We start from the raw sequence: 42,422 nt of genomic DNA, 5'->3' as shown, positions 1-42,422 counted from the left end.
GGCTTCGGCGGGCGCTGGCGCAGCAGCCTCGAAGCCTGTGACGAGGTGCGCCGCGACCAAGGCCGCCCTCTCACCCCGCGCACAGGACCGCTCGTGAACCAAACCATCGACACCTTGGCCAAGCTCGCCGCGGACCTCTCGGACCGCGAGCGCGCGCTGCTGCTCGACGCGCTCGGCGTGGGCGCGCCCGCGAGCCCCGAGGACAGCCTGGCGCTCGTGGGCATCGGTTGCAGGCTGCCCGGCGGCGCCGACGATCCTGAGGCCCTGTGGGCCCTGCTCGAGGCTGGCCGCGACGCCGTCGATCGGATCCCGGACCAACGCTGGGACGCCGACGCGCTGTTTAGCCCCAACCCCGAGGCGAGGGGGCGCTCGGTCACCCGCTATGGGGCGTTCTTGTCCGACATCGAGGGCTTCGATCCGCGCCCCTTCGACCTCACGGAGGTCGAAGCCGGGCGCATGGATCCGCAGCAGCGGCTGCTGCTCGAGGTCGCCCACGAAGCGCTCGAGGACGCCGGGCTCGCGCCCGATCGTCTCCGCGGCCAGCCGGTCGGGGTGTTTGTCGGCTCGTGCGGCCACGACTTCGAGGTTCAGCGCTCGGGCCCCGCAGACGTGCACACCCTGACCGGCGTGCTGTCGAGCGTGCTCGCCGGGCGGATCTCGCACGCGTTTGGGTTCGAGGGTCCGAGCCTGACCGTCGACACGGCCTGCTCCTCGTCGCTGGTCGCGCTCCACCTGGCCCGCGCGAGCCTCCTGCGCGGGGAGTGCTCGTTGGCCCTGGTCGCGGGGGTCAACCTGATGCTGTCGCCGACCGGCTACGATCGTCTGTCGCGGGCGCGGGCGCTGTCACCGGACGGGCGCTGCCGGACCTTCGACGCCCAGGCGAAGGGCTACGCGCGTGGCGAGGGCGTGGGCGTGGTCGTGCTCACCCGGCTCGCGGACGCGCGCCGCCGCGCTGACCGGATCTGGGCGGTGGTCGCGGGCTCGGCGGTCAACCATGACGGGCGCAGCGCGAGCCTGACCGCGCCGAGCGGCGCCCGCCAGCGGGCGGTGATCGAGGCGGCGCTGGCCAGCGCGCGCCCGACAGCGATCCGCGCCGCCGAGCTCGACTATGTCGAAGCCCACGGGACCGGGACGCCGCTCGGTGATCCGATCGAGGTCGAGGCCCTGCGAGAGGTGCTTGGCCCGCGCGATCAGCCCTGCGTGATCGGCTCGATCAAGACCAACCTCGGTCACCTCGAGGGCGCGGCTGGAGTCGTCGGCTTGATCAAGGTCGCGCTCTCGCTGACCCACGAGCAGATCCCGAGGCACCTCCACTTCGAGCAGCTCAACCCGCGGATCGACCTGGGTGGGGCCGTCGAGATCGCAGCGGCGGCGCGGCCCTGGCCACGGGGGCCGCGGCGGCGGATCGCTGGGGTCAGCGGGTTTGGGATCAGCGGGACCAACGCCCACGTGATCCTGTGCGAGGCGCCGGAAGCCGCGGCCGAGGCCGAGGCCTCCGGTCCGCGCGGGAGCGCGGCCGCGCGGGCGCCGGTGGTCTTGCCGCTCGCGGGTCATGACCGCGAAGCGCTCGGCGAGCTCGCCCGGCGCTACGCCGCGTGCCTGGCCGAGCTCGACGCCGCCGCGCTGCCCGGCTTCGCGGCGGCGGCGGCGACTCGGCGCGGGCAGTCGGGGCTCCGCGTGGCGGTCAGTGGTCGCGACCCTCGGGCGCTCGCGCAGGCGCTGCTCGACGCCGCGCTCCCCGAGCCTGGACGCGCGCCGCCGCGGCTGGTGGTGCTTCGAGATCCGAGCTTCGACGCGGCGCTGTGTCAGCGCTGGGCGAGCTGGGCGATCCCGTGCGAGGCCGAGCTCGCGCTCGGAGACCGGGGCGGCGTCGAGGCGGCGCTGGCCGAGCTCGGCGCGGGTCCGCTGATCCTGGTGATCGGCGGCCAGGCACCCGAGTGGTTGGGGGAGCGCGACCAGCTCCGCGCCTGCCCGGATCTCGACGCGCTGTTCGAGCTGCTCGCCGAGCTCCACGGGCGCGGCGTCGAGATCGACTGGTCCGCGGTCTACCCCGGGCCGGTCGCGCATGTCTCGTTGCCACCTTACCCGTGGCAGCGTCGACGCTTCGCCCTCGATGCGCCGGCTCCTGTCGAGCGAGTCGACCGGGACCCTCGCGTGGACGAGCTGCCACGCCGGGGCCACCCGCGCTTTGGCGAGGCCCGGCGCGTGGCCACGGCGCCCGGGCTGCGAGTGTGGCAGGCCGAGCTCGACCTCGCGCGCGACGCCTCACTCGGCGCGCTGCGGGTCGCGGGCGTCCCGGTGGTCTCGGCGGCGCTGACGATCGAAGCCGCGCTGGCGGCCGCGCTCGCCCTCGGTCGCGCGCCGGCCCTGTCCGAGCTTCAGTTCGAGGCCGAGCTCGAGCTCGATCGACCGCGAGAGCTTCAGCTGATCGTCGACCTCGAGGTCGACAGCTTCGAGCTGTTCGCCCGTGAGGGGGAGGGCGAGGGCGCGTGGCGCCGCCACGCGAGCGGGCGCTTGGCCGAGCGCGAGGCCGAGCGCGCGGCCGAGCTGTCGGTCGCCGAGCTCGAGCAGCTGCGGGCGCGGGCCTCGGTCCACGCCGGCTCCGAGCTCTACGAGCGTCGCGCCGCGGTCGAGCACGGACCCGAGCTGGAGGCGATCGCGGCCCTGTGGATCGACGGTGATCAGCGCCTCGCGGAGCTCGAGCGTCGCGCCAGCGCCAGCGAGATCGCGGCGCTCGACGCCGCGCTTCAGGTGCTCTCGACCCGGGTCGGCGGGGGCGGGCGCGGGCGCGTCGTGGCGATCGAGCACGTCGAGGTCGACCTGCCGCTGCGCTCGCCGAGCTCGATCTGGGCGCGGGCCGAGACGCGGGCCGACGAGCTCGAGCCCCGGGTTCGGGGCGAGCTGCGGATCCTCGACGCCGAGGGGCGCGTGCTCGGCTCGCTGCGGGGCTGCGTGGCCGCGCCGCCCGCCGACTCCGGACCCGTCGCGCCGACGATCCCGGCCGAGCCCGCGCGCCTGCGTGAGCTGGTGCTCGCGGCGACGCGCGAGATCCTCGGCCTCGATCCCAAGCTCGTGATCTCGCCGGAGCAGGACCTGCGCGAGCTGGGCATGGACTCGCTGCTGTCCTTCGAACTGGCCGATCGCCTCTCGGACTTGATCGGCGTTCGCCTCGACGATGGCTTCAGCGCCGACTACCCGAGCGTCGCCGCGATGGTCGAGGCCCTGGTCGAGCTCGCGCGCGGGGACGGCCGATGACCGTCGCCGCCAAGGCCTGGAAGCTCTATCCGGGGCGACCTGGACAGCGCGGGCCCTCGGAGCTGGTCCTCGACGACATCGAGCTGCCGCGGCCGCGCGGTCAGGAGGTCTTGGTCGAGCCGCTGTTTGGCTGCTGGGCGGGCAACATCGGCCACGCCCTCGAGCGCAAGCCGATCGACGTCTGCCGCCAGCGCCGCGAACCCTGGGTGGTGCTCGGCAACGTCGGCGTGGTTCGAGTGCTCGAGCTTGGCGAGGCGATCGACGATCTGGTCCCCGGCCAGCTGATGATGTTGTTCTGCGCGTCGGTCGTCGACGAATTCGGCTACCCGATCCTGGCCCTTGGCTATGACGCGCCGGGGACCATGGGCTGCATGGCGACGCGGATGATCATTCGTCGTCACGAGCTGATCCCGGTCCCCGCGGACACCCGCCACCCCCTGCCTCGCTGGGCCGCGTTCTCGGGCGCGTCGATCACCGCGTGGTCGAATTGGGAGCTGGCCTACGGGACCTTGCGCCTCCAGCTCGACGTCGACGAGCTGGCGCGGCCGTGGGTGTTTGGCTGGGGCGGCGGGACCACGATGGTCGAGCTCGATCTGGCCCGCCGCTTCGGCTGCCGGACCGTGCAGCTGTCGGCGAGCGCGGCCCGGCGCGCGCTGATCGAGGCCGCCGGGATCACGGCCCTCGACCGCGGGGCCTTCCCGGACCTCCACTTCGACGCGCCGCGCTTCGCCGCCGAGCTCGACTACCGCCGGGCCTACCTGGCCAGCGAGCTCGCGTTCGAGCGGGCGGTCGCGGGGATCACCGAGGGCGCGGGCGTCAACGTGTTCATCGACTTCATCGGCGCGCCGGTCCACCGGGCGACCCTCAAGGTGCTCGCGCGCCAGGGGGTGGTGACCAGCGCCGGCTGGAAGCTGGGCATGGACCTGTCGTTTTTGCGTGCGTCCGAGTGCATCGCGCGCCACCAGTTCGTCCACACCCACTACGCCCGCTACCGCCAGGGCCTGGCCGCGATCGCCTACGCCGAGGCCGAGGGCTGGCTGCCGCCGGTCGACGACGAGGTCTGGAGCTTCGACACGGTCCCCGAGCTGGTCCGCCACGCGGCCGCGGGTGGCGGTGGGTTCTTTCACGTCTTTGCGATCAACCCGACATGAGCATCTGGAAGCACGACGCCCATCATCCCCCGGCCACCGTCGACACGGTGACAGCGCTGCTGCGCCACCGCGCTCAGACGGCGCCTGAGCGGGTGCTCTATCGCCACCTCGTGGATGGCGAGACCGTCAGCGGCGAGCTCAGCGTGGCCTCGCTGTGGTCTGCGGCTCGGGCTCAGGCCGCGGCGCTCGCGAGCGCGCACCCGCAGCTGCGACCAGGCGATCGCGTGCTCCTGGCGTTTCCGCAGGGGCTGGAGTTCGGCGTCGCGCTGTTGGCCTCGGCCCTCGCGGGCCTGGTCGCGGTCCCGGTCCCGGCCCCCGATCCGGCCCGACCCGAGCGCGACCGCGGCCGGCTCGAGGCGATCGCCGCCGACGCGGGCGCCGTGGCTGCGCTCTCGCTCGGTCAGTGGGCGGCGGGCCTCGAGGCGCTGGGCGAGCTCGCCAAGCTGGACTGGATCGACGTCGAGGCCCTGCCCGAGCTGGACGATGAGGCGGTCCGAGCGTGGTCGCCTGCGCCCGCCGAACCCGAGACCCCGCTGTACCTGCAATACACCTCCGGCTCGACCTCGACGCCGAAGGGGGTGGTGATCACCCACTCGAACCTCCTGCACAATTGCGCCAACCTCAACGAAGCCTACGACCTGCAGCCCGACAGCGTGATGGTCTACTGGGTCCCGACCTACCACGACCTCGGCCTGGTCTACGGCGTCGCGCTGCCGCTGTTCATTGGGTTTTGCGCGGTCTCGATGGCGCCGCGCGATTTCTTGGCCCGACCGATTCGATGGTTGCGGGCGATCGATCGCTTCGGCGGGACCCACAGCGTGACGCCCAACTTCGGCTTCGACCTCGTCGTCGCCAAGACCCGGCCCGAGGACTGCGAGGGGCTCGAGCTGTCGAAATGGCGCCACGCGCTCAACGGTGGGGAGCCGATCCGGGCCCACAGCGAGGCCCGATTCCTCGCGCGCTTCTCGAGCTACGGCCTGGGCGAGGACGTGATCTCGCACAGCTACGGGATGTCCGAAGCCACGGCCGAGCTGACCGCCGAGGCGGTCGGTGAGCGCGGCGTGTTCTTGGACGTCGACCGCGAGGTGCTCGCCGGTGGTCGGGTCGAGCTCGCCTCGCCTGGCTCGCCGGGCGCTCAACGGATCGCCGGTTGTGGCCGGCCGAGCGGGGACACGCGGATCCTCATCGTCGACCCCGAGCGTCGGGTCGCGCGCGCCGACGGTGAGGTCGGTGAGATCTGGATCTCCGGCTCGAGCGTCGCGGCGGGCTACTTCTCGAGCCCCGAGGCCAGCACCGCGCGCTTCGGCGCCGAGCTCAGCGAGGGCCCGCCCGGGGTCTGGCTGCGCAGCGGCGATCTCGGCTTCATCCGCGACGAGCAGCTGTTCGTGACCGGGCGGATCAAGGATCTGCTGATTGTCCGCGGCGAGAATTACTACCCTCAAGACTTCGAGTGGGCCGTCCAAGATCTCCACCCGGCGCTGCGCCCGAGCGCGGCCGCGGCGATCGTCGTCGACGATGGCGACGCCGAGCGCCTCGTGTTCATGACCGAGGTCTACCCCGAGCGTACGGACGACCTCCGCGCGCTCTTTGCCCTGCTGCGGCGCGAGCTGGGCGCCCTCGGGGTCCAGCCCGCGACGATCTTGTTGCTCGGGCCGCGGGCGCTGGCCAAGACCTCGAGCGGGAAGATCCAGCGCGGCGAGATGAAGGCCCGGTACCTGGCGGGGGCGATCGAGCCGCTCGCGCGGTGGGACGTCGACGCCGATCTACGCGAGCTCGACGACGCTCGACTCGCGGCGGTCCGGGCCAGCGCGGGGCCCGAGCGGGTCGTGGAGATCGAGGGCCTGGTCTCGAGCCTGGTCCGCGCGAAGCTCGGCGTCGGAGCCGAGCACGAGCCGGGCGCCGACGCGGCGCCGCTGATCGAGCTCGGGCTCGACTCGCTGGCGCTGGTCGAGCTGAGCGAGGCGCTGTCGCACGCGCTCGGGGTTCGAGTCGGGCTCTCGGCGCTGTCCCAGCCGCGGCCGCGGGCGGAGCTGATCGCCGAGCTCGCGGCCCTCGGCCCCGAGCGTGGCGACGACCCGGCGACGCCGGCCTTGGCGAGCGGAGCAGACGGCGAAGATCGTCACGCCCCGTTTGCGTTGCACGGGATCCAGCGGGCCTACTGGGTCGGTCGCGCGGGCGGCGAGCTGGGCGGGGTCTCGTGTCACAGCTACCAGGAGTTCGACGCCCGCGGGCTCGACCTCGACCGCCTCGCGCGAGCGTGGCGGGCCTTGATCGATCGTCACGAGGCCCTGCGTCTGGTCATCGATGACGACGGGCGCCAGCGGATCCTCGCCGAGGTCCCGGCCTACGTGATCGCGGTCGACGACCTGCGCGGCCTCGATCACCGCGCGCGCGACCGGTGGCTGGCCCAGCAGCGCGAGCGCATGTCTCACCAGGTCCTGGCGGCCGATCGCTGGCCCCTGTTCGAGCTGCGCGCGGCTCGGCTCGACGACACCCAGACCCGGCTGTTCGTGAGCATCGACCTGTTGATCGCCGACGGAGCCAGCATTGGCCTGCTCTTCGACGAGTGGCGGCGGCTGTACGCCGACCCCGGGCTCGAGCTCCCGGCCCTGCCCGCCTACGGCTTCCGCGAGTGCGTGGGCCACGAGCAGCAGCTGCGCGGGACCCCGGCCTACGCGGCGTCGCTTTCGTGGTGGGCCGAGCAGCGGCCGAGCTTTGCGACCGCCGCCAGTTTGCCGCTGGCGTGCGCGCCCGAAGAGCTCGAGCGTCCGCGCTTCGTCCGGCGCCGGCAGATCATCCCCCGCGCGCGCTGGGATCGCCTCGTCGCCCAGGCCAAGCGCTGCGGTCTGACCCCGAGCGTGGTCGTGTGCGCGGTGTTCGTCGAGATCCTCGAGGCCTGGACGGGGGCTCAGCCCTTCGCCCTCAACCTGACCACCTTTCGGCGCCCGCCCCTCGACCCGCGGATCGACGAGATCGTCGGCGACTTCACGACCATGGCCTTCTTGCGCTGCGATCGTCCGGAGCCCGGGCCGTTTGACGCCCTCGCCCGCGGCCTCCAGGCGCAGCTCCACGCCCAGCTCGATCACCGCATCGTGCACGCCGTCGACGTGCTCCGCGAGTGGTCCCGAGCGGGCGCCGTGAGCATCCCGGTGGTGTTTACCAGCATGGTCCGCGGGGACGGTTCGCGGCGCTTTGACACCGCGTGGATCGGGCCAGAGGTCTACGCGATCAGCCAGGCGCCGCACGTGTGGCTCGACTACCAGCTGCTCGAGTGCGACGGGGAGATCGTCAGCCGCTGGGACGCGATCGAGGGCCTGTTCCCGCCGGGTCTGCTCGACGCCATGTTCGCGGCCTTGGATCGACGCCTCGCGAGCCTCGCCGACGACCCGCGCCTGTGGCAGGCCCCGACGCCCGAGCTGCTGCCCCCCGATCAACGCGCGGGGATCGATCAGGCCAACGACGACACGGCGCCCTTGCCCGCGCAGACCCTCGACGCCGTGTGGGACGCCCAGGTCGCGCGCAGCCCCGAGGCCGAGGCGATCATCAGCACCGCGCGGACCCTGAGCTACGCCGAGCTCGACCTGGTCAGCGCTCGGCTCGCGGCCGCCCTGCTCGCGCGGGGGGTCGCGGCCGACGAGCTCGTCGCGGTGATCGTCGATCGCGGCTGGGCCCAGCCCGTCGCGGCCCTGGCGGTGGTCCGCGCGGGCGCGGCCTACTTGCCGATCGACACCAGCCACCCGAGCGAGCGCTGCGTGGCCCTGCTCGAGCGCGGCAAGGTGCGCGTGGCCGTGACCAGCGCCGCGTTCGAGGCGGCCCAGCCCGAGTTCCCGTGGCCCGCGGGGGTCGAGCGCCTGTACGTGGACGAGCTGCCGGTCACGGAGGTCGAGGGCTACGACCGCGCCGCGCTCGGCCGACCCGAGGGCCGAGATCTCGCCTACGTGATCTTCACCTCCGGCTCGACGGGGGCCCCGAAGGGGGTGATGATCGAGCACCGCAGCGCGGTCAACACGATCGTCGACGTCAACGCCCGCTACGCCGTGCTCGGCTCGGACCGGGTGTTCGGTCTGTCGTCGCTCGGCTTCGATCTGTCCGTCTACGATCTGTTTGGCATGTGGGCGGTCGGGGCCGCCGTGGTCACGCCGACCGAGGCCGAGCGCAGTGACCCCGAGCGCTGGGAGCCGCTGTTGCGGCGCGGGGTGAGCATCTGGAACACGGTGCCCTCGCTGGCTCAGCTGCTCGTCGACTACGCCGAGGATCGACCGGAGCTGGCCGAGGCCATGGCCTCGCTGCGGGTGATCATGATGAGCGGCGACTGGATCCCGCTCGACCTGCCCGACGCGCTGCGTCGCGTGGTCCCACACGCCCAGATCTACAGCCTCGGCGGCACGACCGAGGGCACGATCTGGCAGGTCGAGCACCCGATCGGCGAGGTCGATCGCAGCCGCCCGAGCATTCCCTACGGCCGGCCGATGACCAACCATCGGATCCACGTGCTCGATCGGTGGTTGCGCCCGTGCCCGACCTGGGTGCCGGGCGAGCTCTACTTCGGCGGCGTCGGCGTGGCCCGGGGCTACTACGCCGACCCCGAGCGCAGCGCGGCCTCGTTCATCGAGCACCCGATCACCGGCGAGTACCTGTACCGATCCGGCGACTTTGGTCGCTGGCGGCCCGACCTGACCTTGGAGTTCCTCGGGCGCCGCGATCGCCAGGTCAAGGTCAACGGGTTTCGGATCGAGCTCGGTGAGATCGAGGCCCGGCTCGCGAGCCACGCGGCCGTCGCCGAGGTCGCGGTCGTCGTCGTCGGTCAGCGGCCGCCGCGGCTGGTCGCCCACGTCGGCCTCGCGGGGGCCGCGGACCACGATCCGGGCCAACTGATCGCCGCGCTGCGCAGCCACTGCGCGCTGAGCCTGCCGGCGTACATGGTCCCGGCGGCGTGGCAGCTCCACGCCGACCGGCTGCCGCGGAGCAGCAACGCCAAGGTCGACCGCGGCGGGCTCGCGCGACTCGGCCTGCCTCCAGCGCCGGGCTCGTCAGCGAGCCCGGCGCGTCCGCCAACTCAGCCCGGGGGCGGCCTTGATGGTGAGCGCTTCGAGCTCGTCGCCCGGGAGGCCGCGGCGGCCTTCGAGCTCGACCGTGAGCAGCTCGATCCCGACGCGACCTTCGCCTCGCTCGGCGTCGACTCGGTCGCGGCCTTGCGCCTGCGCAGTCGCTTGCAGCGGGTCCTGGGCCGCTCGCTGCCCGCGACGCTGGCCTACGATCACCCGACCTTGCGGGCCTTGGTCGCGGCGCTCGGGGCCGGCGAGGACGCGGCCGCGAGCTCGGCCGAGGTCGAAGCTCCAGGCCCCCACGCCGAGCGCGATGAGATCGACGAGCCGATCGCGATCGTGGCCATGGGCTGCAGGTTCCCGGGCGAGATCGACAGCCCGGACGCCTACTGGCAGGCGCTGGTCGAGGGCCGCGACGTGACGAGCGAGGTTCCGCGCCAACGCTGGGACATCGACGCGATCTACGATCCGCGCGCGGAGGCCTCGGGCACCACCTACTGCCGGCGGGGCGGCTTCCTCGGCGACCTCAGCGGCTTCGACGCGGCGTTCTTCGAGATCGCCGGTCGCGAGGCTCGCGGCCTCGACCCGCAGCAGCGCCTCCTGCTCGAGGTCGGCTGGGAGACCTTCGAGCGCGCGGGCCTGCGTCCGCGCGAGCTCGCGGGCAGCGAGGTCGGGGTCTACATCGGCTTGTCGACGGAGGAGTACCGGTGGATGGACGGCCACAGCCTCGCCGAGCAGCTCGACGGCTACGGTGTCACCGGCGCGACGCCGAGCACGGCCTCGGGTCGGTTGGCCTACGCCTTCGGCCTCGAGGGGCCCGCGCTGACGGTCGACACGGCCTGCTCGTCGTCGCTGGTGACCGTCCACCTCGCCGCCCAGGCGCTGCGCGCTGGCGAGTGCAGCATGGCCCTCGCCGGCGGCGCGTGCCTGCTCCAGAGCCCGACGCTGTTCATCGAGTTCGCGCGCCTCGGCGGGCTCGCCCGCGACGGGCGTTGCAAGTCCTTCTCGGCCGCGGCCGACGGCGTGGCCTGGGCCGAGGGCGTGGGCCTGGTCTTGCTCGAGCGCTTGTCTGACGCGCGCCGCCATGGCCACCCGATCCTCGCCCTCATCCACGGCGCGGCGGTCAATCAAGATGGCCGCAGCAACGGTCTGACGGCGCCCAGCGGCCCGGCCCAAGAGCGGGTCATCCGCCGCGCGCTGCGTTCGGCCAAGCTCGGGCCCGAGGCGATCGACTACGTCGAGGCCCACGGGACCGGGACGAAGCTCGGCGACCCGATCGAGGCGGGCGCGCTCGAGCGGGTCTTCGGTCGCGGGCGGGGCTCGACCGCGGACCCGCGGGCGCCGCTGTGGTTGGGCTCGGTCAAGTCGAACCTCGGGCACACGCTGTCCGCTGCGGGGGTGGCCGGGCTGATGAAGGTGGTCCTCGCGCTGGTCCACGAGCAGCTCCCGCCGACGCTCCACGTCGACGATCCGACGACGCACGTCGACTGGGCTCGCAGCGGCCTGGCCCTGGTCAGCGAGGCGCAGCCGTGGCCGCGGGGCGCGGACCGGGGCCCGCGGCTCGCCGGGGTCTCCTCGTTTGGTGTGAGCGGCACCAACGCGCACGTGATCGTGGGCGAGGCGCCGGTCGACGAGCTCGAAGCGGCCGAGCGCGCGGTCGAGGCCGGGCCGCTGCTGATCGTCAGCGCTCGGACCGACGAGGCCCTGCGCGAGCAGGCCCTGCGCTGGGCCGACGCGCTCGAACAGCTGACCGACGAGGCGTGGCCTGCTGCGGTCGCGACCGCAGCCCACCATCGCGCGCACCATCGCGTTCGCGCGGCCGTGCACGTCGGGGACCGGCGCTCGGGGATCGTCGCGCTGCGCCAGCTCGCCGCCGCCGAGCTGCGGCCCGAGCTGATCCGCGGCGCCAAACAGGGCGGCCCCTCGATCGCAATGTTCACCGGACAGGGCGGCCAACGAGCGGGCATGGGCGTCGAGCTCTACCAGCGCTTGCCCGAATTCCGCGCCGCCTTCGACGAGGTCGAGGCGGCGATGACGGCGGCCGGTGGGCTCGCGCGGCCGCTGCTCGAGCTGTGCGCCGACGCCGAGGCCCTCGCTCAGACCGGGGTCACCCAGCCGGCGATGTTCGCTGTCGAGTACGCCCTGGCCCGCCAGTGGCAGGGCTGGGGCCTGCGCTTCGACGCGCTGCTCGGCTACTCCGTCGGCGAGCTGGTCGCCGCGACGATCGCGGGGGTGTTCTCGCTCGACGACGCGGCGCGGCTGGTCTGCGCGCGCGGGCGCTTGATGCAGGGCATCGATCGGGAAGGCGCGATGGCGGCGGTCTCGGTCGCGCCCGAGCAGCTGGTCTCGGAGCTCGGCGCGGGCGTCGAGATCTCGGCCTACCTTGGACCGGGGCGCTGCATCGTCAGCGGGGATCGAGCCGCCGTCGAGGCCCTCGGTCTGAGCCTGGGCGCGCGCGCTCGCTTTCGTCGGCTCGAGGTCAGCCACGCGTTTCACAGCGCGCACATCGACGAGATCCTGGCCGACTACGCGGAGATCGTCGCCAGCTGCGAGCGCCGTCCGCCGGCGCTGCCGATCATCAGCACGCTGACCGGGCGCCGGGCGTCGAGCGCCGAGCTCAGGTCCGTGGACTACTGGGTTCGCCAGGCCCGCGAACCGGTCCGCTTCCACCAGGCCCTCGAGGCGAGCCGTGACCAGGGCTTCCGGGTGTTCGTCGAGTGTGGGCCCGACGCCGTGCTGACCGGGATGGCGGCGAGCAGCTTGAAGGTCAGCTCGACGTCGACGTCGACGTCGACGCCGGGCGCGTGTGCGTGTGTGGCCAGCGTGCGCGGCCAACTCGGTGAGCTTGCGAGCATGGTCCGGGCCTGGGCGGCCCTGTACGTGCGCGGCGTCGAGCTCGACGCGCGCGTGCTCGGACCCCGGGCGGATCGGCTGCTCGCGCTCCCGACCTACCCCTGGCAGCGCGAGCGGCATTGGCGTGAGCCGCCCGCGGCCGTCGGCGCCGGACGGCGGGCGCGCTTCGACCTCGGCGGGGTCTACCGCGAGACGCCCGACGGGGGCCGCGTGCACGAGATCCCCGTGAGCCTGGGCCATCAACCCTACCTCGCCGATCATCGGATCTTGGGCCGGGTCACCGCGCCGGCGACCCTCCACGTCGCGGCGCTGCTGGCCGTGAGCGCCGAGCTGTGGCCGGGCGAGGCCGTGACCCTCGAGGACGTCGTGTTCGCGGCGCCGCTGCTGCTCGACGGCGAGGCTCCGGTCACGCTCACGGCCCAGCTCCAGCCGAACGCCTCCAACTCCAACTCCAACTCCAGCTCCGACTTGGGCGCGGGCGTCTGGCAAGTCCGGCTGGCTACGCGCGTCGACGGAGGGTGGTTGACCCACGTCAGCGCCCGACTCGAGCGCGGCGCCGACCCGGACGCGTGGGCCCTGGAGATCCCCGCGTCGCCCGTCGATCTCGAGCTCGGCTTCGACGACCTCGTCGACGCGCTCGCGGCCGTCGATGTCAGCTGGGGTCCAGGCTGGAACGCGCTCGACGGGCTCGAGCGTCGGGGCCGCTTCGTCGAGGCCAGGCTCCGCGACGAGCTCGCCGCCGAGGGGCGCGCGCACGCGCCGATCTCTCCGGTGGTGCTCGACAACGCCTCGGCCTCGGGCGTCGCCCTGCGCTGGCCACCCACGCCCGACGACGACGTGCCGCGGATCCCGTTTGCGATCGAGCGCCTGCGCTGGACCGGCGCCTCGGCGGGCGTCGCGAGCTCGCGTCGGTGGTTGCGCGGCGAGCTCGACGGCGAGGTCGAGGGCGCGTCGCTGTCGCTGCACGGCGACGACGGGCGCTGCCTGCTGACGATCGAGGGCATGCGGATCAAGCGGGCGCCCCGAGCGAGCTTCTTGCTGGCCGCGGGGCGCGAGCGGGTCGCGCTTCATCGCCTCGTCGACGAGCGCGTCGACGCGCCCCTCGTCGAGGTCGCCGGGAGCGATCCGGTCGTGATCGGCGATCCGGGGCTGGCCGCGAGCTTGGGTTGGCCGGCAGCGGTCGACCTCGAGGCCGCCGCGGCCCGTGGACCCGAGCGGGTGCTCGCGGTGATCGGGGCCCGGCGCGTGGGCGCCTCGCCCGACACGATCGCGGATCTCCACGCGGCGATCCTCGAGGCCGTCGCGCGGGTCAAGTCGTGGCTGCGCTGGTGCGAGGCGAGCTGCGAGCTGACGCTGGTGGTCGGCGTCGAGGCGCCGGTGCTGCACGGCGCGCTCGCGGGGCTGTGCGGATCGGTCCGCAGCGAACACCCCGATCGTCGCCTCCGGCTGATCGCCTGCGACGCCGAGCTCGACGCCGAGCGGGCCGCGCGGGCGCTCGCCCTCGACGAGCCCGAGCTCCGGATCGAGTCCGGGCGGATCTCTCGTCCGCGGCTGCGCTCGGTCGAGCGCGACCCGCAGGCGCCGTCGCGGGTCTCGCTGGGCCTCGACGAGGGCGCGGCGCTGATCACCGGCGGGACCGGGGCGCTCGGGCAGCTCATCGCCCGCCACCTGGTCCGCGAGCACGGCGTGCGCTCGCTGATCCTCGTGTCTCGCGCGGGGCCCTCGGCTGAGGGCTGTGAGGCCCTCCGAGCCGAGCTCGAGCCGCTCGGCGCCGAGCTGCGCGTGATCGCCTGCGACGTCAGCGATCGGGCCGAGCTCGGAGCGTGCCTCGAGACGATCGAGCAGCCCTTGGCCTCGGTCTTCCATCTCGCCGCCGTGATCGACGACGGCCTGTTCACCGACCTCGACGCCGCCCGCTTCGAGGGCGTGCTCGGGCCCAAGCTCGACGCCGCCGTCCACCTCGACGAGCTGACCCGCGCGCAGCCGCTGCGCCACTTCGTGTTGTTCTCGTCCGCCGCGGGGATCCTCGGCAGCGTCGCGCAGAGCAACTACGCCGCCGCCAACGCGGGCCTCGACGCGCTCGCGGCCCAGCGCCGCAGCGTCGGCCTGCCGGGCCAGAGCCTGGCCTGGGGGCCTTGGGCCGAGCGAGGCATGAGCGCCGCGCTCGCCGACGCCGACCTCGCCCGCATGCGCCGGGTCGGTCTCGAGCCCCTCGACGACGCGCGGGCGCTGGCCTTGTTCGACGCCGCGCTGCGGCGGCCCGAGTCGAGCTTGCTGCTCGCAGACTTCTCGCCGCGGCGCGCGTCCACGACCCGCCCGCGAGCGCGGCTGCGTGGGCTCGGTGGCGCGCGGGTCGGCTCGGCCCCGGAGCTGGGTCATGAGCTGGGCCATGAGCTGGGCCATGAGCTGGGCCGCGAGCTCGCGGGCCTGGAGCCGAACGCCCGCGCGGCTCGGCTGCTGGCGCTCACGCGCCAGGCCCTGGCGGTGGCCCTGGGGGTTCGCGGGCCCGAGGTCGTCGAGCCGGATCAGCCCATGCGTGAGCTCGGCCTCGACTCGCTGATGGCCGTGGAGCTGCGCAACCTCCTGGTCGAGCGGACCGGGGTCTCGCTGCCGACGACCCTCGCCTTCGAATTCCCCAGCGCCCGGGCGATCGCCGACCACCTCGACGCGCGCCTCGCCGAGCTCGCCGACCCCGGCGTCGACCCGGCCCGGCCTCCGAGGGCGACGCGGGCCCCGGACCGAGGCGAGCAGGACGACGCGATCGCGATCGTCTCGATCGCGTGCCGCTTTCCCGGCGGCGTCGAGACTCCCGAGCAATTGTGGGCGCTGCTCGTCGAAGGGCGCGACGCGATCACCGAGGTCCCTTCGACCCGCTTCGACATCGACGCCTGGTACGACGCCGATCCGACCCGCGCGGGCAAGACCTACGCGCGGACCGGCGGGTTCCTCGGTCCCGTCGACGGCTTCGACGCCGACTTCTTCCGTGTCGCGCCGCGCGAGGCCCGGAGCCTCGACCCCCAGGGCCGACTGCTGCTCGAGTGCGCGTGGGAGGCGTTCGAGCGCGCCGGTCTGGCGCCGCGGGCCTTCGAGGGCAGCAACACGGGCGTGTTCGTGGGCGTGTGTGGCAGCGAGTACCTGGTCGAGGCCCTCGCTGACCCCGCGCGGATCGACGCCTACTCGCTGCTCGGAACCACCCACGCCGCGATCGTCGGTCGCCTGTCTTACGCCCTGGGGCTGCGGGGCCCGAATTTGCCGGTCGACACGGCCTGCTCCTCGTCACTGGTGGCGACGCACCTGGCCTGCGCTGCGCTGCGCAGCGGCGAGTGCGATCTGGCCCTCGCGGGCGGCGTCAACTTGTTGCTCTCGCCCGCGGGCTACGTGTACTTCAGCGAGCTGCGGGCGTTGGCGCCGAGCGGTCGCTGCCAGACCTTCTCGGCCGACGCCGACGGCTACGTGCGCGCCGAGGGCTGCGGGCTGGTGTTGCTCGAGCGGCTCGCGGACGCCGAGCGCGAGGGCCACGACATCGTGGCGGTGATCCGCGGCAGCGCCGTCAACCAAGACGGTCGCAGCAACGGGTTCACCGCGCCCGACGGGGCGGCCCAGCGCGCGGTGATCCGCCAAGCCCTGGCCCGCGCCGAGGTCTCGCCGTCGAGCGTCGACTTCGTCGAGTGTCATGGGACCGGCACGGTGCTCGGCGATCCGATCGAGGTCCGAGCGCTGGCGGAGGTCTATGGCGAGGCGCGCGAGCAAGCGCTGGCCGTGGCCTCGATCAAGAGCAACATTGGCCACGCCGAGGGCGCCGCCGGGATCGCGGCGCTGATCAAGGCCGCGCTGTGTGTGCGCGAGGGCCTGATCCCGCCGACCCTGCACGTCGGTCAGCTCAACCCCAACGTCGACTGGGACTCGCTGCCGATCCGGGTCGCGCGCGAGGCCCTCGACTTTTGTGGCGCCGGGCCCCGCCGCGCGGGCGTCAGCTCCTTTGGCTTCAGCGGGACCAACGCTCACTTGATCGTCGAGCAGGCGCCCGCGCGGCCCCTCGACGCCCGCGAAGCTGACTCGAGCTCGCTCGGCGGCGCGCGCCCGCTGCTGATCTCGGGTCGCGGCCGAGGGCTCGCGGAGCAGGCTCGTCGGTGGGCGGCGCAGCTCCGGGCCCGGCCCGACACTCGCCTCGACGACCTCGTCCACACGGCGGCGCTGCGTCGGGCCCATCTGCCCGATCGCGCCTTCGCCAGCGTCGACTCGCTGGCGGCGGCGATCGCCGCGCTCGAGGCCCTCGCGGCCGGTCACCCGCACCCCGGCCTCGAGCGCGGCCACGCCGAGGCTGAGCCCGCGATCGTCTTCATCTTCTCCGGCCAGGGTGGCCAGTGGTCGAAGATGGGGCGGTCGCTGCTCGGCGCGAGCCCGCGCTTCGCCGCCGCGCTCGAGGCGGTCGACGACGTGCTCGCGCCGCTCACTGGCTGGTCGGTCCAGGCGCTGTTCTCGGGTCGGCTCGAGCTCGACCTCGAGCGCCCCGACGTGGTCCAGCCGGCCCTCTTTGGCTTGGCCGTGGCCCTGGCTGCGACCCTCCGGGGCCTCGGCGTCGAGCCGGCGGCCGTGTGCGGGCACAGCCTCGGCGAGGTCGCGGCCGCGGTCGTCGCAGGCGCCTTGACCCTCGAGGCGGGCGCCGAGCTCGTGGTCCTGCGCAGCCGCGCGGTGCTCGAGCTCCCGGAGCCCGGGGCGATCGCCTTGTTCGCCGCTTCAGAGGCCGAGCTGGTCGCGCAGATCGAGGCCGACGCCGCGCTCCGAGATCAGCTCGATGTCGCCGCGGTCAACGGCCCCCGGGCGACGGTGGTCGCCGGTCGGGCCGAGGCCCTCGCCGCGCTGATGCGGTGGGCGCGTGAGCGAGAGCTCTACTGCCGCGAGGTCCAGATGGGCTACGCGTCTCACAGCCGCCTGGTCGAGCCGGCGTTGGCGGGCCTGGCCGAGGCGCTCGAGCAGGTCATGGTCGCGGAGCTCGGGCCCCGCCCGTGCACGGGGCCGCGGCTGTACTCGAGCGTCCGCGCGGCGGCGCTCGACGGTCGTGAGCTCGACGCTGGCTACTGGTGCGCCAACCTGCGCGAGCGCGTCCGCTTCGCCGCGACCCTCGACGCGATCGTCGAGGGCTTGGCTGGCGCAGGCGAGGCGCCGTCGACCCGCCCGATCTTCGTCGAGATCGGTCCCCACCCGATCCTCGGGCCTGCGCTCGAGTCGTGTCTCGAAGCCGACGCCGAGCGGCCGGCCTCGGTCTTGGCGACCCTCGATCGCGGCACGGACGATCGGGCCGCGCTCTTGCAGGTGCTCGCGCGCCTCCACCTTCGCGGGGTCGAGATCGACTGGGCCAGCGCGTTCGAGCCCGAGGTCGCGGGCCACGTCGACTTGCCCACCTACCCCTGGCAGCGCGAGCGCCACTGGCTCGCGCCGCGCTCGCGCGCCGACGCGGCGGCGCTCGGCCTCGACCCCCTCGACCATGGCGTCGTCCACGGGGTCACGACCCTGGCCGAGGGCGGCCTGCTCCTCGGGGGGCGGCTGTCCGCAGGCGAGCAGCCGTGGCTGGCCGATCACGTGGTCTTGGATGTCCCGCTGGTTCCGGCGACCGCCTGGCTCGACCTGGCCCTGGTCGCCGCCGCGCGAGCCGGGGCCCCGGGCCTGCGCTCGCTGAGCCTCGAGCGGGCGCTCTCGGTTGACGCCAGCGCCAGCGTGCAGCTGCAGCTGCGCATCGAGGGCGAGGCGCTCGAGATCTTCGCCCGGGCGTCGACACCCGCGGGCGAGGGTGAGGGCGAGGGCGAGGGCGAGGCGAGCTGGCGCCGCCACGCCAGCGCGAGCCTGGACCTGCGCGGTGACGCCGAGCCCCTCGACGGCGCGCCGCTGCGCTGGCCTCCGAGCGCGGGCGAGGGAGTCGATCTCGACGCGCTGTACGAGCGCATCGAGGCGGGTGGCCTGCGCTATGGCCCGAGCTTTCGCGGGCTCGTCGAGGCCCGGCGCGAGGGCGACACGGCCTGGGCTCGCCTGCAGCTGCCGGTCAGCACCGCCGACGAGGGCCGCGACTGCCTGGTTCACCCGGCGCTGCTCGACGCGGCCTTGCACCTGCTCGGGCTGTTCGAGGTCGCGGGCCTCGATGATCAGGGTGGAGACTCGGCCTTGTTGCCAGTCGACTGGCGCGGCGTTCGGCGTCGCGTCGACGCTGAGCTTGGCCGTGAGCTCGTGGCCCGCGTCGAGTGGCTCGGGGGCGACAGCGAGGCGGCCAGCTTGCGCCTGGTCGTCGCCGATCACCTCGGCACCCCGGCGCTGAGCGTGGACTCGCTGCGTTTTCGTCGCGTCGAGCTCGCCCAGCTCGCCCCCGTCCGGCGCCAACGCCCAAGCGCGCCGCTGCTCCACATGAGCTGGATGCCCGTCGAGCTCGACGACGCGCGCGAACCCGCGGACGCGCTGGCGGTCGTCGGCGACGCGGCCCTCGCCGCGTTGCTCGAGCGGCCCTGCTTCGCCAGCCTCGACGCGCTGCTCGAAGCGCCGGGCCCCGTCCCCGCGACCGTGCTCGTCGCGCTCGAGCGCGAGCACGACCTCGACGGGGTCCCGGCCGAGGCCAGGCAGCTCGCGCGACGAGCCCTCGAGCTGGTCCAGCGCTGGGTCACGAGCGCGGCGCTCGACGGGACCGAGCTGTGCGTCGTGACCCGCGGTGGCGCCGGGGCCTGCCCGTCGAACCCGGCGGCCGCGGTCGCCTGGGGCCTGGTCCGCAGCGCGGCGCGTGAGCACCCCGATCGCAGGCTGCGGCTGCTCGATCTCGGCGACACGCTCGGGTCTCGGCCGCAGCTCGCCGCCGCCCTCGCCAGCGCCGAGCTCGAGCTGGTCTTGCGCGGGCACGAGGCGAGCACGCCGCGAGTCGCCCCCCTCGCTCCCGACGCGCTCGCGCCCCCGGCCCTCGATCCCGAGCGCTGGGTCGTGATCACCGGTGGCAGCGGCGCGCTCGCGAGCCGCTTGGCCGAGGACCTCGTGCGTGACCACGGCGTCCGTCGGCTGGCCTTGCTCTCGCGTCGCGGCCCGCAGGCGCCCAACGCTTCGGACCTCGAGCGGCGGCTCGTCGAGCTCGGCGCCGAGCCTCGGCTGCTCGCGTGCGACGTCGGCGATCGTGAGGCCCTCGCCGCCGCCTTGAGCTCGCTCGACGCCCCGCCGACCGGGGTCTTCCACCTCGCCGGCGCGCTCGACGACGCGCTCCTCGGCCACCAGCGCGCCGCCCACCTCGAGCGCGCGTTCGCGGCCAAGCTCGACGGCGCCTGGCATCTGCACGAGCTGACCCTGGCCGACGCGCCCGCGTGCTTCGTGCTGTACTCGTCGCTCGCGGCCAGCCTCGGGGGCGTCGGCCAGGCCAACTACGCCGCGGCCAACAGCGTGCTCGACGCGCTCGCGGCCTACCGCCGGAGCCTGGGCTTGGCGGCGACGAGCGTCGCGTGGGGCCTGTGGACCGAGGGCCAAGCTGGGATGGCGGCGAGCGTCGACGGCCGGACCCGGTCCGAGCTGCGCCGCAAGGGCGTGCTCGAGGTCAGCCCCGACCAGGCTCGTCGGTGGCTGGCTGTCGCCCTCCAGCGCAGCGAGCCGCAGCTGATCGCCGCGCGCTTCGACCCGCGACGGCTCGCGGCCAGCCGGGACCTACCGGCGACGCTCGCCGCGTTGAGCCCCCGTCGGCGCCCGGACTCGTCGGCCCGGGCCCGCTTCGCCGCCGAGCTCGCGGCCCTGAGCGACGACCAACGACTCGCCCACGTGACCGCCGTGGCCCGCGACGCCATCGCCAAGGTCATCGGCGGGTCCGCCGAGCTCGTCGGCCCGGACCGCCTGCTCAGCGATCTCGGCGTCGACTCGCTCATGGCCGTCAGCCTCCGCGACGAGCTCGGCGAGCGCGTCGGCCTTCGGCTACCTGCGACCTTGGGCTTCGACTACCCGACGGCCGCGCGCATCGCCGCGCTGATCCTCCGGGAGCTCGACCGCGCGACCGCGCTCGAGCGCCCGCGCGAGCCCTCGGCCCCGGCGGCCAGGCTCGCGCCAGCGGCCCCCGCCGACGAGGGCGTCGCGATCGTAGCGATGGCCTGCCGCCTGCCCCAGGGCGTCGACGACCCCGAGCAGTTCTGGCGGGTGCTCGACGAGGGGCGCGAGCTGCTCGGGCCGTTCCCCGAGCGCTGGGATCCAGGGGTCTACGACCCGGATCCCGACGCCCTCGGCAAGACCTACGCGCGGGCGGGCGGGTTCCTCGACGGGATCGCCGAGTTCGACGCGGGCTTCTTTGGCATCGCCCCGCGCGAGGCCGAGGCCATGGACCCCCAGCAGCGCCTGATGCTCGAGACGAGCTGGGAGGCGCTCGAGCGGGCGGGGATCCCTGGCCAGAGCCTGCGCGGGTCGGCCACGGGGATCTACGTCGGCGCGTTTCGGTCCGACTACGGTCGGCCCGAGTCTGCGCTCGACGCCATGGACGGCTACGGCGGCACCGGCACGGCGACGAGCGTGATCTCTGGCCGGATCGCCTACTTCTTGGGCACCCACGGCCCGGCGATCACCGTCGACACGGCCTGCTCCTCGTCCCTGGTCGCGCTGCACCTGGCGTGCGCGGCGATCCGTGCCGGGGAGTGCGAGCGGGCGCTGGTCGGCGGGGTCCAGATCATGGCCACGCCCGCGACCTTCGTCGAGTTCGCGCGCCTGCGTGGCTTGGCTCGTGACGGCCGTTGCAAGAGCTTCGCGGCCGCGGCCGACGGGGCCGGCTGGGCCGAGGCCTGCGTCGCGCTGGTGCTCGAGCCGGTGTCCGTCGCCCAACGCCGAGGCGATCCGATCCTCGCGGTGGTCCGCGGCACCGCCAGCAACCAAGACGGTCGCAGCCAGGGCATGACCGCGCCCAACGGGCCCTCGCAACAGCGGGCGATCCAGCGGGCGCTCGCGCGCAGCGGCCTCCGGCCCGAGGCGATCGACTACGTCGAGGCCCACGGGACCGGGACGAAGCTCGGCGATCCGATCGAGGCCGGCGCGCTCGCGGAGGTGTTCGAGCCCGACCGTCGCCAGGGCCCGCTCTACCTCGGCTCGTCGAAGTCCAACGTCGGCCACACCCAGGCCGCGGCGGGGCTCGTCGGGGTCATCAAGGTCGTGCTCGCGCTGATCCACGAGCGCTTGCCCAAGACCTTGCACGCCGAGCAGCCCAACCCCGTCATCGACTGGGCGCACACGAGCCTGGCGCTCGTTCAGACCAACACGAGGTGGCCGCGCGAGCCTGGCCGGCCCCGCCGCGCGGGGGTGTCCTCGTTTGGGATCAGCGGAACCAACGCCCACGTGATCGTCGAGGAGGCCCCGGGCGTCGACCCCCGGTCACCGGTCCCGCCGCCCCCGACCACCGCGGCTGCGCCGCTGGAGCTCGGGCCGCTGCTGCTCTCGGCCAGCGATCGCGCGGGCCTGCGCGGCCAAGCCCGGCGGTGGTTGGCGTGGCTCGACTCGCGCGAGGACCCGCCGAGCTGGGCGGCCACGGTCCACGCCGCCGCCGTCGGTCGCAGCCATCTGCTCCACCGGGCCGCGCTGCTCGCCCGCGACCTCGACGAGGCCCGCGAGCAGCTCGCCGCGCTCGCCGAGGACCGCGAGCATCCGCAGGTGGTCCGCGACGAGTCCCGCGCGAGCATGCGCGTGGCCTTTGTGTTCCCCGGTCAGGGCAGCCAGTGGCCCGGCATGGGGCGGGCGCTGCTCGCGAGCTCCGCCGTGTTTCGCGGCGCCGTCGAGGCGTGCGAGCGGGCGCTGGCGCCCTACCTCGACTGGTCCCTCGCCGCGGTCTTGCGGGGTGACCCGGGCGCGGCCTCGCTCGCGCGCGTCGACGTGACCCAACCGGCCGTGTTTGCGATGGCGGTCGGCCTCGCGGCGGTCTGGCGTGAGCTCGGGGTCGAGCCGGTCGCCGTCGTCGGCCACAGCCAGGGTGAGATCGCGGCGGCGGTGGTCGCCGGGGCCCTGTCGATCGAAGACGGCGCGCGGATCGTCGCGCTGCGCAGCCAGCTGCTGGTCGAACTCGGCGGCGGCGGGGCGATGCTCGCGATCACCCACGGGCGCGACGAGGTCGAGGCCTGCGTCCAAGCGGATCCGCGCCTGACCCTCGCGGCGATCAACGGCCCCGAGTCCTTCGTCGTGGCGGGGCCCGGCGAGGCGGTCGACCGTCTGGCCGACGGGCTGCGCGAGCGCGGCGGCTTTTGCCGACGGATCGCCGTCGACTACGCCTCGCACTCGTCGGAGGTCGAGCCGATCCTCCCGGCCCTCGCCGATCACCTCGCCGGGCTGCGCCCGGGGGCGACGCGCGTCGCGATGCACTCGAGCGTGACGGGGGCCGTGATCACGGGCCCCGAGCTCGACGGCGACTATTGGTGTCGGAACCTGCGCGAGCCGGTCCGCTTCGCCGCGGCCGTCGAGGGCCTGGTCGCGGGCTGCGACGCGGTCCTGGAGATCTCGGCCAAGCCGGTCCTCGGCGTCCCGCTCTCGCGCCTCGTCGACCCGAGGACCCCGGTCCTGCGTTCGCTCGACGGGGACCAACACGAGGCCGGGGTCACCGCGCTGGTTGCGAGCCTCGCGGCCCTGCACTGCGCTGGCTTGGCGCTCGACTGGTCGGCGCTCCTCGCCGCCCGCGAGCGTGTCGAGGTGCCGACCTACGCGTGGCAGCACGAGCGCTACTGGCTCGAGCCCGCGCCGGTCGAGCGCCGCGGGGCTCACCCGCTCCTTGGCCCGGGGGCCCGGACCTCGCTGGAGCCCGGCGCGTGGATCTGGCCGGTGCGCCTCGATCTGAACGCGTCGCCGGCCTTCGCCGATCACCGCGTCGGCGGTCGCGTGGTCCTGCCGGGCGCGGCGACCCTCGACCTCTTCGCGACCGCCGCCGAGGCGATCGTGGGCGGCGAGGGCCGAGCGCGACTCGAGACGATCCGCCTGCTCGCGCCGATCTTGCCGGGCGAGGCTGGGGTCTGGATCGGTGAACTGGTCGCCTCGCGACCCGACGCGCTCGGCGGCGCGAGCCTGCGTCTGCTCGGTCTCGACGAGCAGGGCGCGTGGGTCGAGACCGCGAGCGCCGAGCTGGTCGTCGAAGCCGGCCACGGTCCGACCCCGACGTGGCTCGAGCTCGACGAAGACGCCCGCGAGCGCTTCACGACGAGCTGCCCCGACTCGGTCTCGCCGATCGAACACCGCGCGCGTCAGCTCGCCCACGGGCTCGAGCTCGGCCCGGCGTTTGGCTGCGTCGAGTCGCTCTCGCGTGGTCCCGGACGAGCCAGCGCCGCGCTCACGCTCGGGCCGGAGCAGGCCGTGGCGACCCGCGCTCACACCCTCGACCCCTTGCTGCTCGACGCGGCCCTCAACCTCGCGGGCGTCGTGAGCGAGGCGGTCGAGGACGACGCGGGGCTGTGGATGCTCGCCGGGATCGAGCGGCTCCGCTGGCGCGGTCGGGTCGGTCGACGCGGACGCGCGCTGGCCGAGGCGTCGACCGATGAGCGCGAGCAGGCGCGGGTCCGCGTGGGTCTGTTCGGCGCCGACGCGGCGGCGATCGAGATCGAGGGCGCCGAGCTGCGCAGGGTCGCTCGGCCCGCGTGGGCCGAGCGGCGCGCGCCGTGGTTGGGGCTGCGCTGGGTCAGCGAGGAGCCCGAAGCCGCCGCGCCCTCGGCCCCGACGCTCGACCGTCAGCGCTGGCTGGTGATCGGGGGCGAGGCCGAGCCCGCGTCGCGGCTGATCGACGCGCTCGGGGCCGCGCTCGGTCGTCGCGGGGCCGAGCTGATCCGCGCCGCGGGAGGCGTCAGTGAGGCGATCGCGACCACCGATCGGCTCACGGGCGTGCTGGTCCTCGGTCAGCTCGCGCGGACGCCGATGCCCGGCGTAGCGATCGAGGCCGCGAGCGCGCGCGCCTGCGCCACGATCCACGACCTGGTCCGCGCGCTCACGGGTGCCGCCGCCGGACCCGAGCTGGTCCTGATCACCCGCGGCAGTCAGTTCGTCGTCGAGGGTGACGCGCGGGCGGTCGACATCGAGGCCGGCGACGCGCTCCCGCCCGGCCTCGCTGACGCCCCGGTCTGGGGCCTGGCTCGCAGCGGGGTGATGGAGCACCCCGAGCTCGGCTGGCTCCGCATCGACCTCGACGCGGCCGCGAGCGACGACCCCGAAGCTCAGGCGACCCGCGAGGCCGAGCTGATCGTTCGCGCGCTCGGTCCGACGCCCGCGGGTCCGCGCCCGGACGAGATCGCCGTGCGTGGCGGACAGCGCTTCGTCGCCCGCCTCGTGCGCGAGCCGGAGGCCTCGCTGGCCCGCCGCGCGTCGCCCTCGGCGGTGGTTCGCGCCGAGGCGTCCTACCTGATCGCGGGCGGGCTGGGCAGCCTCGGCTTGCTGACCGCGGGCTGGCTCGTCGAGCTCGGCGCCCGCCACCTGGTCTTGCTCTCGCGCACGGGCCTGCGCGACCCGGCCCAGGCCGAGGCGATCGTCGCCCTCGAGCGGGCCGGCGCGGCGATCGAGGTCGCGGCCGTCGACCTGTGTGACCCCGGCGCGCTCGCCCAGCTCATCGCGCGCTTTGGGGCCGACCTGCCCGCGCTCCGCGGCGTGTTCCAGGCCGCGGGGGTCCTCGCCGACGCGCTGCTGCTCGACTCCGACCCCGAGCAGGTCGAGCGGGTGCTCGCGCCCAAGCTTCGCGGCTCGCTCAACCTCCACGCGCTCACCCGCGATCGGGAGCTCGATCACTTCGTGCTCTACGCCTCGGCTGCGGGCTTGTTTGGCGCCCCGGGCCTGTCCAGCTACGCGGCCGCCAACGCCTTCCTCGACGCCCTCGCGCACCACCGACGCGGGCTCGGGCTGCCGGCCCTGGCGATCGATTGGGGCCTGGTCGCCGACACGACCATGGCGGCCCGAGCCCGCGCCGCGGGGGTCGAGGACAAGGGCATGACGCCGCTGGGTGGGGTCGAGCTCGAGGGGCTGTTCGCCGAGCTGCTGACGATCGACCGCCCGCAGCTCGGCGCCGCCGACCTCGACACCCGCCGGTGGCTGGCCGCGGCCCCCTTCGCGCGCCGCAGCGCTCGCTTCGCCGAGCTCGTCGCCGAGCTCGAGCGTCCAGACGATCACGCCGGTCTCGGACGGCGCCTCGCCGATGCCCTGGCCAGCGAGCGCCTCGAGCTGCTGATCCGCTTCGTGAGCGGCGAGGCTGCCAAGGTCCTGCGCCTGCGAAGCGATCGGATCGAGGCGGGCCGGCCCTTGGCCGAGCTGGGCCTCGACTCGCTGATGGGCCTCGAGCTCCGCAACCGCCTCGCCGACGCCCTCGGCGAGGCGCTGCCGGCGACCTTGGTCTGGACCCACCCGACCGTCGCGGCCCTCGCCGCCGACCTGCTCGAGCGCTGGTCGGCCTCCTCCGCGCAGGCGGCCCTCGAACCCGTGCCCCCCTCCGGGCTCGGCCCTGACGCCGAGCTGCTCGCGAGCTTCGACGCCGAGCTCGAGCGCATCGACGGACTGATCGATCCCTCATGACCACGACCCTCGAAGACTATCGGACCCGGCTGCAGCTCGCCCTCGGACGCCTCGCGGAGCTCCGCTCCGAGCTCGAGCGCCAGCGCCGGGCGACCCGCGAGCCGATCGCGATCGTCGGCATGGGCTGCCGACTGCCGCCCGCGATCCGCTCGCCCGAGCAGCTGTTCGAGGCCCTGCTCGCCGGCCATGACGCGGTCCGCGAGGCCCCGCCCGCGCGCTTCGGCGAGCTCGCTGGGCTCCCGCGCGCCGGCTACCTCGACGAGGTCGCCGAGTTCGACGCCGAGTTCTTCGCGATCGCCCCGCGCGAGGCCGCGGCGATCGACCCCCAGCAGCGCTTGTTGCTCGAGGTCGTGTGGGAGGCGCTCGAGCGCGGTGGCCTGGTCCCCGCTGCGCTGCCCGCCGATCGCGTCGGCATGTTCGTGGGCCTGGGCGCTAGCGACTACGCCGAGCTGAGCCTGACCGGGCCCGCCGAGCGCAGCGACATCTACACGCTGACCGGGGTCGGGGCCTCGTTCGCCTCGGGGCGCCTGGCCTACCACCTGGGCTTTCGCGGCCCCTGCCTGACCCTCGACACGGCCTGCTCGTCCTCGCTCGTGGCCTTGCACCTCGCGGTTCAGAGCCTGCGCCGGCGCGAGACCGAGGTCGCGATCGCGGCGGGCGTCCAGCTCTTGCTCACGCCGACCAGCAGCGGCCTGCTCGGGCGCAGCGGGGCGCTCGCAGCCGACGGGTATTGCAAGGCCTTCGACGCCGGCGCCGACGGCTTCGTGCGCGGGGAGGGCTGCGCGGCCGTGGTCCTCAAGCGCCTGTCCGACGCGCTGCGTGATCGCGATCCGATCGCCGCCGTGGTCCGCGGCACCGCCAGCAACCAGGACGGGCGCTCGACCGGCTTGACCGCGCCCAACGTCCTGGCCCAGCGCCAGCTCCTGCGCCGGGCGCTCAGCGACGCCGGCCTGCCCGCGGCCAGCCTCGGCCTGATCGAGACCCACGGGACAGGCACGGCGCTCGGCGATCCGATCGAGCTCGAGGCCCTCGCCGATGTGTTCGCGTCGTCCGATGACGACGCGCCGATCGTGCTTGGCGCGCTCAAGAGCAACCTCGGTCACCTCGAGGCCGCCGCGGGGCTCGCGGGGGTGATCAAGGCCGCCGTGTGTCTCGAGCGCGGCCTGATCCCGCCCAACCTCCACTTCCACGCGCTCAACCCCCACGCGCCAGCGAGCGCCCTGACGCGCTTCGAGCTCCCGACCGCGCCGCGGCCGTGGCCGGCGGCTTCGGACGGCGGCCCACGCCGCGCGGGCGTGAGCGCGTTTGGCATGTCGGGGACCAACGCCCACGTGATCGTCGAGCAGGCGCCAGCTTGCGAGCCGCGCAGCCCGAGCTCCGCCGGCCGGGTCTACCTGCTGCCGCTGTCGGCCAGGAGCCCCGGGGCGCTGACCGAGCTCGCGCGGCGCTGCGCGGCGGTGCTCGAGGCCGAGCGCGACCCGGGTGACGTCTGCACCAGCGCGGCGACGCGGCGGACTCACTTCGTCGAGCATCGCCTCGTCGTCCGGGGTCGGAGCGGGGCCGAGCTCGCCGCGGGCTTGCGGGCTGTGTCCGAGGGCCGAGCGAGCGCCGCCGTGAGCCTGGGTCGCGGCCAGGCCCGGCGCCCGGTGCTGGTCTGCGCGGGCCAGGGCTCGGTCTGGCCCGGCATGGGCCGCGCGCTCGTCGACGATCCTCTCGCGGGTCAGGTCTTGCGGGCCTGCGACGCCCTCGCGCGCGAGCACGGTGATCTCGCGCTGATCGATGAGCTCATCGCCGAGCCCGAGCGCTGCCGACTGAACCACACCCGTGTCGCCCAGCCGGCGCTGCTGGCCATGAGCCTGGCGATCGCCGCGCGCCTGGCCGGGTGGGGGGTCGAAGCGGCGGCGGTGATCGGGCACAGCGTCGGCGAGCTCGCGGCCGCGCAGCTCGCTGGCGTGCTTGACCTCGACCAGGCCATGCGCCTGGCTTGCGCGCGTGGCCGGGTGATGGAGGCCAACCACGGCCGCGGCGCGATGGCGGCCGTCGCCCTCGGCGTCGACCGAGCGCGCGCGCTCGTCGATCGCAGCGCGGGCCGGCTCGCGATCGCTGCGGTCAACGGCCCGTCGTCCACGGTCGTGGCAGGCGACGCCGAGGCCCTCGCGCAGGCCCTGCGCGCCCTCGCCGAGGACGGCGTCCGCCACCGTCGCCTGGCCCTCGACTATGCGTTTCACAGCCCGCAGATGGAGGCGCTCGCGGGGCCGCTGCGCGCCGGTCTCGGTCGCGTCGAGCCTCGCGCGGCCAGCTTGCCGCTCTACAGCACCGTGACCGGGGCCCGGGTCCGGGGGCCCGAGCTCGACGCCGCGTACTGGACCCGCGGCGTTGGTTCAGCGGTGAAATTCGCCGACGCCGTCGCGGCCGCGCTCGCGGACGGCCACCGCCTGTTCGTCGAGATCGGCCCGCACCCGAGCCTCAGCGCCCACCTCGACGCGATCGCCGAGGCGGCCGAGGAGCAGGTCGACGTCGTCGCGACCTTGCGCGAGGACGGGGCCGCCGACGCGCTCCACCGCTGCCTCGCCGAGCTCCACGTCCACGGCTGCGCCCTCGACTTCGAGTCCCTCGCCGAGGATCGTGATCGCTTCGTGGGGCTGCCCAGCTATCCGTGGCAGGGCCGGCGCTGCTGGCTCGACGATGGCTTCGCGCGGCCGAGTTCGGCGCCTCCTGCTGGCGAGTTGTCCGCGCCGCCAGTCCCCGAGTCGCGCCCACGTCGCCCGGAGTCGCGGGCGGCGCTGGTCGACGCGCTTCACCAGGAGGTCGCCGCGGTCCTCGGTCTGAGCCCAGACCAGGCCCTGTCACCCCGCGTCGGCCTGTTCGAGCTCGGCCTCGACTCGATCATGGCGGTCGAGCTCCGGGCTCGGCTCCAGGCCCGCTTCGACCTCCGGCTCGCGGCGACCTTGGTGTTTGATCACCCCACGCTCGAGGCGATCGCTGACCACCTCGAGGCCGTCGCCGCGGCCGCTGAGCGGCCCGCGGGCGGGCCCGCGATCATCCGTCGCGCTGGCGACGACGAGGCGATTGCGATCGTCGGCATGGCGTGCCGCTTCCCTGGCGGCGCCAACGACCTCGACAGCTTCTGGCAAGGCCTGCGCACCGGGGCCGACGCGACCAGCGAGCCGCCGGCCGAGCGCTGGGATCACGATCGCTTCTACGACGCCGATCCAGCGGCGCCAGGCAAGACCTACGGTCGGCGCAGCGGCTTCCTTCGCGGCCTCGACGTGGCCGATTTCGACGCCGCCTTCTTCAAGATCTCACCCGCGGAGGCGGCCGCCCTCGATCCCCAGCACCGCCTGGTGCTCGAGCTCGGCTGGGAGGCCCTCGAGCATGGCGGCCAGGCCCCCGATCGCCTGCTCGGCTCCGCGACCGGGGTGTTCCTCGGGATCGCCACGGCCGACTACGCGCAGCTCGCGACCCAGGGCTCGCTCGCCGAGCTCGACACCTACGTCAGCACCGGCAACGCGGCCAACACCGCCGCCGGACGCCTGGCCTACTTCCTCGGCCTGGAGGGGCCCGTGATTGCGCTCGACACGGCGTGCTCGTCCTCGCTCGTTGCGACCCACCTCGCGGTCCAGAGCCTGCGACGCGGCGAGTCCGACCTCGCCCTCGCGGGCGGCGTGAACTTGATCCTGACTCCGACGATCGACGTCATGTACGCGCGTCTGGGCGCCCTCGCTTTGGACTCGCGCTGCAAGGCCTTCGACGCCGCCGCCGACGGCATGGTGCGTGGCGAGGGCGGGGCCATGGTCGTGCTCAAGCGGCTGTCCGACGCCGAGCGCGAGGACGATCGGATCCTCGCGCTGATCCGTGGCTCGGCGATCAACCATGACGGTCGCGCGGCGGGCCTCACGGTGCCCAACGGCGCCGCCCAGCGCGGCGTGATCCGGGCCGCGCTCGCCGACGCGCGCGTCGAGCCAGCCGCGATCCACTACGTCGAGACCCACGGGACTGGGACCAGGCTCGGCGATCCGATCGAGGCCAACGCGCTCGTCGCCGAGCTCGGTCGCGGGCGTCGAGCGGATCAGCCCCTGTGGCTCGGCGCCGCCAAGGCCAGCTTTGGTCACCTCGAAGCCGCGGCTGGGGTGGTCGCCCTGGTCAAGGCTGCGCTGGTTTTGGGCCGCCGGGAGCTGCCGCCGCAGCGCAATTTCGAGACCCTCAACCCCGCGATCGATCCCGGCGCCGTCGCGCTGCGGCTGCCGACCACCGTCGAAGCCCTGCCCGCCGGTCCGATCTTCGCGGGCGTGAGCGCCTTCGGGATGAGCGGGACCAACGCTCACCTGATCCTCGAGAGCGCTCGGGGGCCAAGCCAACGCGAGCCCGAGGCCGCGGCCGAGGCCGAGGCCGACGCCGACGCCGAACACGGCGGCGACGCGCTGCTGCTGCCGATCTCGGCCCGGAGTGAGGCCGCCCTGCGCGAGCTCGCGCGAGCCTATCGCGCGCGCCTTCAGGCCTGCGAGTCCCTCGCCGAGCTCGCGCAGCTGTGCCGAGCCGCGGCGCTGCGCCGCGCCCACCTCGAGCACCGCCTGGCGATCACCGGGGCGACCTCGTCTCAATTGCTCGAGGCCCTCGACGCCTACCTCGAAGGCCGCGCTCACGGCGGGTGGTTCACCGGCGCCAACGCCCGGGCGCGGGTCGCCTTCGTGTTCTCGGGTCACAGCAGCCACTGGCTGGGCATGGGCCGCGAGCTCCTCGCCCGCGAGCCCGAGTTCCGCGCGAGCCTCGAGGCCAGCGCCGCCGCGGCCGAGCGGGTCGGGATGCCGGGCTTGCTCGAGCTGCTGACGACCGACGACGAAGAGCGGTGGGCCTCGGTCAGCGTGGTCCAGCCGCTGGTCCTGGCCGTGCAGATCGCCGTGGCCGAGCGCTGGCGTCGCTGGGGCGTGGACCCGGAGGCGGTCGTCGGTCACAGCATGGGGGAGATCGCGGCCGCGCACGTGGCTGGGATGCTCGAGCTCGACGACGCGATGCGGATCGTCGTCGCGCGCAGCCGCCTGATCGCGCGGGTCGAGGGCGAGGGCAAGATGGCCGTCGTCGGCCTCGACCTCGACCAGACCCGGGCTCGGATCGAGGGGCGAGCGCTGTCGGTCGCCGCCTCGAACAGCCCGCGGCTGACGGTGGTCTCGGGCGCGAACGCGGCCGTCGAGGCCCTGGTCGCCGATCTGCGCGGCGCCAACGTGTTCGCCCGGGTCATGGCCGGGACCCGCGGCGCGGGTCACAGCCCCCAGCTCGATCCCCTGCTCCCCGAGCTCGCCGAGGCCCTGAGTTCGCTGGAGCCGCGCGCGCCGACGATCGCGTTTTACTCGACGGTGTTGGCCGAGCGCGTCGACGCGGAGCTGCTCGACGGCGACTACTGGGTCCGAAACCTGCGCGAGCCGGTCTACTTCGCGGCGACGATCGAGCGCATGGGCGCGGCCGGCTTCGACAGCTTCGTCGAGGTCAGCCCCGATCCGATGATGCTCGGCGCGATCGAGCAGATCCTGCGGCCGCGAGGCGGCGCGATGACCCGCGTGGCCTCGCTCGAGCGCGGCGGCGGCGAGCGGGCCACGCTCCTCGCCGGCCTCGCCCAGCTCTACGTCGCGGGCGTCGAGGTCGACTGGACCGGCCTCCACCCGCACGGCAGCCGGGCCGTCGCGCTCCCGGGCCAGGCCTGGCAACGGCGCCGACACTGGCTGGCCGCCGGGCGCTACGTCGAGCCTGGCCGGCCCCACCGCGACGCTCGCCTCGACCCCTTGCTCGGGCGGCGGCTCGACAGCGCCGCGGATCCGGGGCGCACGATCTGGCAGCTCGACTGCGGCCCGGGCCCTTCGCCCTCGCCCGTGCCCGTGATCGAGCTGCAGGGCACGCAGGTCCTCGCTGCCGCCTATCTGCTCGAGCTGGTCGAGGCCGCCGCGCGGGCGACCTGGCCCGCGGAGGCGCTCGAGCTGGGCGCGCTCGAATTCGAGGGGGCGGTGATCGCCGAGGCCGACGCGAGCGTCGAGCTCCAGCTCGTGCTCGACGCGCCCGAGGCCGGCGCCCGCGGGGCCGCGGTCCAGCTCTTTGCCCGGCGCGGGTCCGACGAATTTCGCCGCCGTGGCCGGGCCCGGCTGATGCCCAGGGCCGAGCGGGAGGTGCCGGAGCTCGAGGACTTCGACCAGCTCTTGGCTCGCTGCCACCGCCGCGACGATCAGCTGTGGTCGCGTCTGGCTGCCCGCGGCGTCGAGCTTCCGCGGGCCGTGGCCGCCGGCGGGGAGCTTCGCGCGGGCCCAGAGCTCGAGGGGCTCGAGCGCCTCGTCCGCGTCGAACTCGATCCGCCCCGGGGGCCTCGCCGGCGCTCCGCCGCCGTCGAGGCGGGCCTTTGGGTGCTCGCCGAGCTCAGCCAAGATCGCGGCGCCCCGCCGGTCCCCGGTCAGCTCCCCTCGCTCGCCGCGATCACCCGCGTCGTCGAGCTCGGGGGCGAGGACCACGAGCCGCCTGCGTGGATCCACGCCCGCCTCGCGCCCGCCGAACCCGGCGAGTCCCGCGCTCGGCCGCGCCCGGCCGCGCTCACGGTCTACGACGCCGGGGGCGTCCCGCTCACCCACGCCGAGCTCGAGCTGAGCGGCCGCGGCGACCTCGAGCTCGCGCGGGCCGCCGTCGACCGCCTGCTCCCCGACTGGCTCTACACCCTCGACTGGACGCCCTGCGCCGCCGCCGATCCCCGCGCGCTCACGGGCGTGACCTTGGTGATCGCGGACGAGCTCGCGCTCGCGGGGGCCTGCGTCGATCAGCTCGCCGCCGCGGGGTCCGACGCCCTGGGGATCGACGCCGCGACCCTCGTCGATCTCGACGCCTGCCATCACGCGCTCCGCCGCGCCCGCGAGCGGGGCCCGCTGCGAGCGGTCGTGCTGCTGCAGCTCGACGACGTCGACGCGGCCGAGCTGCCGGCTCGGGTCGACGCGCGGGCGCGGCTGCTGCTCGACCTCGCCCACGCCTTGATCAACGAGGGCGGCAAGCTGCGCCTGCAGCTGGTCACGCGGGCGAGCCAGCCGGTTCGGCCGGCGGCCTCGCTCACCCCCTCGGGGTTGGCCGCCGCGCCGCTGTGGGGCTTGGCCCGGTCGATCGGCCTCGAGCACCCGGGCGTCGATGTCCGCGGCCTCGACCTCGCCGCCGAGCCGCACCGCGACGACCCCCGCAGGATCCTCGCCGAGCTCGGCGCTGACGATCGCGAGGAAGCCGTCGCGTACCGCGACGAGCAGCGCTTCGTCCAGCGTCTGTGTCGCGCGGCGCCTCCGCCCGACCCGGGCCCGCTGCGGCTGCGCGGCGACGGGACCTACCTGGTCACCGGCGGGCTCGGCGGCGTCGGCTTGCAGCTGGCCGAGCGCCTGTTCGAGGCCGGCGCGGGCCGGCTCGTGCTCCTCGGTCGTCGCGGGCTCCCGGTCGAGCGCCCCGCGCCCGACGACCCGATGCTCGCGCGCTGGCTGGCCGTCGAGCAGCTGCGCGCCCGCGGTGCCGTGGTCGAGATCGCGGTCGCTGATGTCGGCGACCCGAAGGCCCTCGCCTCGGTCCTCGCCCGGGGGCCCGGGCTCGCGTCGCTGCGCGGCGTGTTTCACTGCGCGGGTGTCAGCGAGCCGCGCCCGCTCGCGGACACCCGCTCTGCCCAAGTGGAGGCCGGCTACCGGGCCAAGGTCGCGGGCAGCTGGGCGCTCCACCAGCTGACCGCCGAGCTCGAGCTCGATCACTTCGTCGGCTTCTCGTCGATGGCCTCGGTCTGGGGCGCGGCTCAGCTCGGGCCCTACGACGGCGCCAACCATTTCATCGACGTGCTCATGCATCACCGCCGCGGCCTCGGGCTCCCGGGCCTGGCCCTCAACTGGGGCGGCTGGGCCGGCGCCGGCATGACCACCGCTGAGGTCCAGCGCTACGCCGCGCGCATGGGTCTGGGCGTCGCCCCGGCCGCGCAATTCCTCGCCGCGCTCGAGCGCCTGCTCGGAGCCGATCGTCCGCAGCTGGCGCTCGGCCCCGTCGACTGGCGGATGTTCAAGCCCGTGCTCGAGAGCTACGGCGCGCGCCCGCTGCTCGACGGCCTCGCGCTCGAAGAGCCCGAGCCCCACGGCCGCGGCCCGCTCCACGCGCGCCTCGTCGAGACCGAGCTCCGCGATCGCTGGGCGCTGCTCGTGACCGAGCTTTGCGGCGCAGTCGCGGCGCAGCTGGGTCACGCGAGCGGCGAGGCGATCGACGAGGCCGCGGGCTTGTTCGAGCTTGGCATGGACTCGGTCTCGAGCGTCGCCCTGCGCAACGAGCTCGAGCGCAGCTTGGGCCTGAGCCTGGCGCCGACCGTCGCGTTCGAACACCCGAGCGTGCTCGCCCTCGCGAGCTTCCTCATCGCCACGCTCGAGCTCGACGCGCCGCGTCCAGACGCGCGCGTCGCCGCCGAGCCTGCCGACCCCGAGCTCGCCGGGCTGTCCGAGGCCGAGCTCGAAGCGCTGCTCGCCGCCGAGCTCGACCAAGGACCGTCATGAACGAGGCTGATCCGATCTTGCAAACCGACCCCGAGCCGTCTCGCCGCGATCTCCTGGCCCGCTCGCTCGCCGAGCTCCGAGCGACCCGCAGCAAGCTCGCGGAGCTCGAGGCCCGCGCTCGCGAGCCGATCGCCATCGTCGGCCTCGGCTGCCGCCTGCCCGGCGGCGTCGACTCGGCCGAGGCCCTGTGGGCGCTGCTGAGCGCCGAGGCCGACGCGACCTCCGAGCCGCCGCCGGGCCGCTGGGATCCCCGCGACGACGAGCCGGCGTGGATGTACACCCGCCGCGGCGGGTACCTCGACGCGGTCGATGGCTTCGACGCCCGCTTCTTCGCGATCAGCGAGCGCGAGGCGATCAGCCTCGATCCGCAGCAGCGCCTGCTGCTCGAGGTCTCGTGGCAGGCCCTCGAGCACGGCGCGATCGCGCCGCAGCGCCTGCGCGGAACCAAGACCGGCGTTTTCTTCGGGATCAGCGTGAGCGACTACGCCCAGCTGCTCACGGCCCAAACGCCGACCGCCGAGGTCGACGGCTTCTTCGGCTCGGGGGTCGGGCTCAACTTTGGCGCGGGGCGGGTCGCTCACTTCCTCGGCGTCCACGGCCCGGCGATGGTCATCGACACGGCCTGCTCGTCCTCGCTGGTCGCGGTCCACCAAGCCTGCGCGAGCCTCCGCGCCGGCGAGTGCGACATGGCCCTCGCTGGCGGCGTCAACCTGATCCTCTCACCGCTCGGCCACGCGATCTTGTGTCGGGCCCAGGTGCTCTCGCCCGAGGGCCGATGCAAGACCTTCTCGGCCGACGCCGACGGCTACGCCCGCGGCGAGGGCTGCGGCGTGGTCGTGTTGCGCCGGCTGTCCGACGCCCTCCGCGACGGCGACCGCGTGTTGGCCCAGATCCGCGGCTCGGCCGTCAACCAAGACGGACCCTCGAGCGGGCTGATGGTCCCCAACCCCTCGGCCCAGCGCGGCGTGATCGAGGCCGCGCTCGCGGCCGCTGGCGTCGAGCCTCGGGCGGTCAGCTACGTCGAGGCCCACGGCACCGGGACCGCGCTCGGCGACCCGATCGAGGTCCGGGCGATCGCCGAGGCGCTCGGCGGCCAACGCGAGCGCCCGCTGCTGCTCGGCGCGCTCAAGGCCAACATCGGTCACCTCGAGGCCGCCGCCGGGATCGCCGGGCTGATCAAGCTCGTCGTCTGTCTCGACCGCGGGCAGCTGCCTCGCCAGCTCCACGCCGAGCGCCTCAACCCCGCGCTCGACTGGTCGCAGCTACCCCTCGCCGTCGTCGATCGCCTCCAGGCCTGGCCCGAGGGCGCCCGGATCGCGGGCCTGAGCTCCTTCGGTGCCAGCGGGACCAACGCCCACATGATCGTCGAGGCGGCCCCCGAGCTGCCGGCGGCCGCGCCCAGCGGGCCACCGCGCCCCGAGCTGCTGGTCCTCGGCGGCGCGGACCTCGACGCGCTGCGCGAGCTCGCCGACTTGGTCGCCACCCAACTCGACGCCCCGACGGCTCGGCTCGCGGACCTGTGCCGGGGCGCCGCCCTCGGTCGCGCGCGGCTGCCCGAGACCCTGGCCCTCGTCGCCCGCGAGCGCGCCGAGCTCGGTCAGCGGCTGCGCCGCTTCGCCCGCGCCGAGGATCAACCGAACGCGGGCTTCATTCAGGGCCGTCGGCCTCGCCGGGCCCCGCGGGTCGCCTTCGCGTTCAGCGGTCAAGCCGAGCTGCAGCTCGGCATGGGCTCCGAGCTGCTGGCCAGCGAGCCCCGGTTTCGCGCCGCCTGTGAGCGCTGCGACGCGCACCTGCGCCCGCTCCTGGGGCGCTCGCTCCTGGCCCTGCTGCGCGGCGACGAGCCCGGCGACGCCGCCGAGCTCGACAACACGCGGCTCGCCCAGCCGCTGCTCGTCGCGTTCGAGTGGGCGCTCGCCGAGCTGTGGCGAAGCTGGGGCGTCGAGCCCGAGCTGGTCATCGGTCACAGCCTCGGCGAGTACGTCGCCGCCTGCGTCGCCGGGGTGATGTCGATCGAGGACACCCTGACCCTGGTTGCCCGCCGCGCTCAGCTGACCGCCGAACACGCCGAGCCTGGCGTCATGGTGGCGGTGTTTTGCGGCGAGACCCAAGCTCGCCGCGCGTTGGGGGGTGTCGCCGACGCCGAGCGCGAGCTGGCGATCGCCGCCGTCAACGGGCCGACCGAGGTCGTGCTCTCGGGCCGCGAGGCCGCGGTCATGGCCGTCGTCGACCGCCTCGCCGAGGCCGGCGTCAAGGCCAGGCGGCTGCCGACCTCCTACGCCTTTCACTCGCCCCTGGTCGACGAGGTCGGCGTATCCCTCGAGGCCGCCGTCAGCGAGCTCGGCGTCGCCCGGGCTCGCCCGAGCCTCCCGCTGATCTCCACTCGAAGCGGCGCCCTCGTCGACGACGTCCTCGACCCGGCCCACTTCCGCCGCCACCTGCGTGACACGGTCCGCTTCGCCGACGGTCTGCGCACCCTGGTCGATCGGGGCGTCGACCACGTCGTCGAGATCGGGCCGGGGCTGACCCTGTCGGCGATCGGTCGGCGGCGGGCCGACGAGGTCCGCTGGCTGCCCTCGCTGCGCCCCGACCAGGATCAGCGCGCCGCGATGCTCGAGAGCCTCGCGGTCTTGGTCGTCGGCGGGCTCGAGCCGGGCTGGGACGCCGTGCTCAGCCCCGGCCGTCGCGTCGCGCTGCCGCCGACACCCTTTCGCCGCCGCCGCCACTGGCTGCCCGCGCGCGCGGGGCTCGCCCGCGGACCACAGCCCGGCCGCGCGGCCGCGCTCGAGCGCGAGGACCCCGACCACCCCCTGCTCGGACGCCGCTGCGCTGACGCCCCCGAGCGCGGCGCCGCCTTCGAAGCTTGGCTTCGGGCCGACGGCCCGGCGGTGCTCCGTGATCATCGCGTCTACGATCGCGTCGTCGTGTCCGGGGCCGTGCACGCGGCCATGATCGAGCAGGCGCTGGCGCTCGTGCACGGAGCCGAGGCCCGCTTCGAGATCTGCGAGGTCGAGTTTCGAGCGCCCTTGCTGCTGCCCGAGGACGGCGAGGTCCGGGTCCGCCTCGAGCTCCTCGACCCCGACCCGAACACCGCGCGCAGCGAGGTCACCTTGTTCGCGCTCGACGATCGCGGCGGCGTCGTCACGATCACCCACGCCTGGGCCGAGCCGCGCGCCGCCGAGCCGGCCCCGCCCGCGCAGACCCTCGCCACGCTGGGCCAGCGCTGGACCGAGACCCTCGCCGGGGACGCCTTCTACACCCGCTTTTTCCGCTCCGGTGAGCACGAGCTCGGGCCCAGCTTTCGGACCATCACCGCGATCCATCGACGCGACGGCGAAGCCCTCGCGCAGCTCCGGCCGCCCGCCGTCGACCGTGCCGAGGGTCTCGACCAGAGCCTCGCCCAGGCGATCGCGCTGTCCGAGGTCTACGGGCAGATCCTCATGCCCGCGATCCCCGACTACGCCGCGACCCTCAGCTCGCTCGAGCACACCTTCCTCGGTCAGGGGATCGACCGGGTCATCGACCACGTCGGCGCGCCGGCCCGCGCGCGCTGGGCCTACGCCCGCCTGCGCGAGTTCGACGGCGACCAGCTGTGTGGGGACGTGAGCTTGTTTGATGACGATGGCGAGCTGCTCAGCGTCGTCGAGGGCCTCCGGGCCCGGCGGGTGCCGGCCTCATTTTTGCGTCTGCGCCTCGCCGCCGCCGCCGCCGCCGTCCCCAGCTTCGACCTCGACGCGCTCGAGCGCGCGCGGCCCGAGCAGCGGCGCGGCTTGCTGGCCGCCTACGTCGTCGGGCGGATCGTCGCGGTCGTCGGTGGCGAGCCCAGCTTCGCTGGCGACGAGCCCCTCGCGAGCCTGGGCTTCGACTCGCTGATGATCGTCGAGCTGCACCGCGACCTTCGCCTCGGGCTCGCCGTCGATCCGCCCCCGGCGGCCACCCTGCTCGGGGCCAGCGTCGACGAGCTCGTCGATCAACTCGGCGTCGCGCTGCTGCGCGTTCACGGGCCCGGGTCGGGGCGCGTTCACGGGCCCGCGGGCGCAGCGAGCGGGCGCAGCGCGGGCGAGCGCCCCGACGGCCGCGGCGACGGGGCCCCCGAGCTGCGCCTGCGTCGTCTCGGTGAGGTCGCCAGTCAACGCGACGCGCCGCGCGTGCTGTGCCTGGGCGACCCCGCGGTGTTCGAGCCCTGGACCGCGGCCCTCGATGGCGAGCTCGAGCTCGTCGTCGCGGCCGCCCGTCCTCTCAGGCTCGGCCGCCTGCTGCCGCCTCGCCTGCGCGACGCGGTCTCGGCTGCCGAGCTCATCGACGCGCTCATCGAGCTCGGCGCGGGCCCGCGTCGGCTCGCGCTGCTCGGCGTCGGCCCCGGCGCGGGCCTGGCTCTCGAGCTGTGTCGCGAGCTGCGTCACCGCGGCGCCCCGCTGCCCGAGCGGCTGTTCGTATGGGGCGCGCCCGCGCCCGCCGCCGGGACACGCCGCTTGGCCCACGCCGGCGCGTTGTCGGCGATGCTGGCCCATGGCGGGCAGCGGGCCCGCGAGCTGCTCGAGCTGGCTCCGCTCGCCCGCGCGAGTGGAGCCAGCTTCGAGCCGAGCTCCGACTTGGGCGCCGCCGCCAAGCTCCTGCGCCCCCTCGCTGGCGAGCTCGGCTCGCGCTGGTCTCGGCGCCACCGACACGAGGCCCCGCTGTCGACCTCGATCGTCGCCCTCGGCTCGCCCGCCCTCGCGCCCTGGAGCGCCCACACGAGCGGCCGCTTCGTGCTCCACTCGGTCTCCGGTCGCCCCGATCGCCCGGACTCGGTCGACCCCCTCGAGCTCCTGACCCTCATCCGCCGCGAGCTCTCGTGATCCCCATGAGCCACCCACCCTCGACGCCGCAGCTACCCCCGGGGCCCCGAGCCTCACGTCTGGTCCAGACCTGGCGCTTCGTCGCCCGGCCGCGTCGCTCGCTCGACGACTCCTTCGCCCGCTACGGTGATGCCTTCACCGCGCGGATCTTCGGCATGGGGACGATCGTCGTGCTCAGCAACCGCGCAGCGATCCGCGACTTGTTCACCGCCGACCCCGAGGTCGTCGTCACCGGTGAGTCCAACCGGCGCCTGTTCGAGGACTTGCTCGGCGCGAACTCGCTGCTCAACCTCGACGGCAGCCGACACCTGCGCAAGCGCAAGCTGCTGACGCCGCCCTTTCACGGCCAACGCATGCATGTGTACGGCGTGGCCATGCGCGAGGCCGCTCGCCGGGCGATGGCGCGCTGGCGCGTCGGTCAGCGCTTTGCGATCGCCCAGACCATGCGCGACATCACCCTCGAGGTGATCTTGCGGGTCATCTTCGGCGTCGATGAGCTCGACCAACGCGAGCGGACCGGCGCCGTGGTCCTCGACTTCCTCGACTTCTTCTCTCGACCCGAGGCCGCGATGTTGGGCATCCGCGCCGCGCAGCTCGACCTCGGCCCGCGCTCGCCGTGGGGGCGCATGCTCCGAGTCCGCGCGCCCCTCGACGAGCGCATCAACGCCGCGATCGCAGCACGCCGGGCGGCCGGGACCGAGGGCCGCGAGGACATCCTCTCGATGCTGATCGACGCCCGCGACGAGGACGGGCAGCCGATGAGCGACGCCGAGCTGCGCGACGATCTGTTCACGCTCTTGTTGGTCGGCCACGAGACCACCGCCGCGAGCCTGACCTGGGGGTTTTGGACCCTGCTGCGCCGGCCCGATCTCGTCGCCAAGATTCGCGCCGAGTACCGCGAGGTCATGGCCGGCGGTCCTCTCGATCCGGGCCGGGTCGGCGAGCTTGTCTACCTCGACGCCGTGGTCAAGGAGCTGCTCCGCGTCCACCCCGTGACCGACGGGGCCGCGCGCTTGCTCATGCAGCCGACTCGGCTCGGCGATCTGCACTTGCCGGCCGGGGTCATGGCCGCAGCCTCGACCTGGCTGACCCACCACAACCCCGCGCTGTGGGATCAGCCGCGGCGCTTTTGGCCCGAGCGCTTCCTTGGGAAGAAGCCGCCAGCCTACGCTTGGCTGCCCTTCGGCGGCGGACCGCGGCGCTGCGTGGGGGCGGCCTTCGCAACCTTGGAGATGAAGATCGTGCTGTCCGAGCTGCTCAACCACGCCTCGTTGCGCGTCGAGCCCGGCTACCAGCCCAAGGTCGCTCGCCGCGCCATCACCTTGTCCGCCGCCGGGGGCGTGCCCGTCGAGCTGCTCGCGCCCGTCGCCGCAGCGGACCGCCCCCTCGACCCGGAAGCCAGCCCATGACCACGCTGCCCCGCCTGCACCTGTTCGAGTTTCACGATCAGACCTGGTGTCCGGCGCTCCTGCGCGAAGCCGTGACCGACTGCGTCAACGCGGCGTGGACCTTCACTGGCTTTTGGCGCAACGCCGTCCCCCACGTCGAAGATCTGCTCGAGCGCACGGGCGAACGAAGCATCCTCGATTTGTGCTCGGGCTCCGGCGGACCGGCCCCGCGGATCGTCCACGCCCTCGCGGGTCGCATGCCCGAGCTGCGCGTCGAGCTCAGCGACCTGTTCCCCAAACCGGCGAGCGTCGACGCGCTGAGCCCCGAGCTGCGCGCCCGGGTCCACTACCTCGAGCAGCCCGTCGACGCCCTCGCCGTGCCCGCCGAATTCGCTGGCCTGCGGACCGTGTTCGGTGCGTTTCACCATTTTCGTCCGGCCGAGGCCATTGAGCTGCTGCGCAGCGCCAGCGGCAGCGGCCGTCCGCTGGCAGTGTTCGAGTTTCAGCGCCGAACCTTGCTTCGCAGCATCATCCCGCCGATGGGCTTGGTCGGGCTCTCGCCGCTCGTCGCCCACTGGACCGCCCCGCGTCGCTGGTGGCGTCCGCTGCTGACCGCCGTTCCGGTGATCCCGGCGCTGTGGGCCTGGGACAGCTTCGCCACGATCATGCGCACCTACACCCCCGCCGAGCTCGTCGGTCTGGCCGAGCAGGCGCGCGCGCCTGGATACCGGTGGGAGGTTCGCGAGGCTCGCGGGGATGGGCCCGAGCGGATCACCTGCATCGCCGGGTTCCCCGACCCGCGCGGCGGCGTCGAGCTGATCGAGTACTGAGGCGCATCATGAACGCAGCATCCTGGTTACCAGAGCCTGGCCACGAGAGCTTGACGACGCGCTTGCGTCTGGTCTGTTGCGCGCACGCAGGCGGCGATCCGGTGGCCTTCTCGGCCTGGGCCAAGGCGCTGCCGCGGGCCGTGAGCCTGTGTCCGTTGCGTCGACCCGGACGGGATCCCCGCAGCGCGCACGCGGCCCTCGCCGACGTCCACATCATCGCGCACCAGGCGGTCGAGGCCTTGGCGACGCTGGCGACGCGGCCCTCCGCGTTGTTCGGTCACAGCCTCGGGGCGGTGATCGCCTTCGAGATCGCGCGGCTGCTCGAAGCGCGAGGCCTACCGCCTCGCCTCTTGATCGTCTCGGGTCGCGAGGCGCCGCAGGTGAGCCTGGGTCGCCCTCCGATCGCCGACCTGCCCGACGCGCGCTTCATCGCCGAACTCGACGCGCGCTATGGGGGGGTCCCCGCCGAGGTCCGGGACAGCCCCGAGCTCCTCGCTCGCCTCCTGCCGAGCTTGCGCGCCGACCTCCGCGCCGCGGAGCGCTATCATCATCGACCTGGACCCGCGCTGCGTTGCCCGCTGATCGTGTGCCAGGGCCGTCAGGACACCAGCGTCGATCCCTCGAAGCTCGATGGCTGGCGTGAACTCAGCCTCGGCAGCTTCGAGCGCGTCGACTTCCCTGGGGGCCACTTTTTTCCTTTCGAGCCCGCCTCGGGTTTCTCGACCTGGCTCGGCGAAGAGCTCCGCGTGCGGCTCGGGGGGTCGCGTCGTGATGGGGCGACCAAATGAGCTCGGCAAAGGCCGGGGTGACTCGGCCGGGTCGTGTCCGTTGGGGGTCCGCGCGAGGCTGGAGGAGGTCCGAATTCGGGGCGTCGCCTCTCCATCTGGGGGGCAGAAGGCTCTTGGTGGGGCCTCACCATGTCGGTTGGCTGCGCGTCGGAGGTGCTTTTCGTACGGCGATACCCCGAATTCGGACCACCTCCAGCCTTTTTGCGCTCCGCTCTTTGCGGTGGCTGACCCCGCTTTGAAGCGCTGGGCGAG

The 42,422-nt window shown here is 74.3% G+C and carries 8 protein-coding genes; all 8 read left to right on the top strand.

Annotated elements, in window-relative coordinates:
• The first annotated feature begins 93 nt into the window (after positions 1–93).
• The 8 genes from ENSA5_RS05300 to ENSA5_RS05265 are packed head-to-tail and all read left to right on the top strand — an operon-like array spanning position 94 to position 42,170.
• Entirely contained in the window at positions 94–3,255 is a 3,162-nt protein-coding gene (locus ENSA5_RS05300) for a beta-ketoacyl synthase N-terminal-like domain-containing protein (RefSeq protein WP_181197393.1), read from the top strand.
• Positions 3,252–4,406 carry a zinc-binding alcohol dehydrogenase family protein gene (locus ENSA5_RS05295; RefSeq protein WP_106390457.1) on the top strand — a complete coding sequence of 385 codons (1,155 nt, stop codon included), beginning with the start codon at positions 3,252–3,254 and terminating at the stop codon, positions 4,404–4,406. Before ENSA5_RS05300 ends, ENSA5_RS05295 begins: the two co-directional genes overlap by 4 nt.
• A complete protein-coding gene (locus ENSA5_RS39545; protein ID WP_106390456.1) occupies positions 4,403–25,807 on the top strand; it encodes a hybrid non-ribosomal peptide synthetase/type I polyketide synthase in 21,405 nt (7,134 codons plus the stop codon). Before ENSA5_RS05295 ends, ENSA5_RS39545 begins: the two co-directional genes overlap by 4 nt.
• On the top strand, positions 25,804–34,329 hold the full coding sequence (locus ENSA5_RS05285; RefSeq protein WP_106390455.1) for a type I polyketide synthase: 8,526 nt from the start codon (positions 25,804–25,806) through the stop codon (positions 34,327–34,329). Before ENSA5_RS39545 ends, ENSA5_RS05285 begins: the two co-directional genes overlap by 4 nt.
• Positions 34,326–39,164 carry a type I polyketide synthase gene (locus tag ENSA5_RS05280; protein WP_106390454.1) on the top strand — a complete coding sequence of 1,613 codons (4,839 nt, stop codon included), beginning with the start codon at positions 34,326–34,328 and terminating at the stop codon, positions 39,162–39,164. Before ENSA5_RS05285 ends, ENSA5_RS05280 begins: the two co-directional genes overlap by 4 nt.
• A gap of 5 nt (positions 39,165–39,169) precedes the next feature.
• Positions 39,170–40,573: a cytochrome P450 gene (locus ENSA5_RS05275; RefSeq protein ID WP_181197392.1), complete on the top strand. Its 1,404-nt coding sequence runs from the start codon at positions 39,170–39,172 to the stop codon at positions 40,571–40,573.
• Positions 40,570–41,382 (top strand): class I SAM-dependent methyltransferase, encoded by an 813-nt coding sequence (locus ENSA5_RS05270; protein ID WP_106390452.1) that lies wholly within the window; start codon positions 40,570–40,572, stop codon positions 41,380–41,382. Before ENSA5_RS05275 ends, ENSA5_RS05270 begins: the two co-directional genes overlap by 4 nt.
• Positions 41,383–41,390: 8 nt before the next feature.
• Positions 41,391–42,170 (top strand): thioesterase II family protein, encoded by a 780-nt coding sequence (locus ENSA5_RS05265; RefSeq protein ID WP_106390451.1) that lies wholly within the window; start codon positions 41,391–41,393, stop codon positions 42,168–42,170.
• Positions 42,171–42,422: the final 252 nt, after the last annotated feature.

The organism is Enhygromyxa salina (assembly GCF_002994615.1).
Taxonomy (GTDB): Bacteria; Myxococcota_A; Polyangia; order Nannocystales; family Nannocystaceae; genus Plesiocystis; species Plesiocystis salina_A.
The sequence above is the reverse complement of the archived record's forward strand: the minus strand, read 5'-3'. Positions and strand labels throughout refer to the sequence as shown.

What these genes read in the sequence shown, in the direction of transcription:
- ENSA5_RS05295 (WP_106390457.1), top strand. Translation starts at nt 3,252, where the DNA reads ATGACCGTCGCCGCCAAGGCCTGGAAGCTCTATCCGGGGCGACCTGGA.
- ENSA5_RS05285 (WP_106390455.1), top strand. Translation starts at nt 25,804, where the DNA reads ATGACCACGACCCTCGAAGACTATCGGACCCGGCTGCAGCTCGCCCTC.
- ENSA5_RS05280 (WP_106390454.1), top strand. Translation starts at nt 34,326, where the DNA reads ATGAACGAGGCTGATCCGATCTTGCAAACCGACCCCGAGCCGTCTCGC.
- ENSA5_RS05265 (WP_106390451.1), top strand. Translation starts at nt 41,391, where the DNA reads ATGAACGCAGCATCCTGGTTACCAGAGCCTGGCCACGAGAGCTTGACG.
- ENSA5_RS05270 (WP_106390452.1), top strand. Translation starts at nt 40,570, where the DNA reads ATGACCACGCTGCCCCGCCTGCACCTGTTCGAGTTTCACGATCAGACC.
- ENSA5_RS05275 (WP_181197392.1), top strand. Translation starts at nt 39,170, where the DNA reads ATGAGCCACCCACCCTCGACGCCGCAGCTACCCCCGGGGCCCCGAGCC.
- ENSA5_RS39545 (WP_106390456.1), top strand. Translation starts at nt 4,403, where the DNA reads ATGAGCATCTGGAAGCACGACGCCCATCATCCCCCGGCCACCGTCGAC.